The sequence below is a fragment of the Microbacterium sp. Ag1 genome, assembly GCF_001005635.1.
GTDB classification, from domain to species: domain Bacteria; phylum Actinomycetota; class Actinomycetes; order Actinomycetales; family Microbacteriaceae; genus Microbacterium; species Microbacterium oxydans.
Genome location: NZ_LBCR01000029.1, coordinates 226,878 through 282,032, shown reverse-complemented (window position 1 = coordinate 282,032; position 55,155 = coordinate 226,878). Strand labels below are relative to the sequence as shown.

Sequence of the window (55,155 nt, the reverse complement as noted above, 5' to 3'; positions counted from 1 at the left end):
GGCAGGGCCACATATCGCGATCGCGTTCATCGATGATCTCCAGCACGCGATGGGTCGGCTCGCTGCGCATCCCTCTCTCGGGTCGGCGCGCTTCGAACCGGTGACCGAGATTCCCGAGATCCGCGCCTTCCCTCTTCGGAGCCACCCGTACCTCATCATCTACACCCACGACCCTGATGCTGTGCGAGTGCACCGCGTGCTCCACACGGGGCGAGACATCGCCGCCGTCCTCCGCGACCGACTCTGAGTCCGCAGCCCGCGCGAGAGCGTCCCCACCCACGCCGGTAGACTGAACCTGCCCCGCCGGCCCCTTCCTTTGGAGTGCGCGTGACCACCGCCCCTGCACCTTCCCCCCAGCACGTCCCCGACTCCGTCGAGAACGCGATCGCGACCCCCGAGAAGGAGCAGCCGTACGGCGCGCTCGGGCTCAAGGACGACGAGTACGCGCGCATCAAGGAGATCCTCGGCCGCCGCCCCACCTCGGGCGAGCTGGCGATGTACTCGGTGATGTGGTCGGAGCACTGCTCCTACAAGTCGAGCAAGAACTACCTGCGCCGCTTCGGCCAGAAGGTCTCCGACGAGATGAAGGAACGCCTCATGGTGGGCATGGGCCAGAACGCGGGCGTCGTCGACGTCGGCGAGGGCTGGGCCGTCACCTTCAAGGCCGAGTCGCACAACCACCCCTCGTTCATCGAGCCGTTCCAGGGCGCGGCCACCGGTGTCGGCGGCATCGTCCGCGACATCATCTCGATGGGCGCCCGCCCGGTCGCCGTCATGGATGCGCTGCGCTTCGGTGCGATCGACCACCCCGACACCGCCCGCGTCGTGCACGGCGTGACCAGCGGCATCAGCTTCTACGGCAACTGCCTGGGCCTTCCGAACATCGGTGGCGAGACCGTCTTCGACAGCGTCTACCAGGCCAACCCGCTCGTCAACGCGCTCGCCGTGGGCGTGCTGCGCCACGAAGACCTCAAGCTCGCCAACGCCACCGGTGTCGGCAACAAGGTGGTCCTGTTCGGTGCCCGCACGGGTGGCGACGGCATCGGCGGCGCGAGCATCCTGGCCTCCGACACGTTCGCCGACGGTGGCCCCACCAAGCGCCCCGCGGTGCAGGTGGGCGACCCCTTCGCCGAGAAGGTGCTCATCGAGTGCTGCCTGGAGCTGTACCGCGGCGAGCTCGTCGAGGCGATCCAGGACCTGGGCGCAGCCGGCATCTCGTGCGCGACCAGCGAGCTCGCGGCCAACGGCAACAGCGGCATGAAGGTCTCTCTCGACAACGTGCTGCTGCGCGACCCCACGCTCACGGCAGAGGAGATCCTCATGTCGGAGTCCCAGGAGCGCATGATGGCGATCGTGGCCCCCGAGAAGCTCGACGCCTTCCTGGCCGTCGTGAACAAGTGGGAGGTCGAGACCTCCGTGCTCGGCGAGGTCACCGGCGACGGACGCCTCATCATCGACTGGCAGGGCGAGCGCATCGTCGACGTCGACCCCTCGACCGTCGCGGTCGACGGCCCTGTCTACGACCGTCCGGTCGCGTACCCGACGTGGATCGACGCGCTCCAGGCAGATGCCGCAGAGAAGCTTCCGCGCGCGAACGACCCCGAGACGCTGCGCGAGCAGTTCCTCGCCCTCGTTGCTTCCCCGAACCTGGCCGACACGAGCTGGATCACGAACCAGTACGACTACTACGTGCTCGGCAACACGGCCCTGAGCTTCCCCGACGACGCCGGCATGATCCGCGTGGACGAGGAGTCCGGCCTCGGCTTCTCCGTCGCGACCGACGCCAACGGCCGCTACTGCCAGCTCGACCCGTACGCGGGCGCGCAGCTCGCCCTCGCCGAGGCGTACCGCAACGTCGCCGTGACCGGTGCCGTGCCGACCGCCATCACCGACTGCCTCAACTTCGGCTCTCCCGAGAACCCCGAGGTCATGTGGCAGTTCGGCCAGACCGTCGACGGCCTCGCAGACGGCTGCTACGAACTGGGCACCCCGGTCACCGGCGGCAACGTCTCGTTCTACAACCAGACCGGCGACGTGCCGATCCACCCGACCCCGCTCGTCGGCGTGCTCGGCATCATCGACGACGTCTCCCGCCGCATCCCGTCCGGCTGGCAGGACGAGGGGCAGAACATCTACCTGCTCGGCACCACCTCGACCGAGCTCTCGGGTTCGGCTTGGGCAGATGTCGTGCACCAGCACCTCGGCGGCCTGCCTCCGAAGGTGGATCTCGCGGGCGAGAAGCGCCTCGCCGGCCTGCTCGCCGCGGCCCGCGATGAGTGGCTCATCTCGTCGGCGCACGACCTCTCCGAGGGTGGCCTCGCGCAGGCCCTGGCCGAGGGTGTGATGCGCTTCGGTGTCGGTGCCCGCGTCTGGCTCAACGAGATCATCGAGCGTGACGGCGTGGATGCCGCGACGGCCCTGTTCTCCGAGTCGACCGGCCGCGTGATCGTGACCGTTCCCCGCGAGGACGACGTGAAATTCCGCGGACTCTGCGAGGGACGCGACTACCCGGTGATGCGCATCGGCGTGACCGACAGTGAGGGCGCGAAGCTCGAGGTGCAGGACGTCTTCACCGTGACGGCAGCCGAACTGCGCGAGCGCTCGCAGGCCACACTGCCGTCGTACTTCGGCCCGACCGTCACCGAGGCGGTCAGCGCATGAGCAACGACGGTCTCAGCGAGGACTACGGCGACCTCGGCGAGAAGCGCAATCGGCGCATGCGCATCGTCGCGTGGACCGTCATCATCGCGCTGATCCTCGGCGGTGGTGGCGCGACGGTGCTGACGCTGCTTCTCGGCTGAGTCGAGATCTGGGCCGTCGCCGGCAGGCGGGCTTGCGTGACGAACGGCCGTCGCCCGCCGTCCAAGCGTGCAGGGAAACGTGGACACGATTCGATCGCGGTCACATGCCGAGCGATGGCAGGGCCACGACGTTCACTCCGTCCGCACGCCGGTACGACGGACCGGTGCCGGTGATGACCGTGAGTACCGGCGAATCGGCTCGGGTTCCGTCGACATTCGCCGCGAACTCCATCAGCGACGCTGCGGCTGCATCCACGGTCTCCGCTGCGGCGCCGAGCTTCACTTCGAATCCGGCCCAGTGCCCGTCCGGCAACTGAAGGATGGCATCCACTTCACGGCCTGCCGAGTCGCGGGCATGGTAGATCTCTCCTCCGAGAGGTTGCGCCATGACACGAAGATCATGCACCACCTGGGACTCGAAGAGTTGTCCCGTGAAGCCGAGGTCTCGACGCAACGCGGCGGCGTCAGCACCGAGGAGGGCAACCGCGACGGACGGATCACAGAAGTGCCGCTTCGGCTCCTTGCGGAGGGTTGCGGACGATCGGAGATGAGCTGACCATGCAGGTTGGTCTTCGATGACGAAGATCCGGCTCAGCGCATCCATGTATTCGCGGACCGCATCGCGCGACAACGTTGCCTCATCACGCGCAAGGGTGGAGATCGACACCTCCGTCCCCGTGGATCGAGCCAGCGCCTGCATGAGCCTGCGAACCCTCAACGGATCTCTAGCGCGCCCGGCGGAGTCGACGTCGACGTCGATCACCGTATCGACGTAGTCGCGGTTGCCGGCCAGGGCGTCCTTGACCGGCAAGCCGACTGCTGCCGGCCACCCCCCGACCGCCATGCGGGTCAGAAGACCGTCGAAGTCCAGGGGTGCCGCACCATGTCGTGGCGCCTCTCCGGAAAGAAGGCGACGAAGGGAAACACCAGCGTCGCCGTCGGCGCTTTCCGCGAGTGTCATCGTCCTCATTCGCAGGCGAGCGAACCGGCCGGCCCCTGAATGCCGGCGTGCGTCCGACGCCGGGGCGGTCGAGCCGGTCAGGATGAACTGGCCCCGTCGCGACCTCTCGTCGACTTCTCTCCGCACGGCGTCCCAGAGCCTCGGTTGCAGCTGCCATTCGTCCAGGAGACGAGGAGCTTCGCCTTCGAGAACCAGCGAAGGATCAACCGCCATCTGGGCAGCGACTGCGGGGTCTGTATCGATATGCACCGCGCTGTTCGCCCGGCGCTTCGCCGTTGCGGTCTTTCCGCTCGCTTTCGGACCTTCGATGAGAACAGCACCCGCGCGCGACAGCGCGGCATCGAGCTCGTCGTCGACGATGCGAGGAAGGTAGTGGCTGACCAAAGCGAGCTCCAGTCGTCAAATCGATAGATAGCGAGTCGTCAGATTGAGAGGCTATCAGTCGTCAATTTAGGAGACAATGGGTCGTCAGTTTGAGACTCAGCGCGTGAAGAGGTACCGGGCCAGGTCGATGATGCCGTCAGGGCCATGCGTCTCACGCCCGAGCGACTCCACGATGATCGCGCCCAGGATGGCGCGCCCGATCTGTGCGACCGGGGCATCCTCCGGCAGCTGACCGTCACGGATCCCCCCTCGCAGCCGTTCGGACAGATGCTGCTCCACCCCGAGGCTGCTCCCGAGATGCGCGCCGACCGCCGCGTCTTCGGCGGCAGCGGCGACGAGCGACTGCAGCAGCGCCTGACCCTGCGCGGAGGCGAGGATCGAGAACACCGACTGCAGCCAGGTCTCGACGTCGGCGAACAGATCACCCGTGTCGGGCACGACGAAGTCGACGGGGATGAGCCGCCCGTCCACGAGACAGTCGGCGATCAGGGCCCCGCGCGACGACCACCAGCGATAGATGGTCTGCTTGCCGACCCCGGCTTCCTTGGCGATGCCCTCGATCGTGAGCCGGTCATAGCCCTGCGCATGGAACAACCGAGAGGTCGCATCGAGGATCGCCTCGCGTGCCGCCGTGCTGCGCACGGGGCCGCTCCGATGCTCGTTCGCCATCCGTTCAGGATAGCCACAGATCGCTAGACGAGACGTGCCGTATGATCTTCGAGTCTGAAGGAGACCACTGTGGCATCACTGCTCTACCGTCTGGGTTCGTTCGCTGCGCGCAAGGCGTGGACGGTGATCGTGTCGTGGGTGCTGATCCTCGGCCTCGGCATCGGTGCCTTCCTCACCCTGGGCGGCACGCTGAGCAACAGCTTCGACATCCCCGGCACTGCATCCGGCGCCGTGACCGATGAGCTCGCCGACAAGCTTCCGGACACCGCCGGCGGCACCGGCACGGTCGTCTACAGCACGAAGGACGGGTCGCCGTTCACCGACGAGCAGAAGCAGGCGATCTCCGACCTCGCCGTCAGCGCAGAAGACCTCGACGGCGTCGCGCGCGTGATCGATCCGTTCGACGCGCAGAAGCAGCAGGAAGAGCAGGCGCAGAAGCTCGCCGACGGCCAGACGCAGGTCGCCGACGGTCGCACGCAGCTGGATGCCGCCCAGACGCAGCTCGACGACGGCCGTGCGCAGCTCGAAGCCGGACTCACGCAGCTCACGGCCGCGCGCACGCAGGCGGAGCAGGCCGGTGCCGGATCCGCACAGCTCGCCGCCCTCGACGCCCAGATCGCTGCCCTGAACGCGCAGCTGGCTCAGGTCGCGGCCCAGAACGCACAGCTCGACCAGTCCCGCATCACCCTCGACGACAACGCCGACCAGGTGCAGCTGGGCTCGACCCTGCTCGACCTGGCCGACGGCATCGGCGTGGTCTCCGACGACGGTTCGACCGCCATCGTCAACATCTCGTTCGTCGACCCGCGCCTCGAGCTCTCCGAAGAGGTGAAGCAGGGCGCGATCGACCACTTCGAGTCCTCACCCATCGACGGCGTCGACGTCGACTTCGGCACCGACATCGCGCAGGGCGTGCCGGAGATCTTCGGTGTCGGCGAGGCGGTCGGCCTCGCGTTCGCCGCGATCGTCCTCATCGTGATGCTCGGCTCCCTCATCGCCGCCGCCCTCCCGATCGTCACCGCCATCGTCGGCGTCGGCGTCGGCGTCACGGCCTCCCTCGCCTTCTCAGGCGTGGTGGACATGGCGTCGGTCACTCCCGTGCTGGGTGTCATGCTCGGTCTCGCGGTCGGCATCGACTACTCGCTGTTCATCGTCAACCGGCACCGCAAGCAACTGCTCGCCGGAGTTCCGGTGCGCGAATCCATCGGCCTCGCGACCGGCACTTCCGGCACGGCCGTGGTGTTCGCCGGCACGACCGTGATCGTCGCCCTCCTCGCCCTCAACGTGACCGGTGTGCCCTTCCTCGGCCTCATGGGCACGGTCGGCGCGGTGTGCGTCGCCGTGGCGGTGCTCGTCGCCATCACCCTCGCGCCCGCCATCCTCGGCCTCGTCGGCACACGCCTGCTCAGCCGTCGCGCGCGCACCACGATCGGCGAGGAGCACGCCGCGGGCAAGCCGGTGAAGCGCATGTCGACGCTCCGCGCCGTCGTCACCGCGCTCGTGAGCGTCGTCGCCCTGCTGATCATCGCGATCCCCGCCATGTCGATGCGACTCGGACTGCCCGACGGATCGAGCGAACCGAGCGACTCGACCAGCTACCGCGCCTTCCAGACCGTCGACGAGCAGTTCGGCGAGGGCGCGAACGGCCCGCTGCTCGTGACCGCGACCCTCGACGAAGCAGTCAGCGACGACGACCTGCTCTCCACGCAGGTGACGATCGCGCAGGCCATCGCCGACCAGGACGACGTGGCTGCCGTCGCCCCGATCGCCACCTCCGACGACAACACGCTGCTCGCGTTCCAGGTCGTGCCGAAGGAAGGCCCGAACAGTGCGTCGACCGAGAGGCTCGTGCAGGATCTCCGCTCCATGCCTCCCGTCGCGGAGGGGATCACCCTCGGCGTCGCGGGTCAGGCCGCGATCAACATCGACATCTCCGAAGCGTTGGCCGGAGTGCTGCCGCTGTACCTCGTGGTCGTGGTCGGCCTGTCGCTGCTCATCATGATCGTGGTGTTCCGCTCGCTGCTCGTACCGATCATCGCGACGGGAGGCTTCGTGCTGTCGCTGTTCGCGACCTACGGGCTGATCGTGGCGGTGTTCCAGTTCGGCTGGGGTGCCGAGATCATCGGGTTGCACAGCACAGGACCCATCCTGAGCTTCCTGCCCGTGATCCTCGTCGGCATCCTGTTCGGGCTCGCGATGGACTACCAGCTGTTCCTCGCCTCCGGCATGAGGGAGGCGTTCGTGCACGGCGCCTCCGCTCGCGATGCCGTCGCCCAGGGCTTCCGCGCCGGACGCTCGGTCGTGATCGCCGCAGCCCTCATCATGGTGTCGGTCTTCGGCGGGTTCATCTTCTCGGAGTCGACGATCATCCGCTCGATCGGATTCGGGCTCGCGTTCGGCGTGCTGCTCGACGCGTTCGTGGTGCGGATGCTGCTGATGCCCGCGCTCATGCACCTGCTCGGACGCTCGGCCTGGTGGCTGCCGCGCTGGCTCGACCGCATCCTGCCCAACGTCGACATGGAGGGCGCAGCCCTCGAACGCGACCACCCCGGCATGAAGTCCGTGGCCGTGCCGACGACGACCGACTCGGTGCCGACGACCCGTACCTCCGACTGACGACGACCCCGGGATCGGGTGTCGGTGAAGGTGCCTAGAGTAGGCAGATGACCGCCGACGCCCGGGAACGCCTGCTCGCACTGCGCATGCAGGCCGAGGCGCGCGTGCAGGCGACCGCGGCGATGCTCGACGAGCTCACCCACGACCGCGCGGGCTCGAACGACGACGACGAACACGACCCCGAGGGCGTGACCCTGTCATCGGAGTGGTCCCGGCTGACAGGTCTCGCCGACGCCGCGGCATCCGAGCTGCAGCAGGTCGATGATGCGCTCGCCCGAGTGGAAGCCGGCACGTACGGGATCTGCGCGAACTGCGGGCGCCCGATCCCCGCCGGACGCCTGGAGGTACGGCCGTTCGCCGAGTACTGCGTCGCCTGTGCCGAGAAGCTCGGCAGATAACCCCTGGCGGTGGCGACGGGCACGAGTAGCATTCCCCCATGCCCATCACGCTCGAGAACGTCGGCATCGCGGTGCGCGACCTGGAAGCCACCATCTCGTTCTTCACCGACCTCGGCCTCACCGTGCTCGGCCGCGACGAGGTCAGCGGAGAGTGGGCGTCGACCGCGGTCGGCCTCGACGGCAACCACGCGAAGATCGCCGTGCTGCAGACTCCCGATGGGCACGGCCAGATCGAGCTGTTCGAGTACATCCATCCGGACGCGATCGAGACCGAGCCCACCCTGCCCAACGAGATCGGCATGCACCGCATCGCCTTCTCGGTCGACGACATCGACGAGTCACTGGCGATCGCGGCCCGACACGGTTACCACCCGTTGCGCGGAGTCGCGAACTACCAGGACGTGTACAAGCTCACCTATCTGCGCGGCCCGAGCGGCATCCTGCTGATGTTCGCGCAGGACCTCACGAAGAACTGACCATCCCGCGCCAGATCACCTCGATCGCCGCACGCAGCCGTGCCACGACGGCGGGGTCGCTGATCCTGTCACCGCGCACGACGAGCTGGTAGTAAGCGACACCCGCGACGGCGTCGAAGCACGCCTCGACGTCGAGGTCGGCCCGCAGCTCGCCCCGCGCGATCCCGATGCGGAGCGCATTCTGCAGGGGCACCCGTCGCCGGGACACGTGCGACTCCCAGTACGTCTTCTGCAGGGCGCGATCTGCCATGACGAGGCGGATGCGCTGCCGGAACCGCTCCTCGGAGTAACCGGGCGCCGAGGGTGCGACGCCGTCCGCGCCGAGGCCGAGCCCTGCGAGCAGCACCTCGTGCAGGTCGGCATCCGCGGGATAGTCCGGTGGCACCTCGCGCCCGACGTCGAGCGCGGCGGCGATCAGCAGCGTCAGCGACGGCCAGCGCCGATACAGAGCCGCGCGGCTCACTCCGCTGCACGCGACGACGCGCGACACCGTGACCTCCTCGCCCGCATCGATGATCCCCAGCGTCGCATCGACGATCAGTCCGTCGATCTCCTCATCGCGCGGACGCCCGGGGCGGCGGCGAACCGCGGCCCCGGCGTCCGCCATCGGCATCGTCACGCGGCCAGCGCCCGCTCGCGCAGTCGGGCGATCGTGGCGTTCGAGAGCCCCGCAGCGCGCAACGGCGTCAGCGGGTCCCCATGCTCCGCGCGGAGCGTGTCGAGAAGGCTGCGCATGGACACATCCATCGAGCCCTCCAGAAGCGACGAGCCGTTCTCCAGAGCGGCGGCGTCGAAGCCCAGAGCTCTCCACATCGCTCCCATGACCGGAGCCGTGCGCGCCATGATCGCGACCATGTTGTCGCTGGTGCGGGCGTAGTCGGTGACGATGTCGTCGTCGGTGGCCCCCAATGCGAGCAACAGCATGGCGGCGAGCACACCGGTGCGGTCGCGACCGGCGGCGCAGTGGAAGGCCGCCGTGCCGGGAGTGTGCGCGATCACGTTGAGCGCGATGACGAGCTGCGGCGCCGCGCCCTCGACCATGCGCCGGTACATCAGGCCCATGGCCTCGTGGCTCAGCTCCGGGGCCTTGTCTCCCATCGATGCCCCCACATCCGCGACGAGCGGCAGGTGGTGGTAGCCGACCGGGTGCGCGCCGAGAGGCCCACGTCCCGTGACCGAGACCTCGAGCGGCGAGCGCAGATCGATGATGGCACTGAGTCCACCCGCGACGAGTTCATCGGCCACCTCCGAGGTCACGTAGGCCAGGTCGTCCGTGCGGATGGCGAGGCCTTCACGCAGCACACCGCCATCGATCATGATGCCGCCGAGGTCGCGCAGGTTTACCGGCGCGCTGAGGACGAGTCCGGTATCGATGATGCTCATGTGATTCTCCTTCGGATGAGGGCGCTGCCCTGGTCGATCACCGTGACGAGCACGATGATGCAGATGATGATGGCGCTGAGGTGGCCGTAGTCGTACATGCGCATCGCGGTGGTCAGCTCGAGGCCGATGCCGCCGGCGCCGACGAGACCGAGGATGGTCGCGCCGCGCACGTTGCCCTCGAACAGCAGCAGCGTGTACGAGGTCAGCAGCGGTGCGGCCTGCGGGAGGATCCCGTACTGGATGACCTGCCGCTTCGAGGCGCCGACCGCCTCCATCGCGACGACGGGCCCTCGGTCGACCTGCTCCATCGCCTCGGCGAAGATCTTGCCGATCGAGCCGATGGAGCCGAGCGTCATGGCCAGGATGCCGGCGAACGGGCCGAGCCCGACAGCCGAGACGAACATGAGCGCGAACACCAGGTCGGGCACGGAGCGGATGATGTTCATGACCCAGCGCGTCGGGTAGTACAGCCACTTCGGCGCGAGGGTGGAGGTGGCTCCGAAGGCGACGATCAGGGAGAGGACGGCGCCGAGGACCGTACCGACGACGGCCATCTGAAACGTCTCCAGCAGCAGTGCCAGGATGGTGCCGATCTTCGAGAAGTCGGGCGGGAACAGGCGCGACAGGAACTCACCCATGTTGATCGCGCCCTCGCCGAGCTTCACGAAGTTGAACTGGGCGCCGTTGAACGACCAGATCAGCACCAGGACCGCGACCGGCAGTCCGATCAGGAAGCGGGCACGCGGCACGCGGAAGGCGCTCTCGAGCCGGGCGCGCTCCGCGGGGTCGAGAGTCGGGCGGGTGGTCCTGTCTGCGCGCGGCTCAGTGGTCGTCGTCATCACCGTGCTCCTCGTCGTCGTACAGGTCTTCCAGCGCGGCGGCATCCAACTGCGAGGTCACGCCGGAGACGAGCATCTCGCCGTGGCGAAGCCCGACGATGCGGTCGCTGTGCGCGAGAGCGAGCGGCAGCACATGCAGGCTCACCAGCACAGGGATGCCGTCCTGCGTGGCGATCTCGCGCAACAGGCCGAGCACGGATCCCGCGAGCTTCGGATCGAGTGACGCGACCGGCTCGTCGGCCAGGATCACCTTCGGCTGCTGCATGAGCGCCCGCGCGATCGCCACACGCTGCTGCTGTCCCCCCGAGAGGGAGCGTGCGGGAGCGGATGCCTTGTGCGCGATCCCGACCCGATCGAGCAGTTCGAGCGCCCGACGGCGGTGCGCGTTCGAGAAGCCTCCCGCGATGTTGACCGGCCCGGCGCCGTGCAGGGCGCCGGTGAGCACATTGGTCATGACGCTGAGGCGTGGGATCAGGTTGAACTGCTGGAACACCTGTCCGACCCCGGAGCGGAGGGTTCGCAGCTCGCCGCGGCCGAGGTTCGTGACGTCGTGCCCGGCCACGCGGACCGTGCCGGAGCTGATCGGCGCGAACCCGGTCAGGCTGCGCATCAGCGTGGATTTCCCCGAGCCCGAGGCTCCGAGCAGGGCGACCATCTCGCCGGGGAAGAGGTCGAGGTCGACCCCATCGAGCACCGTGTTCTCCCCGTACGCGACCTGCAGTCCGCGGACCGTGACGAGGGGAAGCGCCTGGCGGAGCTCGGCCGTGGGGGTGCGCACTGCACCCTCGGCGGGGCCGAAACCCAGAGCATCGGTTGGCGCTCCGGCGTGTCGGTCTGCGACGCGCCCTGACGACGACGAATCATCTCCGTTTCGGCCGGGTGCGGAAACAGCGGCCGCCGGCGCGAGACGCGGAGCGGGAAGAGTCACTTGAGGTCCTCGAGCTTGACCCCGGCCACGGCTGCGATCTCGGCGAAGGATTGGAAGTCGGCGCTCTTCGGGTCGACCGTCTGCGGGGCCGCTGCGAAAGCACCGTAAGCACCGAGACGCTCGGCGTTCGCGGGCGAGAACACCTCGGCGATGCCGTCCTGGATCACCTTGCGGGTCTCGGCGTCCAGCGACTGACGGCCGAGGACCGCGCCCTGGATGTCCATCGCAGGGCTCTCCCCCACCGCGCGCCACTCTCCATCCGCAAAGGGGAACATCGGGGCACCGAGCTCCGTGAGCATGACGGCCGTGCAAGCAGCGTCGACCTGTCCCTGCTGCAGCGCGGCGAAGCTGCCCTCGTGTCCGCCGGCGAAGATGGCCTCGTAGTCGGTCCCCTGCTCGAGACCGGCCTCGTGCAGCATGTACACGGGCATGAAGTACCCGGAGCTGGAGGCCTGATCGGCGAACGCGACCGTCTTGCCCTCGAGGTCCTCGACCTTCTGGATGGGCGAGTCGTCGAGCACGACGCAGGTCGAGACCGGCTTGCCGTCGCCCTGGAAGGCGACCAGCGCATCCACCTCGCCGGTGTTGACGGCGAGGGCCGACGGGAAGCCGCTCATGATGCCGATGTCGACGTGGTCGGCGCGGATGGCCTCGACGACACTGAGGTAGTCGGGCACATCAGTGATCTCGACGTCACGGCCCGTCGCCTTCCCCAGCAGGTCGGCGAACACCTCGATCGGGTTCTCGGCGGTGGGGTCGTCGCCGACGGGGATCGTGGCGATCGTGAGAGGAGCGTCCGGATCGGCCGGAGCAGCCTCGGCGGTCGGGCTCTGGCAAGCGGTGAGAGAGAGGGCGGCCACGCCCAGGAGGCCGACGACGGGCAGGGTGAAGCGGCGCATGATGACCTTTCGGGAGGAGACGTCTCGGCATTCCGAGAACATCGGTATTCCAACCCCTGAAGGTGACGCGCAATTACGAGACTGCCGTACTCCGAATGGAACGCTGCGTGAACGGACGGTGTCGACGCTGCGGGCGGAGCGGGCCAGCTGTGTCCCCGGAGGTTCCTGCCTTGCCGCCGCAACAGCACGGGCGGCAAGAGTCCGCCGAGAAGTAGGCTGAACGCATCATGGACGAGTTCATCCAGGGCTTCTGGACCTTCGCGCAGCACTACTGGTGGCTCATCTTCCCGATCATGGGAATGGCCGGTGGTATCGCGAAGACGTGGGAGCGCAGCTCCAAGCGACGACACGAGCGCCGCCTGGAGACCCTTCGCATGAAGGCGCAGCTGAAGACCGCCGAGATCGAGGCGCGCGCGCTCACCCAGCAGGCCAAGCGCCGCGGACCCTCTGTCGTCGACACCACAGCGTCCGTGGCACCGAGCGATCTGGTCGCGCGCCTGTTCGCCGAGCATGACGAGATCACGGCACGCTGGCTCGACTACGAGCTCGACGTCGCCAAGCTGATCGCCTTCCCCGCCATGAGCGATGGGCGCCAGCCGCTGACCGCCGCGTTCCTGCGCGCCAAGAGGACGGCCGATGCCCTGCGCCCCGCCTCCGCCGACGCCAGGGTGTCGGAACAGCAGGTCACCGAGTACCTCCAGGCCGTCGGCGACTACGCGGTCGCTTTCGAGATCGCCGAAAAGGATGCCAGGCGCCTGCGCGATTCGACCTTCACCGAGCCGGAGCGCAAGCGTCTCGAACGCGCACAGCAGCTGCTGAAGGTCGCAGTCGACGAATCCGCCACGCAGGCCGAGCGCAACGTCGCCTACAAGCGCGTGCGCGAGGAGCTCGACGGCCTCATCCTGCTCTCCGACGACGCGGTCACCGTGCTGGAGAAGCAGGTGGCGAAGGAGCTTCCCGCGCAGGCGAGCGCTGCCACCGCGACCCCGCCCGCCGCACCCGCAGCCGAGCAGGAGGCGGAGCGCGTGCCGGAGCCTATGCCTGTCGCCGACCCGCTGCACCGCACAGCCCCGCGGACCCTCCCGCGCGACGACGCATGACTCCGGAGAACGTCACCGGCCCGATGGCGCACCACGCCGAGGCGCCCGTCTGGTGGTCGGGCTGGGGCGGATTGCGCTGGGTCGACGGGGACGCCGGCGATCTTCTGTCGCTGCGACCGGATGGCGTGTCCCGCCAGCACATCGACGACGAGTACCTGGCCTTCGCCCGCCCGCGCTCCGGTGGAGGTCTGGTGGCGGTCGGCGCCCGCACGCTCTACCTCGCGGATGACGTCGACGGACAGATCCGGGCTGTCGCCCCGCTGGGCGACGACCCCGGTGTGCGCATGAACGACGGATGCTGCGACCCTCGGGGACGCCTGCTCGCGGGGTCGATGGCCTACGACGCGGCGCCCGATGCCGGAGCCGTGCTGCGCGTCGACGCCGACCTGACGACGAGCACCGTTCTTCCGCGGGCGACGATCTCGAACGGCATCGGCTTCTCGCCGGACGGCCGACGCGCCTACTACGTCGACACCGCGACGCACCGCATCGACGTGTTCGACGTCAGCGAGGGCGAGCTGCGGGGCCGTCGCGCCGTCGTCGCGATCCCCGAGGAGCAGGGTTCCCCCGACGGATTGTGCATCGCCGCTGACGGCAGTATCTGGGTGGCCCTGTGGGGCGGCAGCGCAGTGCACGGCTACGACGCCGCAGGGCAGCGCATCGCGACGATCGAGCTCCCGGTGCCCCAGGTCAGCGCCTGCACCTTCGGCGACGACGACCTCGGCACGCTGTACATCACGACCTCGGCGCAGGGCCTCGAACCCGGCCACGGCACCGAGGCGGGCTCGCTCTTCGCCGTGCGACCCGGTGTGCGGGGCCTTCCTGTCATCCCCTTCGCGGGCTGACGCACCCGACGACCTCTACCCGGAGCACGGTGCACTCAGCGAAAGGAACCGTGCCCCGGGCACAGGCCGCCGGGGAGAGCCGAGTCAGCCCAGGTGCACCCGCTCGGTGCGCTGGTGCTGACGTCCGAGACCCTCGATCTCGATCGTCATCTCATCGCCGTCCTGCAGATAGGGGAACCGGCCGGAGAGCGCGACACCCTGCGGGGTACCGGTGTTGATCACGTCGCCGGGCTCGAGCACCAGATACTGACTCAGCTCGTGCACGATCTGCAGCACGGAGAAGATCATGTCCGCGGTCGACGAGTCCTGCCGCGGCTCGCCGTTCACGAACGACCGCAGTCGCAGCGCCTGAGGGTCGACCTCGTCGGCGGGGACGAGTGCGGGCCCGAGCGGGTTGAACGTCTCGGAGCACTTGCCCTTCGACCACTGCCCGCCCGAGACGTCGAGTTGATACCCGCGCTCCGAGACGTCGTTCGAGATCGTGTAACCGGCGATGACCTCACGCGCGGCATCAGGAGACGACAGGTAGCGGGCGGGCTTGCCGATCACGATCGCCAGCTCCACCTCCCAGTCGACCTTCTCGGCTCCGGGCGGCAGCAGCACGACATCGTCTGGTCCGACCACCGTGTTGGGGTGCTTGAAGAAGACGACCGGATGCTCGGGCGGCTCCGACCCGGATTCGGCAGCGTGCGCCGCGTAGTTCTGTCCGATGCAGATCACCGCTGTCGGACGAGCGACCGGGGCGCCGATACGCAGCCCGTCGACGTCGGCGGCGACCAGTTCACCCCGGCCGAGCGCGGAGCGCACGCGGCCGATGCCGTCGGCGGCGAGGAAGTCGCCGTCGATCTCGGCGGTGAGGGGGGACAGGTCGTACACGACGCCCTCCTCTCGCACGTAGGGACGTTCGCGGCCGACGGGGCCGAGTCGCAGGAGCTCCATGGGGGCCTTCCAGGTCAGCGCGCGGCGGCGAAGGACGGGTTGACGATCGGCACGGACTCGCCAGCCAGGTAACGGATGACGTTCTCGGCCGCGTGCACCGGAAGGTCGGCCAGCGCCTCGGGCGAGTACCAGGCGGCGTGCGGTGTGAGCAGCACCTGATCGAGGTCACGCAGCGGCGAGTCGGCGGCGAGCGGCTCTCCCGCGAACACGTCGAGGGCCGCGGCACCGATGTGTCCCGCCCGCAGCGAGGCGGCGAGCGCCTCCTCGTCGATGAGCGGACCGCGACAGGTGTTCACCACGACCGCTCCCGGCTTCATGGTCGCGAGGGCGGCTGCGTCGATCAGGTGCCGGGTGTCGTCGGTGAGCGGCACGTGCAGGGTCAGGATGTCGGCCCGCGCGACGGCTTCCGCGATCTCCACGGGCTCGCACCCGGCTTCGCACACGGCGTCGGCGGGGGCGAAGGGGTCCGCGACGAGGACGCGGAAGCCCAGCGCGCGACAACCGCGAGCGACCATCGAGCCGATGCGTCCGAAGCCGAGCACCGACACCGTGGTGGCCGAGGGGCGCACGGCGAGCGGTCGCGCGTCGACGGCCTTCCAGGTCCCGGCGCGCACGGCGCGGTCGTAGGCGGACAGGCCGCGCGCCTGGGACATGATCATGGCGATGGTGTGCGCTGCCACCTCTTCGATGCAGTAGCTCGGGGTGTTCGCGACGGCGATGCCACGAACGGTCGCAGCCTCGACATCGACCATGTCGTACCCGATGCCGACACGGCTGATGATGCGGAGGTTCGGCATCCGGTCCATCACATCACCCGTGATCTGCGCCCACTGCACGACCAGCCCTTCGGCGTCGGCACCGAGGGCGGCGATGTCGTCCGGGCTTCCGGATGCGGCGCGATCGGCGCGCAGTCCTGCCTGTCGGAGCGTGTCTTCGATGACGGTTCCCGGCAGGTCGCAGTCGCTGACGAGGATGAATGGCTCGGTCATGGATGCGATGCTATAGCATCTAGCAGATCTGCGCATCGCGATACCGATGTTCGGCCCTTTCACTGTTCCGAAATCCTGGGCCGCCCGCTCGGGCGCCAGCGAGTTCACGCGTGAGGGGTGCCGAAACCCTCTGAATCTCCGTCTGCGCGGGGGGATCGCGCGCCGTGTTCGCCAGACTGGGGAGATCGAAGGGGAGTAGTTCCGGGCTCGCGAGAGCCTGAGGCCGCATCGACATACTGACGTTCACGATGATCGTCCGGTGCCCCTGTCTCCCGGATGAACGAGACCTTCGGCCCACGCGCGGCCGGAGCTCTGTCTTGTCCTCCCTCGGTCGCGCCCGACCGAAAGGACCGTTCCCCATGCCACGCGCATTGATCGGCCGTCTCGCCCCGTGCCTCCTTATCGCCGCCCCCGCCTTGGTGTTCCGCACACTGGGCTTCCACCCGAATCCCGTGCTCGACCTCGTCGTCTTCGGGGCGGCGGTCGTGGCGGCGAGCTTCGTGCTCGCCTGGGCCGCCGAGGCCGCGCAGAAGGACATCTCCGGCGCCCTCGCGATCGCCATCCTCGCCCTCATCGCCGTGCTCCCCGAGTACGCCGTCGACCTGTACTACGCGTTCCGCTCCGGCTCCGACCCCGAGTACGCGCAGTACGCCGCCGCGAACATGACGGGATCGAACCGACTGCTCCTGGGCTTCGGGTGGCCACTCGTCGTGATCGTCGCCCTCGTGATCGCGAACCGGGCACGACGCGGCGAAGCCCGGCGTCTCGCCCTCGAGCTCCCCGTCACCGCACGCCTGGACGTCGGCTTCCTCGCGGTGCTGGCGATCCTCGCGTTCGCCATCCCACTACTCGGGAACATCCCGATCTGGTTCGGCCTGGTGCTCATCGGGGCATTCGTCACCTACCTGTGGCGGGCAGGCCGCGTGGAGAGCGAAAGCCACGACGAGTTCGTCGGCGCCGCCGCGCACATCGCGGGCATGCCGACCCGCGCCCGGCGGATCACCGTGATCTCGATGTTCATCGTCTCGGCGGGCATCATCCTCGCGTGCGCCGAGCCGTTCGCGACCGGTCTCGTCGATTCGGGAACCGCGCTCGGGATCGACAGCTTCTTCCTCGTGCAGTGGCTCGCACCCCTCGCCTCCGAGGCGCCCGAGTTCATCATCGCGGTGCTCTTCGCCGTCCGGGGAATGGGGGCAGCCGCGATCGCCACCCTCATCGCGTCGAAGGTCAACCAGTGGAGCCTCCTGGTCGGCTCGCTCCCCCTCGCGCACTTCTTCGGTGGCGGAGGGTCCGATCTGCCGCTCGATGCCCGGCAGATCGAGGAGTTCGTGCTCACCGGCACCCAGACCGTGATGGGTGTTGCGATCCTCCTCGCCCTCCGATTCCACCTGGGATCGGCCATCGCCCTGGCGGCGATCTTCCTCGTGCAGTTCTTCGTGACCGACACCGGCGGCCGCTACGTGCTCTCCGCTCTGCAGCTGATCATCGCCGCCGGTTTCCTGATCGTCCACCGTCGACACATCCTGCCCACCCTCGCCGCGCCGTTCCGTCGATCGCAGCCTTCGCCGGCGATGACCGCGGGCGGATCCGCCGACGGCGCCGGAGGTCGCGGATGACCGCCCTTTTGCTATAGCGTTTAGGGATGACTATGCGCCGCGTTCTGATCACGGGGGCGAGTTCCGGCATCGGGACCGCCGCCGCCCTCGAACTCGCCCGCGAGGGTGCTGCCCTCTGGATCACGTATGCCGGACGGGAGGCCGAAGCGCTGCGCATCGCGGAGGAGTGCCGGGCGGCAGGCTCGCCCGAGGTTCACGTGTCGCGCCTCGACCTGCGGGAGCGCGAGTCGATCGACGCCCTCGTCGGCGAGATCACGGACGCATGGGGATCGCTCCATGTGCTCGTCAACAACGGCGGAGTCTGCCCCTACACGCCCTACGAAGACATCGAGTTCGACGAGTGGGACATGGTGCTCGAGACCAACGCCCGCGGCACCTTCTTCCTGACCCGCGGGGCGCTCCCCCTGCTCCGGGCAGCGGAGGGGGATCGCTCGGTGATCAACATCGCCTCGGTCGCGGGCCAGGTCGGCGCGCTGCAGACCGGCATCCACTACGCCGCGAGCAAGGGCGCGATCCTGGCGATCACGCGGAGCTTCGCCCGGCACCTCGCTTCGGAGGGCATCCGCGTCAACGCGGTCACGCCCGGCCCGGTAGCGAGCGCCATCACCGACCAACTGCAGGGGGCGGGGCGCGAGAAGCTCGAATCAGGCATCCCCCTCGGCGCGTTCGGGCAGCCGGAAGACGTGGCCTGGATCATCGCATCCCTCGCCTCAGAGCGAGCCCGCTTCATCACCGGCGCCACCTACGACGTCAACGGAGGAGTTCGCATTGACTGACCGCATCCCCCTGGACCGCTCCGCCCTCGATACCGTGCAGGCGCAGCTCGATGCGTTCAACGCACACGACCTCGACGCGTTCGTGGCCACCTACGCCGAGGACGCCGTCATCACCGGTGTCGCCGTCGAACCCGTGGTCGGTTCCGCCGCGATCCGGGCGTTCTACGAACCTCGACTGCAGAACCCCGAGCTGTCGTGCGTCATCGAGACCAGCGTGCTCTTCGGCACCCGGTGGGTCGTCGCACAGGAACAGGTCATCAACGCCGGCGTCGCCACCGAGACCATCGCGACCTTCGATGTAGTGGACGGGCTGATAGCCCGGGCGTCGATGCTCAAGGCCTAAGGCCTAAGGCCTGAGGAGGCGGAGGTCACATCCTCCGATACACGTCTGCGCGGTGGGCGATGCGCATCACATAGACCGTACGAGCTTCCTCGTCGACGCGGACCACGACGCGATACGCGATGCCGACGTATCCGCTGCGCTGGCCGTCGAGTTCCGCACCGAGCGCTTTGGTGGTGCGCATGGGGTTCTCCGCAAGCGGACCCTCGAGGAACCGGAGCACTGCGTCGGCCAGCTTCGGCTCCAGCCGATGCAACGCCCGAACAGCAGGCCCGGTGAGCCGGACCTCGTAGGCCTCCGACGTCACCGGCGGCCCAGCTGCTCTCGCACCTCAGCAAGGCTCAACGTCCGCCCGCCAGCGATATCGTCGTCAGCTTCCACCACTTCGTCGAGATGATGCGGATCTTGCAGCAGCGCAAGGGTCTCCTGCAGCGCCTCCAGGTCGTCCACGCTCAGCATGACGACCGCCGGGCGCCCGTGGCGCGTGATCGTCACCGCCTCGTGCGTGGTGTCGACGGACTCCACCAGCTGCGAGAACCTGTCCTTTGCCTCACTGACCGACACTGACTGCATGAACATGAGAATAGCCTAAAGTCAGGCCTGTTTTTAGGCCAGTATTCTGACCGGAGCGCCGGAGGTGCGCGCCCCCACGTGAGAGCCGTGGCCGGTCACTCGTGCTCGGGCAGGACCGGCGACGACCAACCCCGATCACGACCCAGCTGTGCCGCCCGCGACACGGAGTCCGCACCGAAGCGGCCGCGCAGGGTGTCGAGCACCGTGTCGAGGCGCACTTCGTCGCCCCAGTCGATCGGCAGCTCGGGCGCCACGTTCCCGGCACGGTCGAGCTGCGACAGCGAGATGCCGAGCAGGGTGATGCCGCGCGCAGTGATCTCGGGCTGCGCGGCGGCGAGCAGCGCGCGAGCGAGGGTGAGCAGCACGGCGGTGCGGTCGGTCGGAGACCGGAGCGAACGGGAGCGGGTGGCCTTCGTGAAGTCGCCGAAGCGCAGACGCAGCACGACCGTCCGGCACACGCGATCGCCGTCGCGGAGTCGCCTGCCGAGACGGTCGATGATCTGCGTGAGGATGAGGTCGAGCTCCTCGGCCGAGCGCGGACGAGTTCCGAGCGCGCGCTGCGAGCCGATGGATCCCCGACGCCGCGTGGTGTCGACCGGCCGCGGGTCGCGCAGCCGGGCCAACGCATGCACGTGCGCACCCGTCGCTTTGCCCAGCATCCGCTCGGCGGTCGCGGCCTCCAGCTCAGCGAGCTGGCCCACGGTGCGGATGCCGTAGCGGTGCAGCTTCTCGGCCGTGACGGCGCCCACACCCCACAACCGCTCGACCGGGAGCGGAAGCAGGAACTCCTCTTCGCGGTCGGGCTCGACGACCAGCAGACCGTCGGGCTTGCTCACGGCACTCGCGACCTTGGCGAGGAACTTGGTGCGCGCGACGCCCACCGAGATGGCCAGCCCCGCCTCCGCCCGCACCCGTTCGCGCAATCGTGCCGCGATCTGCTCGGGACTGCCCGCGAGGCGTCGCAAACCGCCGACCTCGAGGAACGCCTCGTCGATCGACAGCCCCTCGACGAGCGGGGTGGTGTCGCGGAAGATCGCGAACACGTCCTTGCTCGCGGCGGAGTATGCCTCCATGCGCGGAGGGACGACGACGGCATCGGGGCAGAGCTCGCGCGCCTGCCGACCTCCCATCGCCGTGCGCACCCCGCGCGCCTTCGCCTCGTAGCTCGCCGCCAGCACGACCCCGCCGCCCACGATCACGGGTCGCCCGCGCAATTCCGGGGCGTCGCGCTGCTCGACCGACGCGTAGAACGCATCGAGGTCGGCGTGCAGCACGGTCGCTTCCCCACGCATCCTGCTCTCCTGTCGACGAGCGGATCGTCGCACGGACCGGGGACATCCGTGGACGTCGCGCCCGGCCCGCACCCGGTGTCGGTCCTCACAGGTAGGTTCGGCGCGTGCCGGAACCGGTGATGCAGTGGTGGGCGCGACGGCAGTTCTCCCGCGGTCGCGCGATTCCGTATGACGTGGGAACCTATCGCGCTGGCTGGGCCGCGTACCCGGAGCTGATCCGCCAGTACCACCCCGAGCTGAATCACGGCATCGCGCTGTCGCAGATCCCTCTCGCCGCCGACGTGCTCGTGTGTTGGGAGTGCCCGGTCGGCCATCGGTTCGCCGCCACACCGACCGAGCAGCGCGAACGTCCAGGACGCGTCCGGCGCCGCTCCGCGTGGTGTCCGGACTGCTCGGCGCTCGCCCGCCCGCAGCCGGTCGTGCTCGGTGAGGCGCGCCCCATCCCCCGTAGACCCCGTCGCCCGGCCCCCGCGCTCTGCACCAAGACGCCCGACTTGCCCTCGGGGACCGCGTTCGCGAGTGAGTGCGCGCCGAAGCCCGCCTCTGCGGCGGAGGGACGTCTGCGGGCGGGACTCGGGGCCGCGATCGAGTTCGACTCCACCGTGAACGCCGTCAAGGTCTCGCGCCCGTTCTTTCGCCACACCGAGGTCTGGCCGGACATCGTGCTGCCGGAGCTCCGGATCGCGATCGAGTACGACACGGTCGGCCGACATGGCCTGGAGCACGTCGGCAAGCGACAGGACGCGGATCTGCGCAAGGACCGCGCCCTGCGTGCCGCGGGGTGGGAGGTGATCCGCATCCGCACCGGCAAGCTCGAACCGCTCGGTCCGCACGACCTGGCGCTGCCTTCTGTCGGAGCGAAGAGCATCGCCCGGATCATCGACGAGCTGCGGGTGATTCGCGGGGCGCTGATGGTGGACGCGTATCTCCGGTAGGTGCCCCGTCAGCCCTCGAAACGCTCCCGCAGACCCGGGTCGAGGGCGATGTCGCCGAAGGATGCCGTCCACGCGCCGTCGACCGCGATGGACTGCCCCGACAGGTAGGGCGACTCATCGGAGAGCAGGAACGCCGTGAGCGCGGCCACCTCTTCCGCCCGGGCGATCCGGCCCATGGGCGGCCCCTCGGCGAGGGCACGTTCCTCGGCGGTGGGGTCGGCAGCCCGGGCGATCTGCGCCTCCAGATGCGGGGTGCGCACGCCACCGGGAGCGACCGTATTGGCTCGTATGCCCAGAGCGCCGTACGACACGGCCACGCTGCGGGTGAGCGCGTCGATGCCGCCCTTCGTGAACTCATACGCGGCGTGGTCGGAGAAGCTGGAGCGCCCATGGATCGAACCGATGTTGACGATGGCGCCCGCCACACCCTGGTCGACGAATGCGGAGACGGCCGTCGAACAGCCCCAGATACAGCCGAAGCCGTTGATGTCGAGCACCTCGCGCACCACGGACTCGTCGAGCTCGTGCAAGGGCGTCCGTTTCGTGATGCCGGCGTTGTTGACCCAGCCGGCGAGTGGGGCTCTGGCGCGGGCAGCAGCAGCCGCGCGCTCGTGCGTCGAGCGATCCGACGCGTCACCGAGCACCACCTCGGCCACGATGCCGTCTTCGACCGTGCCCGAGCCGGCAGAGCGCTCGAGCCCGACCACGATCCATCCGTCAGCCGTGAGGCGCTCTGCGATGGCACGGCCGATGCCCTTGCCGCTGCCCGTCACGACGACGCTGCGTGCAGATTCCGTCATGTCAGTCCCTCTCGAATCGGAAGACGGCGGGATCGAGAGCAAAGCCGAGTCCCGTGGCATCCGTCGGGCGCACCAGACCCTCGAACGACGGACCACCGAGGATGAACGACGGAGCAGGGTCGTACGGGTTGACTCCTCGCGCGAACGTCTCCACTCCGATCCCGAGATGCGCGGTGACCTCGGGATACACGTGCCCGGAGACCGGGACACCGCGCTCGGTCGCCCATGCGATCATCTCGCGGGCGGGCGTCACACCACCGAGCGCCACGACGTCGAGGCGCAGCGCCTCGACGCCACCGACCTCGACCAGCGCCTTCAGCACCGCGGGATCGGTGACCTCATCGCCGACGGCGACCGCCAGGCCCGACTCCCGGCGGATGCGCGCGACACCTGCTGCGTCTTCCGGCAGCAGCGGGTCTTCGAGCCACGCGAGCTGCGGATCGCCCCACTGCGCGATCTCCGCGAGCGCGGTGGGGGCATCCGGCCAGCCGAAACCCACATCGACGACCGGCCGTGTGTCAGCGGGCAGCTCTGCGCTCAGGACCGCCAGGAGCTCACGCATGTATGCCGGATCCGGAATGCGGGAGATCTTCACGTTCGTCCATCCGGCAGCCTGCGCGAGAACCTCGTCCGCGACCTCCCGCGGAGCCCGGTCCGCAGACGGGTACGCGGCGACCAGCATCGACTCCCGAGGAGCATCACCGGTGCCGAGCAGCTTCCACAGCGGCATACCCGCGCGCCGGGCGGCGATGTCCCAGAGGGCGATGTCGACCAGCCCCAGGGCGCGCCGCACCAAGCCCACCCGGCCGACGATGGCACTGCCGCGCAGCATCCGCTCCCACGCCGCCGCAGGGTCGTCGGCATCCGCACCCACCGTGTGCGGGGCGACGAGACGGTCGACGATCTCGGCCATCGGCGCCTCCCGCGAAAGGCAGTACGCCACCCCGGTCGTTCCGTCCTCGGCCGTCACCTGCACGGCGGAGTACTCTCGCCGCACGACTGTCATCGCGCCGAGCTGCAGTGGCGCAGGGAGCGGCAGTACGGCGGTGGCCGTGTCGATGCGCGCGATCGTACTCATTCGGGCTTCTTCGCCAGGGGCACGCCGTAGTCGACCATGAAGCCGCCGTCGACGTAGAGCGTCTGCCCGTTCATGTAACGCGATTGGTCGGAGACGAGGAAGCTGACCGCCGCGGCGATCTCACTCGCCTCGGCCAGGCGCTTGGCGGGGATGCGCGACAGGATGGTGTCGAGGCTCAGCGTCCCCTGCTCGACGCCCTGACGGAAGACGCCCGTGTCGACGTAGCCGGGCGCGACCGCGTTGACCCGCACCCCGCGCGACGCCCACTCCGCCCCCGCCGTGGAGGTGAGCCCGATGACGGCGGCCTTGGTCGTGGCATACGGCGCCCGCCCCGCGGAGCCGCGCGAGGAGATGGAGGAGATGTTGACGATGCGGCCCTCACCACGGTCGAGCATGCGCTTCCCTGCGGCCTGGAGCGCGGAGAACACCCCGTGCAGGTTCACGTCGACGACCGCGGACCACTCATCCCACGTGAGATCTTCGATGCCACGGTGCCGCTGGATCCCGGCGTTGTTCACGAGCACCTCGATGGGCCCGAGCTCCGCCTCGATCTCACCGAAGACCCGGTCGACCCCGGCGTGGTCGGTGACATCGAGCTCCCGCCACAGGATGTCCGCCGGATTGTCGAGGGCAGTGAGTCCTGGCACGCGGTCGGCGGCGACCACGAGGTAGCCGTCGGCGGCGAGGCGCTGGCCGATTTCCCAGCCGATGCCGGCAGATCCTCCGGTGACGATGGCGACGGAGCCGACAGGGGTAGGCGCGGTCATGGCTCTCCTCAGGGTGGTCGAGATTTGCTATAGCAAGTGTAGCGAGGGGCGGCGCATACATCCATCCGCGGCCCGCGTGCCTCATCGCCGGATCGTCGAGCTCATCCAAGAAGGGATCGAGGGGGCGAGTCGGTACATGATCTCCGGGCGGCCGCGCTTGCCGTAGCGGTGGGCGACGTCGATCACTCCGGCATCGACGAGGTAGGTCAGGTACCGGTGGGCGGTCCCCGCGGAAAGCTCACAGGCGTCGGCGATCTGTCGCGCCGACTGTGCGGTCACGGGGTCGAGGGCAGTGACGACGCGTTCAAGAGTCGGCTCGGCCAGGCCCTTCGGCAGCCTGTGCCCGTCAGTGGGCTGCCGCTCGGGCGGATGCGCGCGGTCGTCGCGCGTGCCGATTCCACCGGTAGCGAGGAGCCGATCGATCTCGCTCTGGAGGAAGGGCCGTTGTCGACCGGCATCCACCCTGGTGCGCCGGCTGGCACGGTACCGTTCCAACCGCTCCTGCAGTGCCGCCTGGGTGAAGGGCTTCAGCAGGTACCCGATGACATGTGCGGACATCGCCTGCCGCACGGTCGTCTGGTCTTGCGATGAGCTGATCACCAGAACGTCCGGGCTCGCCTCTCCGAGCGTCCGCAGCCGATGCAGCACCTCGATGCCGCTGATGTCGGGGAGCCGCATGTCGAGCAGAATCAGGTCGAAACCACGAGTCGCCTGGGCGGAGGCCTCCTCTCCTGTCGCCGCGCTACCCGCAACGACGAAGCCCGGCGTCTCCGCGACGAAGGCGCCGTGCAGCGCGCGGGCCCCGCGATCGTCATCCACGATCAGGACTCGGATCGGCGCCGTCATCGGGAGCTCGCCATCTCGAACGAGAACCGCGCTCCACCGAGCGGCGTCGATCCGACCTCGATCGTCCCGTCGCGAGACATGAGAATCCGGCGCACCAGCGTGAGACCGATGCCGCGCCCCGCTTGGGAAGAGCCGGGTTTCGAGGAGTACCCGGGCAGGAAGATCTTCGGCGCCGTCCGGGAATCGACACCCGGTCCGTCGTCTTCCACTGATCCGAGCAGGCGGCCGTCGTGCTCTCGCAGCGTGCATCGCACCTTGGCGGCACCTGCTTCACCGGCGTTGCGACACAGATTGGCGAGTACTGAGACCAGTTCGTCGTCAAAGGCCGTCACCGTGTCGATGTCGAACTCGACCTGTGCTCCGACATCGAGCAGGTCCGCACGGATCGCGTGCATCGTCGCATCGCGGACCGCATCGCCGCTCATGCCTCCGCCGTCATCACCGAGACTCGGCCTGCCCACACAGGCGACTTCTTCGATATAGGCGAGCGCTTCGGGAGCGTCACCTCGCGATACCAGTCCGTGGAGCACGTGCAGTCTGGTCGTGAACTCGTGCGACTGCTCCTTCAGAGCCGCGGTGGTTCGACTCATCTGCGCATGCTCGGACGCCAGACTGTCGAGCCGTCGAAAGCGCCGTTCGACCGCTGCCGTGAGGATGGAGCTGGCCACCGTGCCGACGATCAGGGCACCGATCCCCCAGGGCAGCAGCGCATTCAGCGCCTCTTCGTGCTCCGCAGAGATGTCTGCCTCCAGCACGCCGACCGCCACCATCCCGACGACATCGCCATCGTCATCGCGCACGGGGACCTTCGCACGCAACGCAGGTCCGGACGGACCTGTCTCGGTCCCGAGAAACGGCGTTCCCTCGAGGACCGATCGATTCGTCGTCGACACCTGCACACCTCGTTGAGACGCCAACGGGTGGGTGATCCGCACGCCCTCGTCGTCTGTGACGACCACGTAGTAGACGCCGGCGGCACGAGCGACGAGCTCGGCGACCGGCTGCAATCTCGCTGTCGCCTGCGCCAGGTCTGCGGCATCTGCGAGATCCTCGGACGTACCCGCTGTGGTCGCGGCTTCGACCGCTGTGCGCACATCGCTGAGGTTGGCGAGACTCGATGCCACTTCCTGCACCCGGCCGGCGGCCGCTTCTCGGATGCTGTTCGTCTGGATCGACAGCGCCACGGCGACCGTGATCCACAGGGCCGCCAACGTGATCAGTGACGGCAGGACGAGCAGCGAGAGCCGGACGAACCGCTGGCTCGGCTGAAAGGCCATCTGTATTGCTCGCCTCCTCGCGATCAGACCCGGACGGGGGCTGCGACATACGCGGCGTGGGCGCTTATGAGAACAAATCGGATCATCACGGTGAGCCGAGTCCTGCGGTGCGACCCTGGGTCGATCCCGCTGAGACGACGACGTCCGCGCGAATGGAGCAGCAATGAAGCATCTCATCAAAGAGCCCCCACGGCGCAACCCCGGCGTCACGCGAAGGGTGGTCGGCCGCGTTGTCGGTGGAGTGGTCACGGTTGCCGCCGTCACCGTCGCCGCGATCGGTTCGATCACCTCGGCCGCAAGCGGTCAGGAGATCAACGCCTCGATGACCATCGTCGCCCCCGCGGCGGCCGGCGGTGGGTGGGACGGCGTGGCCAGAGAGCTGCAGCAGGCGCAGAAGGCCAACGGTCTCATCAACAACGTCCAGGTGGTCAACATGCCCGGCGCCGGCGGCACGATCGCGCTCGGCAACGTGTCCGTCCTCAACGGTCAGCCCAACAACCTTCTGGTCGGAGGCACCGGCCTGCTGGCGGCGACGATTCAGTTCGATTCCGCAGCCACCCTCGACGACGTCACCCCGCTCGCCGTCATCGTCGAAGAGTACGACGTCATCGTCGTCCCCGCCGACTCTCCCTATCGGACGCTCGAAGATCTCGTCGCCGCGTGGAAGCAGGACCCCAAGTCGGTCCCGTGGACCGGAGGAGGATCGTTCGACCAGCTCGTGGTGACCGACCTCGCCCTCGCAGCCGGAATCGATCCGGTCGATACGACCTACATCTCGTCCGACGGCGGCGGAGAGGCGATCCAGGCGCTCCTCAACGGCACCGCCCGCGCCGCCGCCGGCGGCTACCCCGACAACATCGACCAGATCGAGGCCGGTCGGCTCCGTGCGCTCGCGCTCGTCGCCGAGGAACCCATCGACGGGATCGACATCCCCACCGCCGCCGAGCAGGGCTATGACATCACCCTCTCCAACTGGAGGATGCTCACCGCCCCGTCCGGCCTCGATACCGACGACATCGACGCGCTCACCGAGCTCGTCCTGGACAGCGTGGCGACCCCCGAGTGGCAAGACGCGATCGACAGATATCGCTGGACGGAACGCATCATCACCGGTGACGACCTCAGAGTCTTCCTCGACGACGAGGAGACCCGCATCCGTGCCCTATACGAGGAGATGGGACTTTGACCTTCCCGCCCAACCCCACTTCGGCTTCCGCCGTCATCGGCGGGCGCCTCCGCCTCGTCCCAGGACCAGGCATCGCCACGCTGCTCAAAGGCATCACGATGCCCGTCATCATCGCCGCCTTCGCGACCTACCTCCTTGTCGGGATCATCACTATGCGGGTGCCGGAGGGCACGGATTTTCCCGGCCCCCAGTTCTTCCCCGCGATCATCGTCGCCGGCCTCTACGCCTTCGCCGTGGTGCTGGTGCTCGCCGCGTGGCGCGAATGGCGGACGTCGTCCGACGGCTCGACCGATCGACCCGAGGAGGAAGGCGGCACCGATGGCACGCCTCCTGGCCGTGCCGTGCGGGTGGACGCGAAGTCCATGGCGTGGGTGGTCGGATCGTTCGCCGTGTTCGCGCTCGTCCTGAACTTCCTGGGTTGGCTGATCGCAGCCAGCCTCCTGTTCTGGTGCGTCGCACGCGGCTTCGGCTCCACCAGACCGCTGCAGGCTCTCGCCGTCGGGCTCACCGTGAGCGCGACGGCCTATATCGGATTCGACATGCTGCTCGGGCTGCCTCTCCCGTCCGGCGTCCTCGGGGGGTTCTGACATGGATGTTCTCCAACTGCTCGGCGAAGGCTTCCTCGGGGCGCTGACGCCGGCGAACCTGCTGTGGGTGGTCGTCGGGTGCATGCTCGGCACCGCCGTCGGCGTGCTGCCAGGTCTCGGATCGTCCATGGCAGTCGCGCTCTTGCTGCCGGTGACGTTCTCGCTCGACCCCACAGCCGCGTTCATCATGTTCGCTGGGGTCTACTTCGGAGGCCTCTTCGGTGATTCCACCATGGGAATCCTGATGAACACACCCGGGCAGGCCTCGGCCATCGCCTCCACCTTCGAAGGCCACAAGATGGCCCTGAACGGTCGAGCCGCCCAAGCTCTCGCCACCGCAGCGATCGGTGCGTTCGTCGGCGGCTTCATCGCCTCGATCATCGTGGTCTTCGTCGCCCCCGCGCTCGCGGACTTCTCCAGCCGCTTCGGTCCTGCCGAGTTCTTCGCCCTCGCCGTCTTCGCCTTCGCCGCCACATCGACCGTCGTCTCTGACAACGCCGTGAAGGGTCTCACCGCGCTCTTCATCGGCCTGGGCATCGCGGTCATCGGCGTCGACGGCGTCTCCGGCGCGCCGCGGTTCACCATGGATTCGCCGAACCTGTTCGACGGGGTCTCCCTCGTCACGGTCACCGTCGGACTGCTCGCTCTCGGCGAAGTGATCTATGTCGCCTGCCTCGAGAGGCACACATCCGATAAGAAGCTCATCAGCCCATCCGGCCGTCCGTGGCTGAGTCGTGCGGAGCTCAGGGAAGCCACGCCCGCCTGGCTCCGCGGCACCGCGATCGGACTCCCGTTCGGAGTGATCCCCGCCGGAGGGTCCGAGATACCGACGTTCCTCGCGTACGGTCTGGAGAAGCGGCTCGACGCCCGACGGAAGTTCCCGCAGTTCGGACGCGGCGCGATCCGCGGCCTCGCCGCCCCAGAAGCCGCCGGCAATTCCACGACGAGCATGGCGATGGGAGCGCTGCTGGCACTCGGCCTTCCCATCTCCGCAACCGCCGCGATCATGCTGGCAGCCTTTCGCCAGTACGGTCTTCAGCCGGGACCGCTGCTGTTCGACCGCGCCCCTGACCTCGTGTGGTCGCTGCTGGCGAGCTTCTTCATCGCCATGGTCGTCCTGCTCATCCTGAACCTGCCGTTCGCGATGGTCTGGGCGAAGCTGCTTCTCATTCCGAGGCCCTACCTCTACGCGGGCATCACCGTGTTCTGCGCGCTGGGCATCTATGCCACGTCCGGGTCCGCGTTCGACCTGCTGCTCCTGCTGGGTGTCGGACTCCTCGGCTTCCTGATGCGGGCGCTCGATTTCCCCCTCGCGCCCCTCATCATCGGCATGGTGCTCGGCCCGCTCGCCGAGACGAGTCTCCGAGACGCGGCCATGAGCGCGAACGGAGACTTCGCCATCCTCGTGCACAGCCCGATCAGCATCACTCTGTATGCGCTGCTGGGTGTCGTGCTCATCCTCTCCGTGCGCAACCGGCTCGTCACCCGGAACGCGCGCGCAGAGCGGTAACGCAACACCCGTTCGAATCACGCAAATGGTTCGATTCCGATCGGAGATGAAACCATTTGCGCGATTCGAACGCCGGAGCTAGGCCAACAACCCGGCCACCACCGACACGGCGTGGGACTCCAAGAGCTCGAGGGCGCCGGGAGCCAAGGGCGTCTGCCAGGACTGATAGGCGCCGCGGTCGTAGGCCTCGCGGGTCGGGAGGTACACGAACCCCGGGCCGTTCGTCAGGTTCATCACCACGATCGGCGTCTGGGGGAACCGCTTCCGCAGAGTCGTCTGCAGCCGCGAGTAGGCCTCACCCGGATGCCCCACGATCACGGCGTCTCCGAGCCGCCATGCCCACACCGGATGCGACACGGTCGGCCCCTCGATGTAACCGTCGCGGAGGTTCCGCGCTCGTCCGAGGCGCTCCTCCCGCGAGCGCGGGTCGATGTCCTTCCACTCCTCGGCGAGTTCGTCCAGGGTGGGCAGGTCGCGCAGCGGCAGCTCGACGGCCGAGACGACTCCCGCCGCCTCCTCGCCGCCGTCCGCCGGGGTCCCTGTCCAGATCGCGAGAGGAGCACCCGACTCCACGACACCGTCCAACGTCAGCTCCTCGCCGGGCACCGGCAAGCCGTCCAACGCCGCGAGCGCCGCGTGCCCGAGCGCGCGTCCGTGCCGGTCGGCCACCGCCGCGTCGCCGGTGTACTGCTCCCGCGGGGCCAGCTCGCCCGACGCCCCCTGCACGAACAGGCACGGTGCACCGGTCGCGGCCTCCACGATCTCGCGCATCGCGCCGACGTAGTCCGGCGACACCTCGCGGTTCTGCCAGGCCAGGGTCGTCGGATGACAGGCGTAGTTCACCAGCGTCGCCCGCACCTCCCCGTCGATGCTGATACGGCCGATGGTCACCGTGTCGTCGGCGGTGCCCTGGGGGTTGTAGCCGACGAGCGCGCGGCCTTCGAGGTCGAGCTCGCGCTCCGCCGCGAGGGTGCAGGTGCCCGTGGTCCACTCGATCAGTCCAGGCCGGGCGGTCTCCAGCGCCTCGCGCCCGGCCGCGATACCCGCGGCAGACAGCGCCTCCAGGTACCCCGGGATGAGCTCCCCGCCCGGCAGATGCGCGTCCGCGGCGCACAGCACGGCCCCGGCGTGGGTGTGCGAGAGCGAGAGCATGAGCTGATCGGGTTCGAAGCCCAGACCGTCGAGGATGGCGCCGCGCACGCCCTGCTCGTCGGCGACTCGGCGCCACCACGTGCCGTCGACGGCGAGCAGCACCCGGGGGCGTCCGTCCGCGGCCACCACCGCGAGCGCGGTCAGCTCGAACGGCCGGTGCGCCCCCTCGGAGCGCTCCCAGTCGGCCGGGCCCCAGTTCTTGGCGCGGATGCCGACGGGCGGCGTGATGTCGCGCCGGGCGACGCCGATGCCCGCCTGCGTGCGCGGGATGCGGATGCGGTCTCCGAGGTGCGTCGCCGCTGCCGTGTCGTTCACGCGTGGTCCTCCCTGATGTCCATGATGCCGTCCGTCACGCGCTCGTCAGCACGTCTGCGATGACGACGCGCGGTCCGGCCTCCGGTAGTGCCGTCTCGACGCCGCGCTCGACGGCGTCGCTGTAGAGCAGCGTCGACGGCTCGGCGAATCCGTCCGCCAGCCGTAGTCGTCCGCCGACGAACTGGCTGCCGGTGACGCGGGCGTGGTTGACGCCGGTGCCGATGTCGAGGTGCGCCGCGCCCTTCGGCACCGTCGAGGTGACCCCGCTCACCCGCCAGGTGACGACGCCGGCACCGGCGGCCCTGCCCAGCAGAGCCCCGTCCGTGCGCTCCGTGGAGAGCTCGACCCCGTCCAGGGCGATGAGCTGGTCGCGCACGGCGGTCGCGCTCAGGCGCACGTCGCGCACGGATCCGCCGCGGATGGTGACCTTGGCGGCGCCGAGCTCGAAGGGCGCACCCGGCGCCGGGCCGCTGAGGCGGCAGTCCACGAACTCGACCGGACCCGACCCGCGAGCCTTGACCCCGTCGATCCCGCTGATCGTGCAGTCCACGAAGCGCACGGGAGCCGTGACCGGGGTCTGCACGAGCACCTGGTCCTTCGGCAGCGCGAAGGTGGAGTCCGCGATTACGGTCGGTCGCGACGAGCGCTGCGACCGCTGTCCGATCGCCAGAAGTCCCGCGGTGCACCCTCGCACCTGGGCACCGTCGGCGTTGATGGTCATGGTCGCCTGCGGATCGAAGGTCGAGCGGCCGATCACGCGCACGTTCTCCAGCGTCAGATCGCTGATCTTGGTGCCGGCGACGAACCAGGAGCAGACGTGGTCGCGCACCGTGATGCGCTTGGCGGCGGTGCCCCACTGCGCACCGGAGTTGGCGATGTCCATGAGCCCGGAGTTGCCGATGAAGGTGAGGTCGTGCTCGTACTGGCCGTGCGTGGTGAACGGGTTGCCGCCCTGGTCGTCACCGTCGCCGTGGCAGTTCTCGACGATGCAGTAGGCGCTGGCGGTGAGGTCGTTCAGGTGCCGAGCGTTCGACGACGTGCAGTCGCTGACCCGTCCGTAGAGGCTGTAGATCTGCTGCGTGAGGTAGCCGGCGCCACCGTAGAACACGGTCGGCGGGTTCTCCACCGAGCACCGTTCCGTCGTGAAGTGCGTGTTCCAGCGCCGCATGATCACGGGCCACCAGGTGCGGCTCGCGTGCACGTCGGCGACGTCGCAGTGGATCGCGTACTCGAAGGCGATCGGGTGGGAGCCGGTGAGCTCCCGAGAGTCGGGGAAGGAGCCGTCGGTGGGGCCGTCGAAGGGTCCGGCGCCGAGGAACCGCATGTTCGCGATGCGCACGCCAGCGACCGGTTCCATCTGCCGCCAGATGAGCTTCCGACCCTTGTCGAGCGGCCAGCCGTTGAGGTAGTCGATGCGGATATGGGTGCCGTCGATCTGCTGTGTCACCTGCACGAAGCGCTGGAGTTCGCGCTCGTCCGCCCCTCCGCCGGCGACGGGATCGCACTGCACCGCCCACCAGGAGTCGACGGGGAACCGGGACGCATCGGGCACGGTGACCGCGTCGGTCAGCTCGGGCCAGGCGTCGGCCAGCGCATGCTCGACCACGACGTCCTTCGACACCCCGGTGAAGAACATCACAGCGCCGAACGGGTTGTCGTGACTGTTCGGCTCGATGCCGTCGGTCGTGATGACGTGTCCGCCGAAGTCGATCTCGAGGTACGACCGGCTGAACCGGTGCCGCCGCTGGAACAGCAGGTCGGTGCTCGCCTCGATCCGGCGGATGCGGGGATCGTTCACCATCGCCGCGAGCGCATCGTCGGCCGCGGTCTCCGGTCCCGCGATGCCGAAGACCCGGAAGTCGACGGTGCCGTCGTGCTGCAGCAGCCAGCGGCTTCCCCGCTTGCCGGCGATGACCGTACCGCCGTTCGCTTCGATCTTCGCGTTCTCGGCGCCGACGTAGACGAGCAGCCCGGCGTCGCCCGGCGTGCGGTACCCCGCGACGATCGCGACCTCACCGTCGCGAGCTCGGAGGCGGGACAGCTCGGCGACGGACTCCGCTCGCGTGAGATCTTTCGCACCTGCCACGACGGGAGCCGCCTGTGCGGGCGCCGTCACGGCGAGGGAGCCGGCCGCACCGAGTGCGACCGCACCGAGTCCTGCCATGAGGGCACGGCGACTCGAGGAGCGCACGGTCTCCTCCGGCACCAGGGGAGTCCGCGCGGTCATGAGAGCTTCTTCTCGGCCAGCAGCACCTCGGCGGGAACTGTGAAGTCCGCTCGCCGGCTCAGCACGAACGCGATGGTCGCCCCGAGCAACGTGAGTGCGGAGATCAGCAGCAGCCCCCAGATCGCGGAGCCCGTGGTCTCGCTGATCCACCCGATCGCATACGGCCCCGCGAAACCGGCGAGGTTGCCGACGGAGTTGATGAACGCGAGTCCGGCCGCGGCCGCCGTTCCCGTGAGCACCATGGGCGGCAGGCTCCAGAACAGCGGTGTCGTCGAGAACAGCGCCGACATGCCGACGCACAGGGCGGCGAGCGCGAGCACCGGTGTGCCCTGCGCCGCGACCGCGGCCATGAGCGAGAGAGCGGTGATCGACAGCGTGATGCCGATCTGCAGCGGGATGTTGCCCTGCTTCCTGGCGGCACGCTCCCACGGCAGCATGACCAGCGCCGCGCACAAGTTCGGCAGCGCGACGAGCCAGCCCGTCGTGGTGTTGGAGAAGTCGCCCATGCTCTTGACGATCGTCGGCAGCCACATGCCCAGCCCGTACGCGCCGAACACGACGCCGAAGAACAGCACGATCAGGGTCCACAGACGCCCGTTGCTGAACACCTCGCGCAGGCGCAGGCGCCCGTGCTTCTGCTCGGTCGCCGCGGTCTCGACAGCCAGGGTGTCGGTGATCCAGCGCTGCTCCGTCTTATCGAGCCAGCGCGCGTCCTGCGGGCGATCGGGCAGCCAGAAGAAGACCACGAAGGCGAGGAGCACGGCGGGGATGCCCTGCAGCAGGAAGACCAGCTGCCAGCCGTCGAGCCCCCACATCCCGTGGAGTTCGAGCATCCAACCCGACAGCGGTGCGGCGACGGCGTTCGCGATCGGGTTCGACAGCACGAACACGACCAGCACCTGGGTGCGGTATTGCCGGGGGAACCAGAGCGTGAGGTAGAGGAGCACCCCGGGGAAGAACCCGGCCTCGGCGATGCCCAGGATGAACCGCGCGATCGCGAACTGCGTCGCATCCTGCACGAACGCGGTGAGGGCGGCGACGAGCCCCCAGGAGACCATGATGCGGGCGATCCACTTGCGGGCGCCGAACCGCTCGAGCAGGAGGTTGCTCGGCACCTCGAAGAGCAGATAGCCGATGAAGAAGATGCCGGCGGCGAACCCGAAGGCGGCCTCGGTGATCTGCAGCGCGGCCGTCATCTCGAGCTTGGCGAACCCCGCGTTGTTGCGGTCCATGTAGGCCACGAGGTACAGCAGCCCGAGGAACGGGCCGAGGCGCCAGATGGCCTTCTTCATGGCGGAGGCTCCGACCTCCTCGGGTGTGCGCGTATCGGGGGCGGTTCGGGTCCCGGACATGACAACTCCTTCGTCATCGGTGGATAGACTTGCTATAGCATCTAGCAAATCCGGCGCCGTGTCCACCCATCGACGAAATGCCATAGCATCGATCGAACGATTGCGCGCCCGCTCGACCAGACGGCACCGCGCATCGAGAAGGGCAACCGAATGCGCAGCGTCTCGGATCAGAACATCGCCGAACAGGTGGCAGACGAACTGCGCACGGCCATCCATTCGGGAGAACTCGCCCCCGGCGAGCGGCTGGTCGAACGCAAGCTCGCCGATCGACTCGGCGTCAGCCACATCCCCGTGCGCGAGGCTCTGACCCGGCTGGCGGAAGAGCGCCTCATCACACGGGAACCCCGCCGCGGTGCACGCGTCGCTCAGCTCAGCGCACAGGACCTCGAGGAGATCTCCAGCCTGCGGATCGTGCTCGAGCAGTTCATGGCCATCCGCGTGCAGGAACGGTGGAACCAGGAATCCGCTGCGCGGCTCGGGGCCATCATCCAGTCCATGGCCGACGCCGCCCCTGGCGACATCGCCGAGGTGCTGCGCCAGGATCGCCTCTTTCACGAGACGCTCGCCGACCTCGCCGAGCACCGATTCCTCGACGAGGTGAGCGGCCAGCTGCGCGGTCGCATCACGGGCTTCATCCAGGCGGCCAACTCCGCGCTCGATCCCGCCGAGCAGGAGGAGCATGTGCGCAGCCACCAGCAGATCGTCGATGCGATCGCGAGCGGCGACCCCGAACGGGCACGCACCGTGATCGCCGAGCATGTCACCAGGGCAGTGCAGCGCATCACGCCGTCCGTCTCGGCCGAGTGAGCCGCACCATGACACCGAAGACCATCGTCCTCACCGGAGCCTCCGACGGCATCGGCGCCGCCGCCGCACGCCAGCTCGCAGGACCTGCCCACCGCCTCATCCTGGTCGGCCGCTCCGCCGAGAAGACCCGTGTCGTCGCCGAGGAAACCGGAGCCGAGTGGTTCACCGCCGACTTCGCCCGACTCGACGAGGTGCGAACGCTGGCCGGGAAGATCGCCGCCGCCGTGGGGGACACCGGCATCGACGTGCTGGCCAACAACGCCGGCGGCATCTTCGGCGATCGCACTCCGACCGTCGACGGCTTCGAGAAGACCATGCAGGTCAACCACCTGGCACCGTTCCTGCTCACGAACCTGCTGCTTCCGCGGCTGCTGCGGGCCGGAGGTGCGGTCATCAACACGTCGAGCATCGCCCATCGACTGTTCGGGCACCTCGATGTCGACGACCTCGACAACACCCGCCGGTTCAGTCCGAACAAGGCTTACGGGGATGCGAAGCTCGCGAACGTGCTGTTCGCCAAGAGCCTGCACACGAAGTTCCACGCCGGGGGACTGAGCGCCGTCGCCTTCCACCCCGGCACCGTGCAGACCAACTTCGCGGCGGACTCGTCGAGCGTGATGCGGCTGCTCTACCGCACGCCGCTCAAGCATCTCGTGCTCATCGGCGCGGACAAGGGTGGTGCGACGCTGCGCTGGTTCATCGAGGGAACCCCCGACCAGACCTGGTTCTCGGGCGCCTACTACGACGAGCGCGTGCTCACCACGAAGGTGAACCCGCAGGTGGACGACGCCGCCCTCGCCGAGGCCCTCTGGCAGCGCAGCGCCGAGCTGGTCGGTCTCCCCACCCCCTAGCACCGCCCGCATCCCTGCCGAGCGCACGCGTTCTCGCCGAGTGCACGGCTTCTTCACGTCGAGAAGCCGTGCACTCGTCAGGATCCCGTGCACTCGCGCACCAACAGGAGGTCAGACCGCGAGGTTGGCGGTGTCGACGACGCGAGGGCCCTCGGCAGGGAAGGCCGTGCGGGTCACACCCGACTCGACGTTGCCGGTGTGCAGCAGGGTGGAAGACGATCCGAATGCGGTGTCCGCCAGCTCCAGCGCTCCGCCCTCGAAGCGGCTGCCGACTGCTCGGTAGTGGGTCGCGCCCTTCGTGACCGAGACGTGCGTCGCGGCCCCCTCCGCGCGGAAGGTGCTGTCGGACAGCGTCAGGTGCAACTCGCCGTCACCGGTCCGCGAGATGCCGGTGCCGCTCTTGATCGCAACGTCCGATCCCGCGATCTCCACCGCCTGCCGCTCTCCTCGGGCCGCGGCGATACGCGCGTTGCGGAGCGTCGATCCCTCGAACCGCAGGCGCTCCGACGACGACGCGATCGGCGCGGCATCGTCGGCCGCCGTGAGTGTCGAGCCGCGGAACGTGACCGCACCTGCACCCGCGATCTTCATGCCGCCCACCCGATCGAGCACGGTGTCGACGAACGTGACCGGCGTCTTCACCGTGGCGTTGGTGAGCTCCCCCGGAGCGACGAACGTGAAGTGCGAGTCAGCGATCACGGTCGGCCGCGCGGAGTTGTCGGAGGCCTGCGTGATCACGAGGGTGTCGGATGCCGTGCACCCGCGCAGCTGCGCGCCGTCGGCGTTGATCCACAGCATCCCCGAGCCCGCGAGCGACGGCTTTCCGATCACCTGGACGTCTTCCAGGGTGAGGTCGGTGATGCGCACACGCGCGACGAACCACGAGCACACGTGCTTGCGCACGGTGATGCGCTTGGCCGCAGAACCCCAGGCTGCACCGGAGTTCGCGAACGTCATGAGTCCCGAGTTGCCGGTGTAGGTGAGGTCGTGCTCGTACTGCCCGTGCGTGACGAACGGACCCTGGTCGTCACCGTCGCCGTGGCAGTTCTCGACCAGGCAGTAGGCGCTCGCGGTGAAGTCGTTCAAGTGTCGGGCGTTCGCGGTGTGGCAGTTGGCGACGTATCCGTACAGGCAGTAGATCTGCTGCGTCAGGTAGCCGGCACCTCCCCAGGTGACCGAGGTCGGGTTCTTGAGCGTGCAGCTCACGGTCGAGTAGTAGGTGTTCCACCGGCGCTGGATGAGCGGCCAGAACGTGCCGGTGCCGTCGATGTGGTCGACGTCGCAGCGCACCGCGTACTCGAAGGCCAGCGGGTGCGAGCCGGTGTACTCGTCGGTGCCGGTGCCGAGGAACTTCAGGTTCGACACCGTCACATCCTGCACCGGCACGACGCGACGCCAGGTCATCGTGCGATCCTTGCCGAGGGGCCAGCCGTTCTTGTAGTTGATGCGGATGTGCGTGCCGTCGACGATCTGGGTGACCTGCACCATCCGCTGCAGCTCGCGCTCCCAGCGGCCCGACAGTGCGTTCACTTCTGCCGCGTACCAGTCCCCCACTGCGAAGAACGAGGAGTCGGCGACCGGGAAGATGTCACCGAGGTCGGGCACGACCTCGCCGAGCTTGGCCTCCTGCACGGCATCGGTCACCTCGCCGCGGAAGAACATGACCGCGGCGAACGGGTCGTCCTTGCCGGCGTTCTCGATGCCCACGGTCGTCATGAGGTGGCCGCCGAAGTCGAAGGCGATGTTCGACCTCGAGAAGGTGTGGCGGCGCACGAAGTTGAGGTCGGTGTGCGCCTCGACGCGGTGGATGCTCGCATCGTTCACCATGGCGTCGAGAGCATCGTCGGCGTTCACGCTCGCATCCATGATCCCGAACATCCGGAAGTCGACGACACCCCCGTGCACGAGCACCCACGCTCCGCCCTTGGGGCCGGCGAGCACGGTGCCTCCGTTCGCGGCAGGAGCGTCCTTCTTCACGAAGCGGTACAGCCCGGCGCCGCCATCACCCGGCGTCGCGTACCCGGCCGTGCGGGCGAGGTCGCCGTCCTTGCCCTTCCGGTTCGCGAGCGCCACGGCCGTACCGCCGTTGGCCACGCTCTTCGCCCCCGAAGAATCCAGCGGCGCCACGGGCCCGGCCGCCTGCGCCGGTGTCTGGGTGCTGACCGCGGCCACGCCGCCGATCGCCGCAGCACCGAACCCGGCGAGCAGCATGCGCCGACTGCGCAGGACCGCGGTCTCGTTCCTCTCCTGCGTGTCGATTTCCTGCGGGGCCTTGCTCATCCTCTGGGCCATGCTCATCCTCCTTGCGGCGTCATCACCGCGGTCAGGCGTCCGGCTGATTGCCGGGCCGCATCATCCGATCGATCCCCAGTCCCCCAGTGCCGTCTCCGAGCGGGTCACTCAGAAGTAGTCGCCCGCCGTGAAGTGACGGATGCCGTCCAGCCGGGCCGCGCGTCGCAGCGGACGGATCATGCCGGTGCGGTCGTCCTGCCGCACGGCCTGCGGTGCGAAGGCATGAAGCGTGGACTCCTCTTCGGGCAGCGCAGGGACGGCGAGGTCACACGACGACACCCCGGCGAGCGCCCAGTCCGCGGCGACGGTGGAGAGCAGGTCGCCGCGCACACGCTCGGAATCCGGGAGCACAGCACTCTCCAGGAGCACGCCGACGCCCCCTCGATGCTCGGCGATCACGTAGCCGAGCACGGTCGAACCCTCGACGCGGCGATACAGCGTCGCACCCCGCATCCGCACCTCCGCCATCGCCGCGTCGCGGTCGCTGCGCACCGGCGCGAGGACCACCCGCCCGGCACGCGAGCGCTCGTAGACGTCACGCAGCGAACGGAAGCTCCCGAGTCCGACCGTCTCGCGCTCGACGCGCCCCTCGACGCTTTCCTCGTGCTTGCGGGGCATGGGGGCACTCCAGGGACCGGTCAGGGTCCGTGCCATGGCGAACGTCTCGAAGCCGCTGGAGCGATACACCTCCGGGGTACCCGTGAAGAGCAGCGCCCACTCGGCATCGCCCGCGGTCTCCAGCGTCGCGGCCACGAGACGGCGCGCGAGCCCCTGCCCTCTGGCACGCCCGGCGACCGCGACACTGCCGATCGCGTGCACGTGCGCCACACCGCCGTCGTCCTCCCGCAGCCGCTTGGGCAGACCGTAGATGGATCCGCAGACCCCTCGATCGTCCTCGGCCACGAAGGTGTGCGCCAGCCGATCATCATCGATCAGCCACTGGTCGGGCGCCAGCGGCGGTGTGAACACGGTCGCCCACAGCGCCGTCAGGGCGGACTGGTCCTCTGCGCAGGCGGCGCGGATCCTCTGGGCGCTCATGCCTGACCTCTCGCGATGTCGGCGGCGTGGATCGTGTTCGCCACGACCGCCCGCGCGCTGGTCCAGGGAGCGACTGTCGCACCGTGTGCGGCCGCGTCGAGCAGCGCCCGGATCAGGCCGTGGAACCCGAGCTCCGTGTTCGCGTCGTCGACGTCGAGCGCGAGCGCGCGGATCCCGTCGGCGGTCACGACCTCCAGCGTGTAGGCGTCCGGCCCGGGAGTCCCGGTGACGAGCGCCTGCACCGGCACGTCACGCTGCGCACCGGGAACCCGCAGCAGGCCGTCGATGCCTGCCGCATCCTCCGACACCGTGCTCGATCCCCGCCGCACACGGGTCCACCCGGATCCCGACACCAGGGCCGCCCCCGGCAGCAGCACGTCGACCATCTCCCAGGCATGCACGCCGACCGTCACCGCGGTACCCCCACCCTGCTGCGGATCGTCCTGCCAGGAGCGGGCGGGCACCCGGAAGCCCGCGTTGTCGTGCTGGGCGTGTACACGGAGCGCGAGCACGTCGTCGAGCGTCTGCAGGAAGGGCGCGATCTGCGCGGCAAGGCCGGAGAGCGCGGGGGCGAAGCGCAGCACCGAGCTGGTGCCCACCGCGACGGACGATGCCGCGAGAGCGCGGTCGACCTCGGCGAGCTGAGACGCCGTCGCCGCGATCACCTTGTTCGCGAACACCGGAGCGACCCCGCCGCCGAGCGACCGCAGGAAAGGCGCGACCTCCTGCGGGCGCGGCGTCGCGATGACGAGGTCCGGTCGCAGCACCGCCAGCTCCTCGAGCGAGGCCACCCCCACCCCACCGAACCGCGCCGCGAACTCTCCTGCGGCAGCGGTGTCCGCATCGTGCACGCCGACCACCTCGGCCCCGAGCGCTCGCACGTTGGCGGCGTCGGTGTACGGGTGCGAATGCGCGAGTCCGGCGAAGGCCACACGCAGCGGCGTGCCGCTCATGCCATCGAAGACAGCTGGTCGTGGGTGATGGTGTGCGCGAGGGGACGCCCCGCGGCGAAAGCCTCGACCTCGTCGACGACGATCCGTCCCTGACGCAGCCGCCCCTGGTGCGTGCCCGCCGCGCGATGCGGGGTGACCAGCACCCCGGGCAGCGTCCGGAACGGGCTGTCCGCGGCGAACGGCTCCTCGTCGAACACGTCGATCGCCGCGCTGAGCCGCCCGCGTCGGAGCTCGTCGAGCAGCGCGGTCTCGTCGACCAGCCAGGAGCGCGCGGTGTTGACCAGCCCCGCGCCGTCGCGCATCGACGCCAGCTCGCGGCGACCGATCATGTGGTGGGTCTCCGGCAGCGTCGGGGCGTGCACGGCGACGATCTGCGCGCGGCGCAGGGCATCGTCGAGCGGCACGAGCTCTGCGCCGAGAGCAGCAGCCTCCGAAGCGGCGAGCGTCGGGTCGACCAGCAGCGGTTCGGCCCCGAGCGCGCGGATGAGTTCGAGGTAGGCCCGCCCGGTACGCGAAGCCCCGATGACCGCGATGGGCGTGCCGAGGATCTCGCGCTGCACCCCGACCGCCGCCGCGTCGTACCAACCGTCGCCGGCGCGCAGGGCGTTGTGCATCTCGGGCACGCGGTGCAGCAGCGCGAGCGTGAAGGTGAGCGACACCTCGGCCACCGGTCGCGCCATCCCCGCGCCGGCCTGCGTCACCACGACACCGCGGTCGAACAGCTCATCGGTCGCGAAGGGCTTGATCGTGGCCCCCGTGTGCGCGATCAGTTCGAGCTTCGGCAGCGCCGAGAGCACTGCGGCGTCGAAGGGCCCGACACCCCAGCTCGTGATCACGATGCGTGCATCGTCGAGTTCGGCCTCGGCGAGACGATCGACGCGCACGAGAGAACCACCGAGACGAGCGGCGACCGCGCCCAGACGCTCGGCATCCGCCGACGAGAAGAACTCCGCGAAGAGTTCTTCCGAGACGACCGCGACCACGGCCGGTGCGCTCGCCGCGGCGTTCATCGCAGCCAGTCCTCGAGGTTCTCGGCGATAAAGGCGTCGTCGTTCAGGGCCGGGTATGCCCGACGCACGCGGGCGATCTCCTCGGCCTGCCCCGGCGAGAGCCCCTCGGCGGGGTCGAGGCACCAGATCCCCTCGAGCAGCCCCTGCTGACGCAGCATCTCGTGCACGCCCGCGATCACGCCGTGGAAGTCGTTGCCCGGATCGAACACCGCCTGATTCACGTCGACCATGTCGGAGGCGACGAGCCCGAGCTCGCGATAGGCCTCGGCGTCGCCGGCCATGGCCCGCTGCGCACGGTCGAGCAGCGCGACCGCCGCCCGCGTGCCGACCGCCCACTGGCCCAGAAGCCCGCCGACGAACCGCAGGGTGCGGGGTCCGTCGGGCGAGTCCACGTGGAACTCGGAGAGCAGATCCGCCACGATGGCGTCGTCGTTGCCGGTGTAGAGCGCGATCTCGTCGGCACGGCCGGAGGCAGCCACCCCGCGCACGAGCTCGAGCGTGCGGTAGCGATCGAACGGGGCGGCCTTGACCGCCACCACCGAGGGGATCGCGGCGAACTCACACCAGAAGTCGCGGTCGAGCACCGGGCCGCCGATCGCGGTCTGCAGGTAGAAGCCGACCAGCGGCAGCACCTCGCCGACAGCGCGGGCGCGCTCGAGCAGTGCGCGTTCGTCGGCCCCGGCGACGCGCGGGCTCACCAGCACGGCGTCGTAGCCGAGCGATCGCGCCAGCTCCGCCTCGGCCACCGCCTGGGCGGTGTCGCCGGCCACCCCGGCGATGCGGACGAGGGTCGCATCGTCTCGGGCGTCCATCTCCTCCGCGGCCAGCTCGAGCACGGGCTCGAAGAGCGCGTGCTCCGGGTCGCGGATCTCGAACTGCGTCGTGTGCACGCCGACCGCGAGACCACCGGCTCCCGCGTCGAGGTAGTAGCGCGAGAGCGCCCGCTGACGCTGCTCGTCGAGGGCGCGATCAGCCGTGAGCGCCAGCGGGTGCGCGGGGATCACCGCACCGCGGGCGAGGGTCGCCGCGGCCTCGGGGCGCAGCGACGGCACGGTCGCGGTGCGTTCGGCAGAACCGGCCATCAGAACTTCCCGTCCCGCACGGCCCACTTGGTCGGCTTGGCGATCATCGGCAGGCCCTTCTCGATCCAGTCGGCCTGCATCCCGATCAGCGTCTCGGCGGACACGGCCGGGTAGCCGAACAGGGCCATGCACCGGCGCGCGTCGCTGAGCAGCGCGGTCGACTGGGGGTCGTCCACGATCTCGACCTCGCGGTCGAACAGCGTGCCGAAACGGCGGGCGATCGACTCGACGCTCAGCAGCTCCGGGCCGGTGAGGTTGATCCTGAACGGCGCGGTCGACGCGTGCACGAGGCTGCGCAGCACGACCTCGTTCGCGTAGCCCTGCCAGATCACGTTGACGTTCGCGGTGGCCACCGAGACCGGCTGCCCGGCGTGCACGGCACTGCCGATGTCGGCGAGCACCCCGTAACGCAGGTCGACCGCGTAGTTCAGGCGGATGATCGCGACCTTGGTGCCGCGCTCCTGCGCTCCGAACTCGAACACGCGCTCACGGCCGAGGCACGACTGTGCGTACTCGCCGATCGGTGCGGGCTGCACCTCTTCGGATGCTCCGCCGGACGACGCCGGCAGGAACGGGTAGACGTTGCCGGTGGAGAGCACCGAGATCGCGCTGTCGCGATAGCGGCGGGCGACGCGGTCGGGCAGGGCGGCGTTGACCTCCCATGCCCAGGAGGCGTTGGTCGCTGCACCGAACTTCGCACCGACCATGAACACCACGTTGGGGGCGTCCGGCAGGGAGGAGAAGTCGTCGTTCTCGATCAGGTCGAACGAGACGACCTTCACTCCCGCGGTCTCCAGGCGCTCGCGGATCGCGGCATCGCCGAAGCGGGAGACCGCGTAGACCGCGTCGCCCTTCCGTCCGGCGGCATCCATCCCGCGGCGAGCGAGCATGGCCAGGGTCGGGCCCATCTTGCCGCCCGCCCCCAGGATCACGAGGTCGCCCGCCCCGCGCGCGAGGTCGGCGATCAGGCCGGCACTCGGTGTCGCAAGCGCCTCCTCGAGCTCCGCCTCGGATGAGAAAGTGTGCTGAGTCATGTGGTGCTTTCCCTTCTTCTCAGCCCTTGATGCCCGTACCGGCCACGCCCTCCTGCACGTACCGCTGAGCGATGAGGTACGCGAGGAAGATGGGCAGCAGCGCCACGACCGAACCGGCGAGCATGGTGCTCAGCGGAACGTTCTGCTGCTGCAGCGACGAGATGCCGACGGTGAGTGTGAACATCGCGTTGGACTTCGCGATGATGAGCGGCCACAGGAAGTCGTTCCAGTGCCACAGGAAGACGAAGATGCCGAGCGTCGCGAGGATCGGCTTGCACAGCGGCAGCACGATCCGCAGGAAGATGCGGAACTCGCCGGCGCCGTCGATGCGGGCGGCCTCGAACAGCTCGTCCGGGAGCCCCGAGATGAACTGCCGCATCAGGAACACGGCCTGCGCGTTGGCGAGCGAGGGCAGGATGAGGCCCCAGTAGGTGTCGACGCCGCCGAGGTTCGCCATCAGGATGAACGTCGGGATGAGGGTCACGTGGAACGGCACCATCACCATGGCGAGGAACGACCAGAACATCACCTCTTTGCCGCGGAACCGCTTCTTGGCGAAGGCGTAGCCGGCGAGCGCCGACAGGAACAGCACCGCGACGACCGAGACAAGGGAGTAGATGAGGGTGTTGCCGAGCCATCCGAGGATGTTCTGCCCCGCGAGCACCTGCTCGTAGGCGTCGAACGAGCTGTCCTGGAAGGGCAGCAGCGAACCGGGGAGCTCGACCACCATGCCGGGCTTCAGGCTCAGCACGACCATGGCGTAGAACGGGAAGAAGCTGAGGATCCCCGCCAGGCTCAGCCAGATCCATCGTCCGACGATCCCCCACCCCGTCGGCTGGAGCGCACGATACGCCCGGCGCTGCTTCGACGACGTCTTGGCCGGCTTCGGGGTCGTGGACGTCTCGGTCGGCGTCGGCGTCGGCGGCTGCATCAGAGCGGTCATTTCTGCTTTCCGATCACCAGGCGCTGGATGAGCGCGACGACGAGGGTCATGATGAACAGGGCCACGCCGATCGCGGCCGCGTAGCCGTAGTCGAAGTAGCGGAAGCCCTGGTCGTAGAGCATGTAGACGAGCGAGTAGCTGGCGTTCGCCGGCCCGCCCTGAGTCATCACGTAGATGACGTCGAACACCTGGAAGGCGGCGGTCGTCTCGATCACCGCGAGGAAGAAGAAGGTCGGCCGCAGCACCGGGAGGATCACGTAGCGGAAGCGCTGCCAGGCGTTCGCGCCGTCCATCAGGGCGGCTTCCTCGAGCTCGCGCGGCACGTCCTGCAGCGCGGCGATGAGGATCATCATCCCGTAGCCGAATCGCGACCAGACGCCGACGACGACGATCGCGGGGATCACGAGCACGGTGCTGCCGAGCCAGGAGCCGCCGAGCCCCAGCGGAGTCATCAGCGCGGACCACGGTCCGTTGGCGGAGAAGATCCAGACGAAGATCGACCCGGCCAGCACGAGCGAGGTGATGACCGGAAGGAAAAAGATCGAGCGGAAGAAGCGTGCCCCCCGGAAGGCCCGACGCACGCCGAGGGCCATGACGGTCGAGAGCACGAGCGCGATCGGCACGGCGAACACCGTGTAGATCAGCGTCGTACCCATGGCCCGCCAGAACAGCGGGTCGGCGATCATTCGCTGGAAGTGGTCGAGACCCCGCCAGGAGATCTCGCCGGTGATGTCGTAGTCGAAGAAGCTCAGTGCCACACCGGCGATGCTGGGGCCGAAGCGGAAGGCGATGAACAGGAGGAAGGCGGGGAGCACGAACAGGAACGCGATCCGTGCCTCGCGTCGTGCGATCAGCCTCGTCACCCGCCCTGCGGGCTTCTTCGCCGTGGTTGCCGTGGTCATCAGTGCTACCTCACGTGGGGAGAGGGACAGGGTGCGGGGGCATGCGGAGTTCGGGTTCCGCATGCCCCCGGTCGACTACTTTCTCGATCGACTACTTCTTGATCAGAGGAGCCGCAGCCGTCGCGGCATCCTTCAATGCGTCCTCGGGAGACTTGTCGCCGAGGAGGGCGGCCTGGATCTCGGGTGCGAGCACACCCATCAGCGCGCGGGACGAGGCGTTGAGCTCACCCACGGTGGTGTCCGGGACGTACTTCTCCACCTCGCCGAGCAGCGGGTCATCCGCGTACAGAGGCTCGGTGGTGCTGAGCGCCGAGAAGTAGCCGGCTGCCTTGAGGTAGGGCTCGACGACGTCCGCACCGGTGGCGTACTCGACGAACTTGGCCGCCGCGTCCTGCGCCTTGGAGCCCTTGAGCACCGAGAGCGAGCCGACCGTGCCGTAGGCCACGGACTCCTTCTCGGTCAGCGGCGCCAGCACCTTGACGTTCTCCTCGCCCCAGAACGGCACGACCTCGTTGACCGCGTTGTTCCAGGTGCAGGCGACCTTGCCCTGAGCGACCGCGGTCTGCTCCAGCGGCACGTTCGTGGTGAGCGCCTCGGGGTCGAGCGCACCGGCCTCTGCCAGGTCGGTGAGGAAGGTGAGCGCCTGCACGCCCTCCTTGCTGTCGAAGCCGACGTCGCCGTCCTTGGTGTAGACCTCGCCACCGGCCTGCCACAGCAGCGGGTAGTACGTGAGGTTCAGGGTGTTCTCGGCCGATGCCGGGTAGTTCAGGGCGTACATGCCCTTCTCCGTGAACTTCGGCGCCATCGCAGTGATGTCGTCCCAGGTCTCGGGGTACTCCGTGACACCGGCGGCCTCGAAGGCGGCGGCGTTGCAGATGAGGGGCTGGGCGCTGGTGAGGATGGGCGCGCCGAGGATGTCGCCGTCGAGCGTGACCGACTTCTTCACGTTCGGCAGCAGGTCGTCCTGACGCTCCTGGCTCAGCAGATCGTTGAGCGGAGCGATCGACTTCTGGTACGCCGCGAGCTGGTCGGGGATCAGGTAGACGACGTCGGGCCCTTTGCCTGCGGCGATCGCCGTCTGCAGCGCCTCGTCGCGGTTGGCCCACGGGAAGATCTCGTACTTCACGTTGACGTTCTCGTTCTGCTTCTCGAAGTCGGCGATGGTCGAGTCCCAGAAGTCCTTGTGCACCGCCTCGTCGGCGATGACCGGGTAGAGCCAGACCGTGATGTCCTGCTCACCCTCTGCGGTGTTGCCTCCGCCGGCCGAACATCCGGCCAACAGGGTGGCGGCCGCGAATCCCGCGACGACGCCGGTGATCTTGCTGACGCGCATGGTGCTCCTTTGCTTATACCGTGCTGAGTACGGTTCATTATGACACTGCAATGGGATAATTCGTCAAGTACAAGTTCTCAGGCCCGTGTTTCAGCGGTGTTTCCGGTTCGAGAACAACAAAGCTTGATCTGAGAATTCGGTGTGCTAATTTGATCGCACCCGACGTTGATCGCAACGAAGCCGGAGAAGAGGGGGCAGCACATGGCCGTGACAGGTCCGCTTTCGATCGTTGCTCGATCCGCACTGCAGCTGCGTGATTCCGGCCCCGCCACCGTCAACGATCTGTCTCGTTCCCTCGAGATCTCGCGCACCTCCGTCGAGAATGCCGTGACTGCCCTGACCGACTCCGGTCTGATCGTCGACGCCCCCGCGCAGAACGCCGGCGGCGCGGGTCGGCCGGCCCGCCGCTACTCGTTCCACGCCGCAGCCGGAACCGTCGTCGGCGTCGACATCGGGGTCGCGAGCGTGCGCGTCGTGCTGGCCGACCTGGCCGGACACGTGATCGCGCAGCGCAGCTTCCCCGGCGTGGCCGAGCGGCCCGATGGCGCGTCCAAGCTGGCTGCCGTGATCGAGGACGTGCGGGGTACGCTCTCCGCGGTCTCGATCCCGGGATCGAAGGTCCGCGCGGTCGGCGTCTCGCTTCCCGGCATCGTCGACGACACGGGACGCGTCACCACCTCGGTCGTCATCCCCGAGTGGTCGGGCATCGACATCGGCTCCCAGCTGCGCCAGGCGTTCGGCTGCCCCGTCGCGGTGGACAACGGCGTTCGTCTCGCGGCCGTCGCCGAGCATCACCTCGGTGTCGCGCAGCTCGTCGACGACGTCATCTACCTGTCGGTCGGCAATCGCATCGCGATGGGACTGATCCTCGGCGGACGCCCGCGCCGCGGAATCCACAACGCCGCGGGCGACATCGGCCGCCTCGCCTTCCGGGGACTGAACACCGAGACGGGCCAGATCACGTGGCGCACCGCCCCGACCGCTGCCGAGGTCTTCGCGAAGGCGCGCGGCGGTGACGCGGCCGCACAGCAGGAGATCGACGGATTCATCGGCGAGCTCGCCCATGGCATCGCGACGCTGATCATGACGGTCGACCCGGCCATGATCGTGATCGGCGGCGGACTCTCGGCCGCGCATGAGCAGCTGCTCGACCCCCTGCGCGCGGCACTGCCCGGCCACCTCGGCCTGCCGTTCCAGGTGCCGATCGCGGAAGCACGACTGGGCGCCGAAGCCGCCGCCCACGGAGCGGTGGTGCACGCCTTCCAGCGGCTCGCCGCCGAGATCTACGGCATCGAGGACATGCCGGCTCCGCCGATCACCCCCCTGCGGGTCGCATCTTCGGAAGCCGCTGACCCGACCGACGAGACAACCGAGGAGAAGCAGTGAGCACGTTGAAGGTCGGACTCATCGGCGCGGGAGGGATCTCCCGCGTGCACGCCGACGCCTGGCGGGCGTTCGGGGCGGAAGGCTACGTCACCTCGCTCGCGGGTGCCGAGGAGATCGCCGAGGAGTACGGGTTCGAGCTCGTCGACGATGTCGACACCCTCCTCGGCCTGGTCGACATCGTCGACATCGTGACCCCGAGCAGCACGCATGCCGACTTCGCCCTGCGCGCCATCGCCCGCGGGCTCGATGTGATCTGCGAGAAGCCGCTCGCGGAGACGGCTGAGATCGCAGCGACCGTCGCCCGCGCCGCCGACGAAGCGGGCGTGCGCCTGTTCCCCGCCCATGTCGTTCGGTACATGGGCGAGTACGCCCAGATCAAGGCAGGCATCGACGCCGGTCGGATCGGCACGCTCGCCGTGCAGCGGTTCAGTCGGGCAGGCTCCGCCCCGCAGACCCCGTGGTTCTTCTCGGAGCGCGCGGGCGGCGGTGTCATCCGCGACCTGATGATCCACGACATCGACCAGGCGGTCTGGTTCGCCGGCCCCGTCGAGTCGGTCTACGCGGTGCAGAACCCGCCGACCGTCGACGACCACGTGCCCGCACCGGTGACGGCGCACGTCGTGCTCACGCACCGCAGCGGCGTCATCAGTCACATCCACGGCAGCTGGGTCGCGCCGGGTATGCCGTTCCGCACGAGCGTCGAGGTCGCGGGGTCGGAGGGTCGCCTGCGCTACGACAGCGCCGAGGACAACGCGCTGCGCACCGACGCCGTGCTTCCCGAAGCCGACACCGACTACCTGCCGCCGATGTCGCCGCAGGAGAGCCCGTACTTCGCCGAGATCGCCGACTTCGTGGCCGCCCTGCGCGAGGGGCGCGACGCCAGGGTCAGCCCGGCGGACGGAATCGAGGCCGTCGCCGTCGCCGAGGGCGCGTACGCCTCGATCGCCTCCGGCGCCCCGGTCGCTCTGACCGTCACCACTCCCGCATCATCTGCACGCACGGCCGAGGAGGCCACTCGATGACCGCCACCACCCCGCTGCGGATCGCCGTCCTCTCGTTCGCGCACACGCACGCTCTGAGCTACGTCCACGCGCTCAACGCGATGCCCGGCGTCGAGCTGATCGCCGCCGACCCCGACGGTGCCACGGCGCCCGACGACGCACCCCGAGGAGCGACGCTGGCCGCGGAGCTCGGCGTCGCCTACGTCGAGACATACGACGAGGCCTTCGCCTGGAAACCCGATGCGGTCGTGATCGCCGCGGAGAACTCCCGACACCGCGCCCTCGTCGAGCGCGCGGCCGCCGCCGGGGTGCACGTGCTGTGCGAGAAGCCCCTGGCCACGACGGTCGAGGATGCGATCGCGATGCGCGAGGCGTGCGAGCGTGCCGGTGTGATCCTGATGGTCGCCTATCCGGTGCGATTCGCCCCGAGCGTGCGCGACGCGATCGCCGAGCTGCGCAGCGGACGCCTCGGCACGGTGCTGGGCGTCACCGGGATCAACAACGGCAAGCTGCCGCAGGACCGGACCTGGTTCACGGATCCGGAGCTGGCGGGGGGCGGCGCACTCGTCGACCATGTCGTGCACTGCGCCGACCTGCTCGACGAGTTGCTCGGCGAGCGTGCCCAGTCCGTCCGCGCCGTGTCGAACGGGATCCTGCATGCGGAGCGCGACCTCGAGGTCGAGACCGGCGGCCTGGTGACGATCCAGTACCCGAGTGGGGTCATCGCCACGATCGACTGCTCCTGGAGCTGGCCGATGAGCTCGGCCACCTGGGGTGGACTCACCCTGCAGGTGATCGCCGAGCGCGGCACCGTGACCATCAGTCCCTTCGCCAAGGGCGTCGCCGGGCACGATGCGCACGGCGAGACATGGAGCCCTGTGGGCGCCGACCTCGACGCGCTCCTGCTCGACGAGTTCGTGCACGCCGTGCGCCAGGGATGCCAGCCGCAGCCCGACGCCGGCGTGGGCATCCGTACGGTCGAGATCGCCAAGGCCGCCCAGGCTTCGGCGGCTCGCGGCGGCGAAGTCGTCACGCTCGTCTGATCCACCGAAGCTCCGACCATCGTCTATCGACCCTGGACAAAGGTCGCTATACGGTGTTGACTGAACCGGGCCGCACGCCCGATCACCCGACTGCGGTCGGGGCGCCGCGAGTCGGCAGATCAGGATCCGCCTTCGACCCGAACGAAGGCGGATCCTGATAGCCGGCGGGTCGAGGCAGCCGCAGCGGGGCCGGCGCTCAGCATCGAGGAGTATGCTGACCCCTTGGGCCGTTCGGCCCGACGAGTCCCGAAAGGTGGTGATGGCGATGTCCGGTGATAGTTACGACGCCGCCTTCGCTGCGTCGAGACTCCCTGCGCTAGCGCGTTGACCCTCTGGTCCGCTTTCGCACGTCCTTCCCCGCAGCCGTCGGCGGCGTCATCCGCCCCCTGACGAACCGCGCACGGAGCTCTCCGCTGCCGTGCGCCTGCGAGAACGGAGCCGATCATGGCCCTCATCGACAACGGCGTGTACGTCCACGGACGTCGCGTGGAGACCCCCAAGAACCTGGACGAGACCTACCGGATGCTGGACGCCGCCGGAGGCATCGCGTGGATCGGCCTGTACCGACCCAGCCCGGAGGAAGTGGCGTCCGTCGCTCGCGAGTTCGATCTGCATCCGCTGGCCGTCGAGGACGCCCTGTCCGGCCACCAGCGGTCGAAGGTGGAGCGCTACGGCGACACCCTGTTCGCCGTCCTCCGCCCCGCCCGGTACCGCGACAAGGAGGAGTCGATCGAGTTCGGCGAGCTGCACCTGTTCGTGGGCCCCGATTTCGTGGTGACGATCCGGCACGCCGAATCCCCGAACCTCGCCGCCGTGCGCGCCCGCATGGAGGCGAACCCCGAGCTGCTCGCGATGGGACCGGAGGCCGTGCTCTACGCGATCCTCGACGAGGTCGTCGACGGGTACGAGCCGATCGTGGCAGGGCTGCTGAACGACATCGACGAGATCGAGGACCAGCTCTTCGGCGACGGCGACGACGACAGCGCGCTCTCCCGCCGCATCTACGAGCTGTCCCGCGAGGTGATCAACTTCCAGCGGGCGGTGCATCCGCTGAACGGCATGCTGGAGTGGCTGCGTCGGGGCTCTGCGAAGTACCGCATCGATGAGGAGCTGCAGCGCTCCCTGCGCGATGTGCTCGACCACACGATCCGTGTCAACGAGAAGATCGACTCGTTCCGGGCGATCCTGGAGAACGCGCTGACCGTGCACTCCGCACTGGTCGCCCGGCGTCAGACCGAGGCCGGGTTGGCGCAGAACGACGAGATCAAGAAGATCTCCTCCTGGGCGGCGATCATCTTCGCCCCGACGCTGGTCGGCACCGTGTACGGGATGAACTTCGACGTGATGCCCGAGCTGCACTGGGCCTTCGGCTACCCGATGGCGATCGGCGCGATGCTCGCCTTCGCGGTCGGCCTGTTCGGGGTGTTCAAGTACAAGAAGTGGTTGTGACGGGTTGCTCTCACTCGCTCGCGCAAACCACATCTGCTACGGCACCGGCATCGTGCGCAGCGTCGGTGGATCCGACCTCTCCTCATGATCGCCGTCGTCACGCGGCAGTGGGGCCCTCACCGCCAGATTCGGCTCCGACACCCCCGGATCAACCGCTCTTGATCACAGACCTCAGCCGCGCTCTCGGCGGAATGCTGCGATCAGTGCGGGTAGAGCGACCATGCCCACCAGCCAGAACGCCGCACCCCAGATCACACCATCGGCGATGAACGGCAACCACTCGTAGTCGGTCGGGTAGGCGATGCCCGTTCGACCGGTCAGGCGCAGAACCACCTCTGCCGGATAGGAGGCGAAAGGGTTGGAGGAATGGTCCTGCGAGACCCACGGAAGAGGGAAGCCGAAGGGGACGGATGTGAGGTCGGCGTCGGATCTCACGGGGATCCGCTGGACCGTGGTCCCCCACCAGGCGACCGCGAACCCCGCGGCGAGCGCGCCCAGCACGGACAGCGTCGTCCCTGACCTTCCCCCGAAACGACGCTGTGGAGACGCAGGACGAGGATTGGTGGTCATCAGCAGGAGGCCGGCCCGCAGCCGTCAGCTGTCGGAGCGGCTGATCTCGTCGAGCAGGTCGTCGAGGGTGTCGAAATCGGCGGCCTCGGAACCGTCGAGCTCGCGCACCTCGACGCCGTCGACCTCGAAGTCGTCGTCGAGTTGCACCAGGATGCGCGACTCGGGGAACTGCTTCGGGGCGAGGAAGGCGAGCAGCACCGCGTCGGCGAACACGACGACCGAGGTGGCCTCGAGATCATCGCGCAAGTCGATCTGTTCGGCGACGGGCTCGTCGCCGACGGCATCCTCGATGTCGGCGACGATCTCGTCGATGATCGAGCGCCATCGAGACTCCCCGACCGAGAGGGTGCGGGCGACTGCCGCAACCAGCGCCTCATGATCCACGTCATCGCTCTGGACGTCCTCCAGCTCCGGATCGACGTTCACATTGACGGTCGTACCGGCGGCGTCGATGATCGCGCGCCCGTACACCAGCCCGTTCTCGGCGATCGGATCCTCGAGCAGTCCGCTTTCGACGATGCGGGCCAGGAGGGTGTCGAGTGCAGGCGAAGTCATGGCTCCAGTCTTTCGCATCTCGCTCGTGCGGGAGCTGCGAGCCGCGAGGCCGCCGGAATGCAAGCGCCTCGATCGGCGCCGATCACCCGCACCGCCCTGCCGATAGGCTCGGTGCCGTGCCGAACGTCGAGCCCTCCGCCCCCGCATCCGCCGCCTCCGATCTCCTCCGCATCGCCGCGGCGCTCGAGGGCCCACAGCCCCTGAACTGGGTGATCACCGGCGACTCGATCACGCACGGCCTGGTGCACACGCAGGGCGGCCGCAGCTACCCGGAGCACTTGCACGAGCTGATCCGCGGCGAGCTGGAGCGTGTGCGCGATGTGGTGATCAACACCGCGATCAGCGGCAATCGCATCGTCGACCTGCTCGATGACTGGGATCGTCGCATCGCGTCGTGGCGGCCCGATGTCGTCACCCTCATGATCGGCACGAACGACGCCTCCGACGGCGGGCCGCGCGAGGTCATCACGGCAGACGACTACGCGGCGTCCTTGCGCGACTTCGTCACCCGCGTGCGTGCTCTCGGCGCCGTCCCCGTCCTGCAGACACCGCCGGCGATCGACATCCGCAACGCTCCGGAACGGGCGCGCATCGGGGAATTCGCCGAAGCTGTACGCCAGGTCGCCGTGAGTGAGGACGTGATCCTCATCGACCAGTACGCCCGCTTCGCCGAGCTCGGCGCCGGCTCCGTGCCGTGGGGACTGATGAACGACCCGTTCCACCCGAACACGGAGGGTCACGCGGCTCTCGCCCTGGAACTCGCGCGCGGCCTCCGGATCCACCCGCAAGCACCGCGCGCACGCACCTTCGCACTCCTCGAGGGACTCGTCGCCACCGCTCGACTGAGCGGTTAGACCTCGCGGACGCCCTCACCCGCGGTGGACGAAAGACCGCTGGACGCGACGCTCGGCACCGCACTAGGTTGAGCGCATTCGTAGTCGGAGAGGTGGGGGCATGTCTCACGTGGTGGCAACCGGGGCCGGCAAGGCCATGATGGAGCGTCGGAACGACCCGACGCACGACTACATCCTCGGCCTCACCGGCAAGGAGAGACCGAGAGTCCTCTTCGTCGGCACGGCCACCGGCGACGACTCCGCCTACATCGTGAGCTTCTACTCCACGTACGATTCCGACAGGTGCGCGCCGCACCACCTCCCCCTGTTCCACCGCGCGGTCGACGACCTGGCCGGTTTCGTGAATGGCTTCGACGTGATCCACGTCGGCGGCGGCAACACCGCCAACATGCTCGACGTGTGGAAGCGCCAGGGCCTCGACGAGATCATGCGCGAGATGTGGGAGGACCCCGACTCGAACGTGGTGTTCACGGGCGGCAGTGCAGGAGGCATCTGCTGGTTCGAGGGCGGGACCACCGACAGCTACGGACCCACCCTGCAGGTGCTGCCGGAGGGACTCGGCTTCCTGCACGGCAGCTTCTGCCCGCACTACGACGCCGAGGACCAGCGGCGTCCCCTCTTCCACGCGTCCCTGCTCAGCGGAGAGCTCTCGACGGGGTACGCGGTCGGCAACCTGCAGTCGCTGCACTTCGAGAACTCCGAGTTCGTCACCGCGGTGAGCCCGGTCGACGATGCCCTCGCCCTTCGCGTGGAGGCCATAGGCGGGAAGATCGTCGAGACCGAGCTGCCCACCGAGGTGCTCAGAGGCGCTGCGCCCATCGTGAAGGGACCGTCGTCATGAACGACAACGTGTGGATCCTCGTCGCCGAACTCATCGTCGTCATCCTCGCGATCTTCATGGGGACCCGCACGAGCGGGATCGGTCTGGGCGTCTGGGGGCTCGTCGGCGTCGCCGTGCTCGTCTTCGTCTTCGGCGAAGCACCGGGCAACGCCCCGGTCGACGCGGTCTTCATCGTCATCACGGTCATCACGGCGGCATCGACCATGCAGGCGGCCGGCGGCATCGACTGGATGGTGTCGGTCGCGGCGAAGGTGATCAGACGCCGACCCCGATCGGTGGTCTTCCTCGCCCCGGCGATGTCGTTCCTGTTCACCGTCGGCGCCGGAACGGGCAACATCTTCTACCCGCTGCTACC

At 68.8% G+C, this 55,155-nt stretch carries 55 protein-coding genes and 1 pseudogene (2 of these 56 running past the window's edge); 24 read left to right on the top strand and 32 right to left on the bottom strand.

Annotation, left to right across the window (positions count from 1 at the left end):
* From AAY78_RS10190 to AAY78_RS19920, 3 genes are all read left to right on the top strand, one after another.
* Window positions 1-247, top strand: the 3' portion of a protein-coding gene (locus tag AAY78_RS10190) for a type II toxin-antitoxin system RelE/ParE family toxin (protein WP_046748165.1). 77 nt of this gene lie to the left of the window's left edge; 247 of the gene's 324 nt are visible here — the last part of the coding sequence; its start codon lies beyond the left edge, outside the window; its stop codon occupies window positions 245-247.
* Between the two features lie 80 nt (window positions 248-327).
* The gene (gene purL / locus AAY78_RS10185) at window positions 328-2,661 is read left to right on the top strand and encodes a phosphoribosylformylglycinamidine synthase subunit PurL (RefSeq protein ID WP_046748164.1); all 2,334 of its coding nucleotides are present in this window, start codon (window positions 328-330) and stop codon (window positions 2,659-2,661) included.
* Window positions 2,658-2,801, top strand: coding sequence for a hypothetical protein (locus AAY78_RS19920; protein ID WP_164734066.1), 144 nt, complete (start codon window positions 2,658-2,660; stop codon window positions 2,799-2,801). Before purL ends, AAY78_RS19920 begins: the two co-directional genes overlap by 4 nt.
* 100 nt (window positions 2,802-2,901) lie before the next feature.
* Here AAY78_RS19920 and AAY78_RS20085 read toward each other — a convergent pair whose 3' ends face one another.
* The 3 genes and pseudogenes from AAY78_RS20085 to AAY78_RS10175 all read right to left on the bottom strand — a co-directional run bounded on the left by AAY78_RS20085 (window position 2,902) and on the right by AAY78_RS10175 (window position 4,815).
* Window positions 2,902-3,645: a DUF4143 domain-containing protein gene (locus tag AAY78_RS20085; protein WP_231589700.1), complete on the bottom strand. Its 744-nt coding sequence runs from the start codon at window positions 3,643-3,645 to the stop codon at window positions 2,902-2,904.
* A gap of 114 nt (window positions 3,646-3,759) precedes the next feature.
* Window positions 3,760-4,146 (bottom strand): annotated as a pseudogene (locus tag AAY78_RS20080) (AAA family ATPase); the annotation flags it as partial.
* Window positions 4,147-4,242: 96 nt separating this feature from the next.
* Window positions 4,243-4,815, bottom strand: a complete 573-nt coding sequence (locus AAY78_RS10175) for a TetR/AcrR family transcriptional regulator (RefSeq protein WP_046748162.1) — start codon at window positions 4,813-4,815, stop codon at window positions 4,243-4,245.
* A 69-nt stretch (window positions 4,816-4,884) separates the two neighbouring features.
* Between AAY78_RS10175 and AAY78_RS10170 the strand changes: the two genes are divergently transcribed.
* Genes AAY78_RS10170 through AAY78_RS10160 form a run of 3 tightly spaced genes read left to right on the top strand, consistent with a single transcriptional unit; the run spans window position 4,885 to window position 8,305 of the window.
* Entirely contained in the window at window positions 4,885-7,431 is a 2,547-nt protein-coding gene (locus tag AAY78_RS10170) for an MMPL family transporter (RefSeq protein ID WP_046748161.1), read from the top strand.
* A gap of 47 nt (window positions 7,432-7,478) precedes the next feature.
* Window positions 7,479-7,829, top strand: coding sequence for a TraR/DksA family transcriptional regulator (locus tag AAY78_RS10165; RefSeq protein WP_052748732.1), 351 nt, complete (start codon window positions 7,479-7,481; stop codon window positions 7,827-7,829).
* Between the two features lie 38 nt (window positions 7,830-7,867).
* Window positions 7,868-8,305, top strand: a complete 438-nt coding sequence (locus tag AAY78_RS10160; protein ID WP_046748160.1) for a VOC family protein — start codon at window positions 7,868-7,870, stop codon at window positions 8,303-8,305.
* Here the strand turns inward: AAY78_RS10160 and AAY78_RS10155 are convergent.
* The 5 genes from AAY78_RS10155 to phnD all read right to left on the bottom strand — a co-directional run bounded on the left by AAY78_RS10155 (window position 8,292) and on the right by phnD (window position 12,354).
* Window positions 8,292-8,912, bottom strand: coding sequence for a TetR-like C-terminal domain-containing protein (locus AAY78_RS10155; RefSeq protein WP_046748159.1), 621 nt, complete (start codon window positions 8,910-8,912; stop codon window positions 8,292-8,294). The two genes, AAY78_RS10160 and AAY78_RS10155, sit on opposite strands and share 14 nt — an antisense overlap.
* A gap of 8 nt (window positions 8,913-8,920) precedes the next feature.
* Window positions 8,921-9,688: a tyrosine-protein phosphatase gene (locus AAY78_RS10150; RefSeq protein ID WP_046748158.1), complete on the bottom strand. Its 768-nt coding sequence runs from the start codon at window positions 9,686-9,688 to the stop codon at window positions 8,921-8,923.
* Window positions 9,685-10,527 carry a phosphonate ABC transporter, permease protein PhnE gene (phnE, locus tag AAY78_RS10145; protein ID WP_046748157.1) on the bottom strand — a complete coding sequence of 281 codons (843 nt, stop codon included), beginning with the start codon at window positions 10,525-10,527 and terminating at the stop codon, window positions 9,685-9,687. Before phnE ends, AAY78_RS10150 begins: the two co-directional genes overlap by 4 nt.
* Window positions 10,511-11,305, bottom strand: a complete 795-nt coding sequence (locus AAY78_RS10140) for a phosphonate ABC transporter ATP-binding protein (protein WP_046748156.1) — start codon at window positions 11,303-11,305, stop codon at window positions 10,511-10,513. Before AAY78_RS10140 ends, phnE begins: the two co-directional genes overlap by 17 nt.
* A 146-nt stretch (window positions 11,306-11,451) precedes the next feature.
* On the bottom strand, window positions 11,452-12,354 hold the full coding sequence (gene phnD / locus AAY78_RS10135) for a phosphate/phosphite/phosphonate ABC transporter substrate-binding protein (RefSeq protein WP_046748213.1): 903 nt from the start codon (window positions 12,352-12,354) through the stop codon (window positions 11,452-11,454).
* Window positions 12,355-12,581: 227 nt separating this feature from the next.
* Between phnD and AAY78_RS10130 the strand changes: the two genes are divergently transcribed.
* Together AAY78_RS10130 and AAY78_RS10125 are read left to right on the top strand one after the other, a co-directional pair.
* Entirely contained in the window at window positions 12,582-13,454 is an 873-nt protein-coding gene (locus AAY78_RS10130; protein WP_046748155.1) for a hypothetical protein, read from the top strand.
* Entirely contained in the window at window positions 13,451-14,299 is an 849-nt protein-coding gene (locus AAY78_RS10125) for an SMP-30/gluconolactonase/LRE family protein (RefSeq protein ID WP_046748154.1), read from the top strand. Before AAY78_RS10130 ends, AAY78_RS10125 begins: the two co-directional genes overlap by 4 nt.
* Window positions 14,300-14,383: 84 nt before the next feature.
* On the opposite strand, the gene AAY78_RS10120 is transcribed toward AAY78_RS10125, so the two are convergent.
* Together AAY78_RS10120 and AAY78_RS10115 are read right to left on the bottom strand one after the other, a co-directional pair.
* A complete protein-coding gene (locus tag AAY78_RS10120) occupies window positions 14,384-15,238 on the bottom strand; it encodes a fumarylacetoacetate hydrolase family protein (RefSeq protein ID WP_046748153.1) in 855 nt (284 codons plus the stop codon).
* Window positions 15,239-15,252: 14 nt separating this feature from the next.
* On the bottom strand, window positions 15,253-16,227 hold the full coding sequence (locus AAY78_RS10115; RefSeq protein WP_052748731.1) for a C-terminal binding protein: 975 nt from the start codon (window positions 16,225-16,227) through the stop codon (window positions 15,253-15,255).
* 359 nt (window positions 16,228-16,586) lie between these two features.
* On the opposite strand from AAY78_RS10115, the gene AAY78_RS10110 reads away from it, so the two are divergent.
* Genes AAY78_RS10110 through AAY78_RS10100 form a run of 3 tightly spaced genes read left to right on the top strand, consistent with a single transcriptional unit; the run spans window position 16,587 to window position 18,962 of the window.
* The gene (locus AAY78_RS10110) at window positions 16,587-17,843 is read left to right on the top strand and encodes a sodium:proton exchanger (protein WP_046748152.1); all 1,257 of its coding nucleotides are present in this window, start codon (window positions 16,587-16,589) and stop codon (window positions 17,841-17,843) included.
* A 26-nt stretch (window positions 17,844-17,869) separates the two neighbouring features.
* Window positions 17,870-18,619: an SDR family NAD(P)-dependent oxidoreductase gene (locus AAY78_RS10105; protein ID WP_046748151.1), complete on the top strand. Its 750-nt coding sequence runs from the start codon at window positions 17,870-17,872 to the stop codon at window positions 18,617-18,619.
* Window positions 18,612-18,962, top strand: coding sequence for a nuclear transport factor 2 family protein (locus AAY78_RS10100; protein WP_046748150.1), 351 nt, complete (start codon window positions 18,612-18,614; stop codon window positions 18,960-18,962). Before AAY78_RS10105 ends, AAY78_RS10100 begins: the two co-directional genes overlap by 8 nt.
* Before the next feature lie 25 nt (window positions 18,963-18,987).
* On the opposite strand, the gene AAY78_RS10095 is transcribed toward AAY78_RS10100, so the two are convergent.
* From AAY78_RS10095 to dinB, 3 genes are all read right to left on the bottom strand, one after another.
* Window positions 18,988-19,266, bottom strand: coding sequence for a type II toxin-antitoxin system RelE family toxin (locus tag AAY78_RS10095; RefSeq protein WP_046748149.1), 279 nt, complete (start codon window positions 19,264-19,266; stop codon window positions 18,988-18,990).
* Window positions 19,263-19,538, bottom strand: a complete 276-nt coding sequence (locus AAY78_RS10090; protein WP_171011062.1) for a type II toxin-antitoxin system Phd/YefM family antitoxin — start codon at window positions 19,536-19,538, stop codon at window positions 19,263-19,265. Before AAY78_RS10090 ends, AAY78_RS10095 begins: the two co-directional genes overlap by 4 nt.
* A gap of 89 nt (window positions 19,539-19,627) precedes the next feature.
* Window positions 19,628-20,824 (bottom strand): DNA polymerase IV, encoded by a 1,197-nt coding sequence (gene dinB / locus AAY78_RS10085; protein WP_046748148.1) that lies wholly within the window; start codon window positions 20,822-20,824, stop codon window positions 19,628-19,630.
* A 104-nt stretch (window positions 20,825-20,928) separates the two neighbouring features.
* Between dinB and AAY78_RS10080 the strand changes: the two genes are divergently transcribed.
* Window positions 20,929-21,759, top strand: coding sequence for a zinc-ribbon domain-containing protein (locus AAY78_RS10080; RefSeq protein WP_082108645.1), 831 nt, complete (start codon window positions 20,929-20,931; stop codon window positions 21,757-21,759).
* A gap of 8 nt (window positions 21,760-21,767) precedes the next feature.
* On the opposite strand, the gene AAY78_RS10075 is transcribed toward AAY78_RS10080, so the two are convergent.
* The 5 genes from AAY78_RS10075 to AAY78_RS10055 form a co-directional block, all read right to left on the bottom strand.
* Entirely contained in the window at window positions 21,768-22,559 is a 792-nt protein-coding gene (locus AAY78_RS10075) for an SDR family NAD(P)-dependent oxidoreductase (protein WP_046748146.1), read from the bottom strand.
* A 1-nt stretch (window position 22,560) separates the two neighbouring features.
* Window positions 22,561-23,637 (bottom strand): enolase C-terminal domain-like protein, encoded by a 1,077-nt coding sequence (locus AAY78_RS10070; RefSeq protein WP_046748145.1) that lies wholly within the window; start codon window positions 23,635-23,637, stop codon window positions 22,561-22,563.
* Window positions 23,634-24,404, bottom strand: a complete 771-nt coding sequence (locus AAY78_RS10065; protein WP_046748144.1) for an SDR family NAD(P)-dependent oxidoreductase — start codon at window positions 24,402-24,404, stop codon at window positions 23,634-23,636. Before AAY78_RS10065 ends, AAY78_RS10070 begins: the two co-directional genes overlap by 4 nt.
* An 81-nt stretch (window positions 24,405-24,485) precedes the next feature.
* Complete coding sequence (locus AAY78_RS10060) at window positions 24,486-25,250, bottom strand: response regulator (RefSeq protein WP_046748143.1); 765 nt, start codon at window positions 25,248-25,250, stop codon at window positions 24,486-24,488.
* The gene (locus AAY78_RS10055) at window positions 25,247-26,527 is read right to left on the bottom strand and encodes a sensor histidine kinase (RefSeq protein WP_046748142.1); all 1,281 of its coding nucleotides are present in this window, start codon (window positions 26,525-26,527) and stop codon (window positions 25,247-25,249) included. Before AAY78_RS10055 ends, AAY78_RS10060 begins: the two co-directional genes overlap by 4 nt.
* A gap of 163 nt (window positions 26,528-26,690) precedes the next feature.
* Between AAY78_RS10055 and AAY78_RS10050 the strand changes: the two genes are divergently transcribed.
* From AAY78_RS10050 to AAY78_RS10040, 3 genes are read left to right on the top strand one after another with little or no spacing between them, the layout of a single operon-like run.
* Complete coding sequence (locus AAY78_RS10050; protein ID WP_052748730.1) at window positions 26,691-27,713, top strand: tripartite tricarboxylate transporter substrate binding protein; 1,023 nt, start codon at window positions 26,691-26,693, stop codon at window positions 27,711-27,713.
* Window positions 27,710-28,300 carry a tripartite tricarboxylate transporter TctB family protein gene (locus tag AAY78_RS10045; protein WP_046748141.1) on the top strand — a complete coding sequence of 197 codons (591 nt, stop codon included), beginning with the start codon at window positions 27,710-27,712 and terminating at the stop codon, window positions 28,298-28,300. The genes AAY78_RS10050 and AAY78_RS10045 overlap by 4 nt, the downstream gene beginning before the upstream one ends.
* 1 nt (window position 28,301) lies before the next feature.
* Window positions 28,302-29,810: a tripartite tricarboxylate transporter permease gene (locus AAY78_RS10040; RefSeq protein ID WP_046748140.1), complete on the top strand. Its 1,509-nt coding sequence runs from the start codon at window positions 28,302-28,304 to the stop codon at window positions 29,808-29,810.
* Between the two features lie 78 nt (window positions 29,811-29,888).
* On the opposite strand, the gene AAY78_RS10035 is transcribed toward AAY78_RS10040, so the two are convergent.
* Genes AAY78_RS10035 through AAY78_RS10025 form a run of 3 tightly spaced genes read right to left on the bottom strand, consistent with a single transcriptional unit; the run spans window position 29,889 to window position 34,856 of the window.
* On the bottom strand, window positions 29,889-31,277 hold the full coding sequence (locus tag AAY78_RS10035) for a hypothetical protein (RefSeq protein ID WP_052748729.1): 1,389 nt from the start codon (window positions 31,275-31,277) through the stop codon (window positions 29,889-29,891).
* A gap of 34 nt (window positions 31,278-31,311) precedes the next feature.
* Complete coding sequence (locus AAY78_RS10030) at window positions 31,312-33,504, bottom strand: peptidase C14 (RefSeq protein ID WP_046748139.1); 2,193 nt, start codon at window positions 33,502-33,504, stop codon at window positions 31,312-31,314.
* Entirely contained in the window at window positions 33,501-34,856 is a 1,356-nt protein-coding gene (locus AAY78_RS10025; RefSeq protein WP_046748138.1) for an MFS transporter, read from the bottom strand. The genes AAY78_RS10030 and AAY78_RS10025 overlap by 4 nt, the downstream gene beginning before the upstream one ends.
* 150 nt (window positions 34,857-35,006) lie before the next feature.
* Between AAY78_RS10025 and AAY78_RS10020 the strand changes: the two genes are divergently transcribed.
* Both AAY78_RS10020 and AAY78_RS10015 read left to right on the top strand, forming a co-directional pair.
* Entirely contained in the window at window positions 35,007-35,663 is a 657-nt protein-coding gene (locus AAY78_RS10020; protein WP_046748137.1) for a GntR family transcriptional regulator, read from the top strand.
* A gap of 8 nt (window positions 35,664-35,671) precedes the next feature.
* Complete coding sequence (locus tag AAY78_RS10015; RefSeq protein WP_046748136.1) at window positions 35,672-36,514, top strand: SDR family NAD(P)-dependent oxidoreductase; 843 nt, start codon at window positions 35,672-35,674, stop codon at window positions 36,512-36,514.
* Window positions 36,515-36,625: 111 nt separating this feature from the next.
* On the opposite strand, the gene AAY78_RS10010 is transcribed toward AAY78_RS10015, so the two are convergent.
* The 9 genes from AAY78_RS10010 to AAY78_RS09970 form a co-directional block, all read right to left on the bottom strand.
* Window positions 36,626-38,806, bottom strand: a complete 2,181-nt coding sequence (locus tag AAY78_RS10010; protein ID WP_082108644.1) for a peptidase C14 — start codon at window positions 38,804-38,806, stop codon at window positions 36,626-36,628.
* A gap of 108 nt (window positions 38,807-38,914) precedes the next feature.
* Window positions 38,915-39,844 carry a GNAT family N-acetyltransferase gene (locus tag AAY78_RS10005; RefSeq protein WP_046748135.1) on the bottom strand — a complete coding sequence of 310 codons (930 nt, stop codon included), beginning with the start codon at window positions 39,842-39,844 and terminating at the stop codon, window positions 38,915-38,917.
* Complete coding sequence (locus tag AAY78_RS10000) at window positions 39,841-40,797, bottom strand: hypothetical protein (protein WP_046748134.1); 957 nt, start codon at window positions 40,795-40,797, stop codon at window positions 39,841-39,843. The genes AAY78_RS10005 and AAY78_RS10000 overlap by 4 nt, the downstream gene beginning before the upstream one ends.
* The gene (locus AAY78_RS09995) at window positions 40,794-41,807 is read right to left on the bottom strand and encodes a hydroxyacid dehydrogenase (RefSeq protein ID WP_046748133.1); all 1,014 of its coding nucleotides are present in this window, start codon (window positions 41,805-41,807) and stop codon (window positions 40,794-40,796) included. The genes AAY78_RS10000 and AAY78_RS09995 overlap by 4 nt, the downstream gene beginning before the upstream one ends.
* Window positions 41,804-42,889: a dihydrodipicolinate synthase family protein gene (locus AAY78_RS09990; protein WP_046748132.1), complete on the bottom strand. Its 1,086-nt coding sequence runs from the start codon at window positions 42,887-42,889 to the stop codon at window positions 41,804-41,806. Before AAY78_RS09990 ends, AAY78_RS09995 begins: the two co-directional genes overlap by 4 nt.
* Window positions 42,889-43,923 (bottom strand): NAD-dependent epimerase/dehydratase family protein, encoded by a 1,035-nt coding sequence (locus AAY78_RS09985; RefSeq protein WP_046748131.1) that lies wholly within the window; start codon window positions 43,921-43,923, stop codon window positions 42,889-42,891. The genes AAY78_RS09990 and AAY78_RS09985 overlap by 1 nt, the downstream gene beginning before the upstream one ends.
* A gap of 19 nt (window positions 43,924-43,942) precedes the next feature.
* Window positions 43,943-44,866: a carbohydrate ABC transporter permease gene (locus AAY78_RS09980; protein WP_046748130.1), complete on the bottom strand. Its 924-nt coding sequence runs from the start codon at window positions 44,864-44,866 to the stop codon at window positions 43,943-43,945.
* On the bottom strand, window positions 44,863-45,768 hold the full coding sequence (locus tag AAY78_RS09975; RefSeq protein ID WP_046748129.1) for a carbohydrate ABC transporter permease: 906 nt from the start codon (window positions 45,766-45,768) through the stop codon (window positions 44,863-44,865). The genes AAY78_RS09980 and AAY78_RS09975 overlap by 4 nt, the downstream gene beginning before the upstream one ends.
* A 91-nt stretch (window positions 45,769-45,859) precedes the next feature.
* Entirely contained in the window at window positions 45,860-47,101 is a 1,242-nt protein-coding gene (locus AAY78_RS09970; protein WP_046748128.1) for an ABC transporter substrate-binding protein, read from the bottom strand.
* A gap of 201 nt (window positions 47,102-47,302) precedes the next feature.
* Between AAY78_RS09970 and AAY78_RS09965 the strand changes: the two genes are divergently transcribed.
* The 4 genes from AAY78_RS09965 to AAY78_RS09950 all read left to right on the top strand — a co-directional run bounded on the left by AAY78_RS09965 (window position 47,303) and on the right by AAY78_RS09950 (window position 51,980).
* The gene (locus tag AAY78_RS09965) at window positions 47,303-48,487 is read left to right on the top strand and encodes an ROK family transcriptional regulator (protein ID WP_046748127.1); all 1,185 of its coding nucleotides are present in this window, start codon (window positions 47,303-47,305) and stop codon (window positions 48,485-48,487) included.
* Window positions 48,484-49,509, top strand: coding sequence for a Gfo/Idh/MocA family protein (locus AAY78_RS09960; protein WP_046748126.1), 1,026 nt, complete (start codon window positions 48,484-48,486; stop codon window positions 49,507-49,509). Before AAY78_RS09965 ends, AAY78_RS09960 begins: the two co-directional genes overlap by 4 nt.
* A complete protein-coding gene (locus tag AAY78_RS09955) occupies window positions 49,506-50,531 on the top strand; it encodes a Gfo/Idh/MocA family protein (protein WP_046748125.1) in 1,026 nt (341 codons plus the stop codon). Before AAY78_RS09960 ends, AAY78_RS09955 begins: the two co-directional genes overlap by 4 nt.
* Window positions 50,532-50,975: 444 nt before the next feature.
* A complete protein-coding gene (locus AAY78_RS09950) occupies window positions 50,976-51,980 on the top strand; it encodes a magnesium and cobalt transport protein CorA (RefSeq protein ID WP_045263009.1) in 1,005 nt (334 codons plus the stop codon).
* A 171-nt stretch (window positions 51,981-52,151) separates the two neighbouring features.
* Here AAY78_RS09950 and AAY78_RS09945 read toward each other — a convergent pair whose 3' ends face one another.
* The gene (locus tag AAY78_RS09945; protein ID WP_156172636.1) at window positions 52,152-52,550 is read right to left on the bottom strand and encodes a hypothetical protein; all 399 of its coding nucleotides are present in this window, start codon (window positions 52,548-52,550) and stop codon (window positions 52,152-52,154) included.
* 24 nt (window positions 52,551-52,574) lie between these two features.
* Window positions 52,575-53,105 carry a hypothetical protein gene (locus AAY78_RS09940; protein ID WP_046748123.1) on the bottom strand — a complete coding sequence of 177 codons (531 nt, stop codon included), beginning with the start codon at window positions 53,103-53,105 and terminating at the stop codon, window positions 52,575-52,577.
* 116 nt (window positions 53,106-53,221) lie between these two features.
* Between AAY78_RS09940 and AAY78_RS09935 the strand changes: the two genes are divergently transcribed.
* The 3 genes from AAY78_RS09935 to AAY78_RS09925 all read left to right on the top strand — a co-directional run.
* Window positions 53,222-53,959 carry an SGNH/GDSL hydrolase family protein gene (locus AAY78_RS09935; RefSeq protein ID WP_046748122.1) on the top strand — a complete coding sequence of 246 codons (738 nt, stop codon included), beginning with the start codon at window positions 53,222-53,224 and terminating at the stop codon, window positions 53,957-53,959.
* Between the two features lie 100 nt (window positions 53,960-54,059).
* Complete coding sequence (locus AAY78_RS09930) at window positions 54,060-54,800, top strand: peptidase E (protein WP_046748121.1); 741 nt, start codon at window positions 54,060-54,062, stop codon at window positions 54,798-54,800.
* Window positions 54,797-55,155, top strand: partial view of an anaerobic C4-dicarboxylate transporter family protein gene (locus AAY78_RS09925; protein ID WP_046748120.1) — the start only. It continues 997 nt past the right edge of the window; 359 of the gene's 1,356 nt are visible here — the first part of the coding sequence; it begins with the start codon at window positions 54,797-54,799; its stop codon lies off the right edge, out of view. The genes AAY78_RS09930 and AAY78_RS09925 overlap by 4 nt, the downstream gene beginning before the upstream one ends.

Bases quoted from the DNA above. Each gene is read 5' to 3' on its own strand.
- AAY78_RS10115 (WP_052748731.1), bottom strand. From the start codon at position 16,227: ATGACCGAGCCATTCATCCTCGTCAGCGACTGCGACCTGCCGGGAACC.
- AAY78_RS10160 (WP_046748160.1), top strand. From the start codon at position 7,868: ATGCCCATCACGCTCGAGAACGTCGGCATCGCGGTGCGCGACCTGGAA.
- AAY78_RS10070 (WP_046748145.1), bottom strand. From the start codon at position 23,637: ATGAGTACGATCGCGCGCATCGACACGGCCACCGCCGTACTGCCGCTC.
- AAY78_RS09945 (WP_156172636.1), bottom strand. From the start codon at position 52,550: ATGACCACCAATCCTCGTCCTGCGTCTCCACAGCGTCGTTTCGGGGGA.
- phnD (WP_046748213.1), bottom strand. From the start codon at position 12,354: ATGCGCCGCTTCACCCTGCCCGTCGTCGGCCTCCTGGGCGTGGCCGCC.
- AAY78_RS09970 (WP_046748128.1), bottom strand. From the start codon at position 47,101: ATGCGCGTCAGCAAGATCACCGGCGTCGTCGCGGGATTCGCGGCCGCC.
- AAY78_RS10020 (WP_046748137.1), top strand. From the start codon at position 35,007: ATGCGCAGCGTCTCGGATCAGAACATCGCCGAACAGGTGGCAGACGAA.
- AAY78_RS10060 (WP_046748143.1), bottom strand. From the start codon at position 25,250: ATGACGGCGCCGATCCGAGTCCTGATCGTGGATGACGATCGCGGGGCC.
- AAY78_RS09965 (WP_046748127.1), top strand. From the start codon at position 47,303: ATGGCCGTGACAGGTCCGCTTTCGATCGTTGCTCGATCCGCACTGCAG.
- AAY78_RS10025 (WP_046748138.1), bottom strand. From the start codon at position 34,856: ATGTCCGGGACCCGAACCGCCCCCGATACGCGCACACCCGAGGAGGTC.
- AAY78_RS10155 (WP_046748159.1), bottom strand. From the start codon at position 8,912: ATGGCGGACGCCGGGGCCGCGGTTCGCCGCCGCCCCGGGCGTCCGCGC.
- AAY78_RS19920 (WP_164734066.1), top strand. From the start codon at position 2,658: ATGAGCAACGACGGTCTCAGCGAGGACTACGGCGACCTCGGCGAGAAG.
- AAY78_RS10040 (WP_046748140.1), top strand. From the start codon at position 28,302: ATGGATGTTCTCCAACTGCTCGGCGAAGGCTTCCTCGGGGCGCTGACG.
- AAY78_RS09930 (WP_046748121.1), top strand. From the start codon at position 54,060: ATGTCTCACGTGGTGGCAACCGGGGCCGGCAAGGCCATGATGGAGCGT.
- AAY78_RS10175 (WP_046748162.1), bottom strand. From the start codon at position 4,815: ATGGCGAACGAGCATCGGAGCGGCCCCGTGCGCAGCACGGCGGCACGC.
- AAY78_RS10030 (WP_046748139.1), bottom strand. From the start codon at position 33,504: ATGACCGCGCGGACTCCCCTGGTGCCGGAGGAGACCGTGCGCTCCTCG.
- AAY78_RS10075 (WP_046748146.1), bottom strand. From the start codon at position 22,559: ATGACGGAATCTGCACGCAGCGTCGTCGTGACGGGCAGCGGCAAGGGC.
- AAY78_RS09955 (WP_046748125.1), top strand. From the start codon at position 49,506: ATGACCGCCACCACCCCGCTGCGGATCGCCGTCCTCTCGTTCGCGCAC.
- AAY78_RS10015 (WP_046748136.1), top strand. From the start codon at position 35,672: ATGACACCGAAGACCATCGTCCTCACCGGAGCCTCCGACGGCATCGGC.
- AAY78_RS10065 (WP_046748144.1), bottom strand. From the start codon at position 24,404: ATGACCGCGCCTACCCCTGTCGGCTCCGTCGCCATCGTCACCGGAGGA.
- AAY78_RS09985 (WP_046748131.1), bottom strand. From the start codon at position 43,923: ATGACTCAGCACACTTTCTCATCCGAGGCGGAGCTCGAGGAGGCGCTT.
- AAY78_RS10050 (WP_052748730.1), top strand. From the start codon at position 26,691: ATGAAGCATCTCATCAAAGAGCCCCCACGGCGCAACCCCGGCGTCACG.
- AAY78_RS10110 (WP_046748152.1), top strand. From the start codon at position 16,587: ATGCCACGCGCATTGATCGGCCGTCTCGCCCCGTGCCTCCTTATCGCC.
- AAY78_RS09950 (WP_045263009.1), top strand. From the start codon at position 50,976: ATGGCCCTCATCGACAACGGCGTGTACGTCCACGGACGTCGCGTGGAG.
- AAY78_RS10000 (WP_046748134.1), bottom strand. From the start codon at position 40,797: ATGAGCGGCACGCCGCTGCGTGTGGCCTTCGCCGGACTCGCGCATTCG.
- AAY78_RS10005 (WP_046748135.1), bottom strand. From the start codon at position 39,844: ATGAGCGCCCAGAGGATCCGCGCCGCCTGCGCAGAGGACCAGTCCGCC.
- AAY78_RS10165 (WP_052748732.1), top strand. From the start codon at position 7,479: ATGACCGCCGACGCCCGGGAACGCCTGCTCGCACTGCGCATGCAGGCC.
- AAY78_RS10150 (WP_046748158.1), bottom strand. From the start codon at position 9,688: ATGAGCATCATCGATACCGGACTCGTCCTCAGCGCGCCGGTAAACCTG.
- AAY78_RS10120 (WP_046748153.1), bottom strand. From the start codon at position 15,238: ATGGAGCTCCTGCGACTCGGCCCCGTCGGCCGCGAACGTCCCTACGTG.
- AAY78_RS09940 (WP_046748123.1), bottom strand. From the start codon at position 53,105: ATGACTTCGCCTGCACTCGACACCCTCCTGGCCCGCATCGTCGAAAGC.
- AAY78_RS09975 (WP_046748129.1), bottom strand. From the start codon at position 45,768: ATGACCACGGCAACCACGGCGAAGAAGCCCGCAGGGCGGGTGACGAGG.
- AAY78_RS10125 (WP_046748154.1), top strand. From the start codon at position 13,451: ATGACTCCGGAGAACGTCACCGGCCCGATGGCGCACCACGCCGAGGCG.
- phnE (WP_046748157.1), bottom strand. From the start codon at position 10,527: ATGACGACGACCACTGAGCCGCGCGCAGACAGGACCACCCGCCCGACT.
- AAY78_RS09980 (WP_046748130.1), bottom strand. From the start codon at position 44,866: ATGACCGCTCTGATGCAGCCGCCGACGCCGACGCCGACCGAGACGTCC.
- dinB (WP_046748148.1), bottom strand. From the start codon at position 20,824: ATGCGTGGGGAAGCGACCGTGCTGCACGCCGACCTCGATGCGTTCTAC.
- AAY78_RS10010 (WP_082108644.1), bottom strand. From the start codon at position 38,806: ATGGCCCAGAGGATGAGCAAGGCCCCGCAGGAAATCGACACGCAGGAG.
- AAY78_RS20085 (WP_231589700.1), bottom strand. From the start codon at position 3,645: ATGGCGGTCGGGGGGTGGCCGGCAGCAGTCGGCTTGCCGGTCAAGGAC.
- AAY78_RS10055 (WP_046748142.1), bottom strand. From the start codon at position 26,527: ATGGCCTTTCAGCCGAGCCAGCGGTTCGTCCGGCTCTCGCTGCTCGTC.
- AAY78_RS10130 (WP_046748155.1), top strand. From the start codon at position 12,582: ATGGACGAGTTCATCCAGGGCTTCTGGACCTTCGCGCAGCACTACTGG.
- AAY78_RS09990 (WP_046748132.1), bottom strand. From the start codon at position 42,889: ATGGCCGGTTCTGCCGAACGCACCGCGACCGTGCCGTCGCTGCGCCCC.
- AAY78_RS10105 (WP_046748151.1), top strand. From the start codon at position 17,870: ATGACTATGCGCCGCGTTCTGATCACGGGGGCGAGTTCCGGCATCGGG.
- AAY78_RS09995 (WP_046748133.1), bottom strand. From the start codon at position 41,807: ATGAACGCCGCGGCGAGCGCACCGGCCGTGGTCGCGGTCGTCTCGGAA.
- AAY78_RS10090 (WP_171011062.1), bottom strand. From the start codon at position 19,538: ATGTTCATGCAGTCAGTGTCGGTCAGTGAGGCAAAGGACAGGTTCTCG.